Source organism: Citrobacter telavivensis (assembly GCA_009363175.1).
Lineage (GTDB): Bacteria > Pseudomonadota > Gammaproteobacteria > Enterobacterales > Enterobacteriaceae > Citrobacter_A > Citrobacter_A telavivensis.
On the sequence record CP045205.1, the window covers coordinates 5,236,247 to 5,293,917 of the forward strand.

49 protein-coding genes, 1 other RNA gene and 2 pseudogenes (2 of these 52 running past the window's edge) are annotated in these 57,671 nt (G+C 52.6%); 30 read left to right on the top strand and 22 right to left on the bottom strand.

Annotated elements, in window-relative coordinates:
- Nucleotides 1-691, bottom strand: partial view of a PAS domain-containing protein gene (locus tag GBC03_27580; protein ID QFS73705.1) — the start only. The gene continues 830 nt to the left of window position 1, outside the view; 691 of the gene's 1,521 nt are visible here — the first part of the coding sequence; its start codon is at nucleotides 689-691; the stop codon falls past the left edge of the window.
- 368 nt (nucleotides 692-1,059) lie between these two features.
- Here GBC03_27580 and ygjG point away from each other — a divergent pair, with 368 nt between their 5' ends.
- Nucleotides 1,060-2,502 (top strand): putrescine aminotransferase, encoded by a 1,443-nt coding sequence (gene ygjG, locus GBC03_27585; GenBank protein QFS74148.1) that lies wholly within the window; start codon nucleotides 1,060-1,062, stop codon nucleotides 2,500-2,502.
- Nucleotides 2,503-2,668: 166 nt separating this feature from the next.
- The gene (locus GBC03_27590) at nucleotides 2,669-4,687 is read left to right on the top strand and encodes an NAD(P)-binding protein (GenBank protein QFS73706.1); all 2,019 of its coding nucleotides are present in this window, start codon (nucleotides 2,669-2,671) and stop codon (nucleotides 4,685-4,687) included.
- A gap of 87 nt (nucleotides 4,688-4,774) precedes the next feature.
- Here the strand turns inward: GBC03_27590 and rlmG are convergent, their stop codons facing one another.
- Nucleotides 4,775-5,911, bottom strand: coding sequence for a 23S rRNA (guanine(1835)-N(2))-methyltransferase RlmG (rlmG, locus tag GBC03_27595; protein QFS73707.1), 1,137 nt, complete (start codon nucleotides 5,909-5,911; stop codon nucleotides 4,775-4,777).
- 86 nt (nucleotides 5,912-5,997) lie between these two features.
- Between rlmG and GBC03_27600 the strand changes: the two genes are divergently transcribed.
- The 4 genes from GBC03_27600 to sstT all read left to right on the top strand — a co-directional run bounded on the left by GBC03_27600 (nucleotide 5,998) and on the right by sstT (nucleotide 10,301).
- Nucleotides 5,998-6,501 carry a DUF45 domain-containing protein gene (locus GBC03_27600; protein QFS73708.1) on the top strand — a complete coding sequence of 168 codons (504 nt, stop codon included), beginning with the start codon at nucleotides 5,998-6,000 and terminating at the stop codon, nucleotides 6,499-6,501.
- A gap of 69 nt (nucleotides 6,502-6,570) precedes the next feature.
- The gene (locus tag GBC03_27605) at nucleotides 6,571-7,569 is read left to right on the top strand and encodes a gfo/Idh/MocA family oxidoreductase (protein QFS73709.1); all 999 of its coding nucleotides are present in this window, start codon (nucleotides 6,571-6,573) and stop codon (nucleotides 7,567-7,569) included.
- A gap of 269 nt (nucleotides 7,570-7,838) precedes the next feature.
- Entirely contained in the window at nucleotides 7,839-8,804 is a 966-nt protein-coding gene (locus GBC03_27610; protein ID QFS73710.1) for a TerC/Alx family metal homeostasis membrane protein, read from the top strand.
- Between the two features lie 252 nt (nucleotides 8,805-9,056).
- Nucleotides 9,057-10,301, top strand: coding sequence for a serine/threonine transporter SstT (gene sstT, locus GBC03_27615; protein QFS73711.1), 1,245 nt, complete (start codon nucleotides 9,057-9,059; stop codon nucleotides 10,299-10,301).
- A 16-nt stretch (nucleotides 10,302-10,317) separates the two neighbouring features.
- Here sstT and GBC03_27620 read toward each other — a convergent pair whose 3' ends face one another.
- The 3 genes from GBC03_27620 to uxaC all read right to left on the bottom strand — a co-directional run bounded on the left by GBC03_27620 (nucleotide 10,318) and on the right by uxaC (nucleotide 13,949).
- Complete coding sequence (locus GBC03_27620) at nucleotides 10,318-10,872, bottom strand: YgjV family protein (protein ID QFS73712.1); 555 nt, start codon at nucleotides 10,870-10,872, stop codon at nucleotides 10,318-10,320.
- 162 nt (nucleotides 10,873-11,034) lie between these two features.
- Nucleotides 11,035-12,522: an altronate dehydratase gene (locus tag GBC03_27625; protein QFS73713.1), complete on the bottom strand. Its 1,488-nt coding sequence runs from the start codon at nucleotides 12,520-12,522 to the stop codon at nucleotides 11,035-11,037.
- A gap of 14 nt (nucleotides 12,523-12,536) precedes the next feature.
- Nucleotides 12,537-13,949: a glucuronate isomerase gene (gene uxaC / locus GBC03_27630; protein ID QFS73714.1), complete on the bottom strand. Its 1,413-nt coding sequence runs from the start codon at nucleotides 13,947-13,949 to the stop codon at nucleotides 12,537-12,539.
- Nucleotides 13,950-14,419: 470 nt separating this feature from the next.
- On the opposite strand from uxaC, the gene GBC03_27635 reads away from it, so the two are divergent.
- The 11 genes from GBC03_27635 to GBC03_27685 all read left to right on the top strand — a co-directional run bounded on the left by GBC03_27635 (nucleotide 14,420) and on the right by GBC03_27685 (nucleotide 22,369).
- Entirely contained in the window at nucleotides 14,420-15,721 is a 1,302-nt protein-coding gene (locus GBC03_27635) for an MFS transporter (protein ID QFS73715.1), read from the top strand.
- A 137-nt stretch (nucleotides 15,722-15,858) separates the two neighbouring features.
- On the top strand, nucleotides 15,859-16,635 hold the full coding sequence (gene exuR, locus GBC03_27640) for a transcriptional regulator ExuR (protein ID QFS73716.1): 777 nt from the start codon (nucleotides 15,859-15,861) through the stop codon (nucleotides 16,633-16,635).
- Between the two features lie 338 nt (nucleotides 16,636-16,973).
- Complete coding sequence (gene yqjA / locus GBC03_27645) at nucleotides 16,974-17,636, top strand: DedA family general envelope maintenance protein YqjA (protein QFS73717.1); 663 nt, start codon at nucleotides 16,974-16,976, stop codon at nucleotides 17,634-17,636.
- 3 nt (nucleotides 17,637-17,639) lie between these two features.
- On the top strand, nucleotides 17,640-18,023 hold the full coding sequence (gene mzrA, locus GBC03_27650; protein QFS73718.1) for an EnvZ/OmpR regulon moderator MzrA: 384 nt from the start codon (nucleotides 17,640-17,642) through the stop codon (nucleotides 18,021-18,023).
- A 148-nt stretch (nucleotides 18,024-18,171) separates the two neighbouring features.
- Nucleotides 18,172-18,540, top strand: a complete 369-nt coding sequence (locus GBC03_27655; GenBank protein ID QFS73719.1) for a DUF1090 family protein — start codon at nucleotides 18,172-18,174, stop codon at nucleotides 18,538-18,540.
- A gap of 32 nt (nucleotides 18,541-18,572) precedes the next feature.
- Nucleotides 18,573-18,878 (top strand): DUF883 family protein, encoded by a 306-nt coding sequence (locus tag GBC03_27660; GenBank protein ID QFS73720.1) that lies wholly within the window; start codon nucleotides 18,573-18,575, stop codon nucleotides 18,876-18,878.
- A 2-nt stretch (nucleotides 18,879-18,880) separates the two neighbouring features.
- On the top strand, nucleotides 18,881-19,285 hold the full coding sequence (locus tag GBC03_27665; protein QFS74149.1) for a hypothetical protein: 405 nt from the start codon (nucleotides 18,881-18,883) through the stop codon (nucleotides 19,283-19,285).
- Nucleotides 19,275-19,568, top strand: a complete 294-nt coding sequence (locus GBC03_27670) for a hypothetical protein (GenBank protein ID QFS73721.1) — start codon at nucleotides 19,275-19,277, stop codon at nucleotides 19,566-19,568. The genes GBC03_27665 and GBC03_27670 overlap by 11 nt, the downstream gene beginning before the upstream one ends.
- A gap of 693 nt (nucleotides 19,569-20,261) precedes the next feature.
- Nucleotides 20,262-20,654: a DoxX family membrane protein gene (locus tag GBC03_27675; GenBank protein QFS73722.1), complete on the top strand. Its 393-nt coding sequence runs from the start codon at nucleotides 20,262-20,264 to the stop codon at nucleotides 20,652-20,654.
- Between the two features lie 69 nt (nucleotides 20,655-20,723).
- Nucleotides 20,724-21,713: a glutathione S-transferase family protein gene (locus GBC03_27680; protein QFS73723.1), complete on the top strand. Its 990-nt coding sequence runs from the start codon at nucleotides 20,724-20,726 to the stop codon at nucleotides 21,711-21,713.
- 284 nt (nucleotides 21,714-21,997) lie between these two features.
- Nucleotides 21,998-22,369, top strand: coding sequence for a DUF805 domain-containing protein (locus GBC03_27685; GenBank protein QFS73724.1), 372 nt, complete (start codon nucleotides 21,998-22,000; stop codon nucleotides 22,367-22,369).
- A gap of 57 nt (nucleotides 22,370-22,426) precedes the next feature.
- Here GBC03_27685 and GBC03_27690 read toward each other — a convergent pair whose 3' ends face one another.
- Nucleotides 22,427-23,323 carry a LysR family transcriptional regulator gene (locus GBC03_27690; protein ID QFS73725.1) on the bottom strand — a complete coding sequence of 299 codons (897 nt, stop codon included), beginning with the start codon at nucleotides 23,321-23,323 and terminating at the stop codon, nucleotides 22,427-22,429.
- Nucleotides 23,324-23,427: 104 nt separating this feature from the next.
- Between GBC03_27690 and GBC03_27695 the strand changes: the two genes are divergently transcribed.
- On the top strand, nucleotides 23,428-24,129 hold the full coding sequence (locus GBC03_27695; GenBank protein QFS73726.1) for a pirin family protein: 702 nt from the start codon (nucleotides 23,428-23,430) through the stop codon (nucleotides 24,127-24,129).
- 281 nt (nucleotides 24,130-24,410) lie between these two features.
- Here GBC03_27695 and GBC03_27700 read toward each other — a convergent pair whose 3' ends face one another.
- The 13 genes from GBC03_27700 to GBC03_27760 all read right to left on the bottom strand — a co-directional run bounded on the left by GBC03_27700 (nucleotide 24,411) and on the right by GBC03_27760 (nucleotide 41,770).
- On the bottom strand, nucleotides 24,411-25,724 hold the full coding sequence (locus tag GBC03_27700) for a serine dehydratase subunit alpha family protein (protein ID QFS73727.1): 1,314 nt from the start codon (nucleotides 25,722-25,724) through the stop codon (nucleotides 24,411-24,413).
- A gap of 21 nt (nucleotides 25,725-25,745) precedes the next feature.
- Entirely contained in the window at nucleotides 25,746-27,077 is a 1,332-nt protein-coding gene (locus tag GBC03_27705) for a hypothetical protein (GenBank protein QFS73728.1), read from the bottom strand.
- 723 nt (nucleotides 27,078-27,800) lie between these two features.
- On the bottom strand, nucleotides 27,801-29,165 hold the full coding sequence (gene tdcG / locus GBC03_27710; protein ID QFS73729.1) for an L-serine ammonia-lyase: 1,365 nt from the start codon (nucleotides 29,163-29,165) through the stop codon (nucleotides 27,801-27,803).
- An 85-nt stretch (nucleotides 29,166-29,250) separates the two neighbouring features.
- Nucleotides 29,251-31,545: a 2-ketobutyrate formate-lyase/pyruvate formate-lyase gene (tdcE, locus tag GBC03_27715; GenBank protein QFS73730.1), complete on the bottom strand. Its 2,295-nt coding sequence runs from the start codon at nucleotides 31,543-31,545 to the stop codon at nucleotides 29,251-29,253.
- Between the two features lie 33 nt (nucleotides 31,546-31,578).
- Nucleotides 31,579-32,787, bottom strand: a complete 1,209-nt coding sequence (tdcD, locus tag GBC03_27720) for a propionate kinase (protein ID QFS73731.1) — start codon at nucleotides 32,785-32,787, stop codon at nucleotides 31,579-31,581.
- A gap of 31 nt (nucleotides 32,788-32,818) precedes the next feature.
- Nucleotides 32,819-34,150: a threonine/serine transporter TdcC gene (gene tdcC / locus GBC03_27725; GenBank protein ID QFS73732.1), complete on the bottom strand. Its 1,332-nt coding sequence runs from the start codon at nucleotides 34,148-34,150 to the stop codon at nucleotides 32,819-32,821.
- A 34-nt stretch (nucleotides 34,151-34,184) separates the two neighbouring features.
- Entirely contained in the window at nucleotides 34,185-35,174 is a 990-nt protein-coding gene (tdcB, locus tag GBC03_27730) for a bifunctional threonine ammonia-lyase/L-serine ammonia-lyase TdcB (protein ID QFS73733.1), read from the bottom strand.
- 99 nt (nucleotides 35,175-35,273) lie between these two features.
- Nucleotides 35,274-36,212 carry a transcriptional regulator TdcA gene (gene tdcA, locus GBC03_27735; GenBank protein ID QFS73734.1) on the bottom strand — a complete coding sequence of 313 codons (939 nt, stop codon included), beginning with the start codon at nucleotides 36,210-36,212 and terminating at the stop codon, nucleotides 35,274-35,276.
- Between the two features lie 852 nt (nucleotides 36,213-37,064).
- Nucleotides 37,065-37,441, bottom strand: an RNA gene (rnpB, locus tag GBC03_27740) — RNase P RNA component class A.
- Nucleotides 37,442-37,473: 32 nt separating this feature from the next.
- A complete protein-coding gene (gene garK / locus GBC03_27745) occupies nucleotides 37,474-38,619 on the bottom strand; it encodes a glycerate 2-kinase (protein QFS73735.1) in 1,146 nt (381 codons plus the stop codon).
- A gap of 97 nt (nucleotides 38,620-38,716) precedes the next feature.
- Nucleotides 38,717-39,607, bottom strand: a complete 891-nt coding sequence (locus GBC03_27750; protein QFS73736.1) for a 2-hydroxy-3-oxopropionate reductase — start codon at nucleotides 39,605-39,607, stop codon at nucleotides 38,717-38,719.
- Between the two features lie 29 nt (nucleotides 39,608-39,636).
- Nucleotides 39,637-40,407, bottom strand: a complete 771-nt coding sequence (gene garL, locus GBC03_27755) for a 2-dehydro-3-deoxyglucarate aldolase (protein ID QFS73737.1) — start codon at nucleotides 40,405-40,407, stop codon at nucleotides 39,637-39,639.
- A 28-nt stretch (nucleotides 40,408-40,435) separates the two neighbouring features.
- Nucleotides 40,436-41,770, bottom strand: coding sequence for an MFS transporter (locus tag GBC03_27760; GenBank protein ID QFS73738.1), 1,335 nt, complete (start codon nucleotides 41,768-41,770; stop codon nucleotides 40,436-40,438).
- A 382-nt stretch (nucleotides 41,771-42,152) separates the two neighbouring features.
- Here GBC03_27760 and garD point away from each other — a divergent pair, with 382 nt between their 5' ends.
- Nucleotides 42,153-43,724: a galactarate dehydratase gene (gene garD / locus GBC03_27765; GenBank protein QFS73739.1), complete on the top strand. Its 1,572-nt coding sequence runs from the start codon at nucleotides 42,153-42,155 to the stop codon at nucleotides 43,722-43,724.
- 46 nt (nucleotides 43,725-43,770) lie between these two features.
- Here the strand turns inward: garD and GBC03_27770 are convergent, their stop codons facing one another.
- Nucleotides 43,771-44,721, bottom strand: a complete 951-nt coding sequence (locus GBC03_27770; protein ID QFS73740.1) for a sugar kinase — start codon at nucleotides 44,719-44,721, stop codon at nucleotides 43,771-43,773.
- 10 nt (nucleotides 44,722-44,731) lie between these two features.
- Nucleotides 44,732-45,565 carry a DeoR family transcriptional regulator gene (locus tag GBC03_27775; GenBank protein ID QFS73741.1) on the bottom strand — a complete coding sequence of 278 codons (834 nt, stop codon included), beginning with the start codon at nucleotides 45,563-45,565 and terminating at the stop codon, nucleotides 44,732-44,734.
- A 339-nt stretch (nucleotides 45,566-45,904) separates the two neighbouring features.
- Here GBC03_27775 and GBC03_27780 point away from each other — a divergent pair, with 339 nt between their 5' ends.
- Entirely contained in the window at nucleotides 45,905-46,759 is an 855-nt protein-coding gene (locus GBC03_27780; GenBank protein QFS73742.1) for a tagatose bisphosphate family class II aldolase, read from the top strand.
- 10 nt (nucleotides 46,760-46,769) lie between these two features.
- Nucleotides 46,770-47,432 (top strand): annotated as a pseudogene (locus GBC03_27785) (hexose kinase).
- A gap of 14 nt (nucleotides 47,433-47,446) precedes the next feature.
- On the opposite strand, the gene GBC03_27790 reads toward GBC03_27785, so the two are convergent.
- The gene (locus tag GBC03_27790; protein ID QFS73743.1) at nucleotides 47,447-48,478 is read right to left on the bottom strand and encodes an IS630-like element ISEc33 family transposase; all 1,032 of its coding nucleotides are present in this window, start codon (nucleotides 48,476-48,478) and stop codon (nucleotides 47,447-47,449) included.
- Between the two features lie 100 nt (nucleotides 48,479-48,578).
- On the opposite strand from GBC03_27790, the pseudogene GBC03_27795 reads away from it, so the two are divergent.
- From GBC03_27795 to GBC03_27835, 9 genes and pseudogenes are all read left to right on the top strand, one after another.
- Nucleotides 48,579-48,839, top strand: a pseudogene (locus GBC03_27795) (1-phosphofructokinase).
- Between the two features lie 26 nt (nucleotides 48,840-48,865).
- The gene (locus tag GBC03_27800) at nucleotides 48,866-50,293 is read left to right on the top strand and encodes a PTS fructose transporter subunit IIC (GenBank protein QFS73744.1); all 1,428 of its coding nucleotides are present in this window, start codon (nucleotides 48,866-48,868) and stop codon (nucleotides 50,291-50,293) included.
- Nucleotides 50,280-51,086 (top strand): HPr family phosphocarrier protein, encoded by an 807-nt coding sequence (locus tag GBC03_27805; protein ID QFS73745.1) that lies wholly within the window; start codon nucleotides 50,280-50,282, stop codon nucleotides 51,084-51,086. The genes GBC03_27800 and GBC03_27805 overlap by 14 nt, the downstream gene beginning before the upstream one ends.
- A 367-nt stretch (nucleotides 51,087-51,453) precedes the next feature.
- Nucleotides 51,454-52,713, top strand: coding sequence for an extracellular solute-binding protein (locus GBC03_27810; GenBank protein ID QFS73746.1), 1,260 nt, complete (start codon nucleotides 51,454-51,456; stop codon nucleotides 52,711-52,713).
- 80 nt (nucleotides 52,714-52,793) lie between these two features.
- A complete protein-coding gene (locus GBC03_27815) occupies nucleotides 52,794-53,738 on the top strand; it encodes an ABC transporter permease subunit (GenBank protein ID QFS73747.1) in 945 nt (314 codons plus the stop codon).
- Nucleotides 53,739-53,748: 10 nt separating this feature from the next.
- Complete coding sequence (locus GBC03_27820) at nucleotides 53,749-54,573, top strand: ABC transporter permease subunit (protein ID QFS73748.1); 825 nt, start codon at nucleotides 53,749-53,751, stop codon at nucleotides 54,571-54,573.
- 11 nt (nucleotides 54,574-54,584) lie between these two features.
- Nucleotides 54,585-55,697: a sn-glycerol-3-phosphate ABC transporter ATP-binding protein UgpC gene (gene ugpC, locus GBC03_27825; protein ID QFS73749.1), complete on the top strand. Its 1,113-nt coding sequence runs from the start codon at nucleotides 54,585-54,587 to the stop codon at nucleotides 55,695-55,697.
- A gap of 104 nt (nucleotides 55,698-55,801) precedes the next feature.
- Nucleotides 55,802-57,058: a gfo/Idh/MocA family oxidoreductase gene (locus tag GBC03_27830; protein ID QFS73750.1), complete on the top strand. Its 1,257-nt coding sequence runs from the start codon at nucleotides 55,802-55,804 to the stop codon at nucleotides 57,056-57,058.
- A gap of 18 nt (nucleotides 57,059-57,076) precedes the next feature.
- Nucleotides 57,077-57,671 carry the 5' portion of an ROK family protein gene (locus GBC03_27835; protein ID QFS73751.1) on the top strand. It continues 326 nt past the right edge of the window, so only the first 595 of its 921 coding nucleotides appear in the window; the start codon lies at nucleotides 57,077-57,079; its stop codon lies beyond the right edge, outside the window.

Below are 57,671 nucleotides of genomic sequence, written 5' to 3' on the forward strand. Positions count from 1 at the left end.
CCACGCTGTTCCGCTCACCGGTCGCCACCTTCAGCGCCTGTTTCGCTACATTCTCAATCGGGCGAACAATCTGCCACTCAAATGCAGCCGTACCCAGCAGCATCACCAGCGCGCACATCAGTTGTGCGGGCCATAACGCACCGGACAGTTGCAGCGTCGCCGCCAGCACGCCATAAATGAGCACCATCACGCAACGAACCCGCCAACGCACCGGCATTGCCGGCAGTTTCCCGAGCCATCCTTTACGCACCACCAACCCCTTGTGGATCCGGCGCGAACAACGGCCTTCATTGAGCGCCTGATATAAAGGCTCAACGGCGGCGATCTCCGCGTCCGTCGCGCGGGTACGGATCGACATGTATCCCGTCACGTTCCCCTCGCGTACCATCGGTACCGCGTTCGCCCTTACCCAGTAATGATCGCCATTTTTACGGCGGTTCTTGACGATGCCGCTCCACGGCTCGCCCTGCTGCAGGGTGTACCACATGTCGGCAAAGGCCGCTTTCGGCATATCCGGGTGACGCACCAGGTTATGAGGTTGCGCCAACAATTCATTGATCGAATAACCGCTGATATTGACGAAGGTATCGTTGGCGTGAGTGATGTAACTGTGGAGATCGGTAGTCGACATGAGGGTCGTATCGTCATCCAGCGGTGTATTTTGCTGGGTGACGTAGAGATGAGAAGACATAGTCGCGTCCTGTGCTAGTTATCTGGCTGTTAACTTTTTTGTCAGATGTTATTTCGGCGCTAACAGATTTATCTTTAGATGTTAAATTTGATTTAGATCGCAATTTGCGATTAAACCTCACGATTTGTATGAATTCTAATTGATTGATTTAAAATACTTTCAGTTTGAAACTATAAAATCCCCCTGAGAGATACGCACTGTTACTGCACAATTTTTGCACTATTTCCGCGCAGTTGCCCCTTCTGAAGCCACTCTCGTGCGGTCTTCATTCTGCGCAAAAACTCAGCAACTGTTAACAAATAAGATTAAATGTTGCACAACAACTCTTCTCCCTGGTGTTTATCCCGATTTTCGTCAGCGCCGCCGGGATGGCGCAATCCCTGCAATACTTAAATCGGTATCATGTGATACGCGAGCCCCGGGAGCATATTTTGAACAGGTTACCTTCCAGCGCATCGGCTTTGGCCTGCAGCGCGCACGCACTGAATCTCATTGAGAAGCGAACGCTTGATCATGAGGAGATGAAAGCACTTAACCGAGAGGTGATTGATTACTTCAAAGAGCATGTCAATCCGGGATTTTTAGAGTATCGCAAATCTGTTACCGCCGGCGGGGATTACGGAGCCGTAGAGTGGCAAGCGGGAGGTCTGAATACGCTTGTCGACACCCAGGGACAGGAGTTTGTCGACTGCCTGGGAGGTTTTGGAATTTTCAACGTGGGGCACCGTAATCCAGTTGTGGTTTCCGCCGTACAGAATCAACTCGCGAAACAACCTCTGCATAGTCAGGAGCTGCTTGACCCGCTACGGGCCATGCTGGCAAAAACCCTTGCTGCCCTGGCACCCGGAAAACTGAAATACAGCTTCTTTTGCAACAGTGGCACGGAATCGGTCGAAGCGGCGCTGAAACTGGCGAAGGCCTACCAGTCACCACGCGGCAAATTTACCTTCATCGCCACCAGCGGCGCGTTCCACGGTAAGTCGCTGGGCGCGCTGTCCGCCACCGCCAAATCCACTTTCCGCAAGCCGTTTATGCCGCTATTACCGGGTTTCCGTCATGTGCCGTTCGGTAATATTGAGGCTATGCGTACCGCGCTCAGCGAGTGCCAAAAAACCGGAGATGATGTGGCGGCGGTGATTCTGGAACCTATCCAGGGTGAAGGCGGCGTGATCCTGCCACCACAGGGTTATCTCACCGCCGTGCGTAAACTCTGCGATGAGTTTGGCGCGCTGATGATCCTCGATGAGGTCCAGACCGGCATGGGGCGAACCGGCAAGATGTTTGCCTGTGAACATGAGAACGTGCAGCCTGACATTCTCTGCCTCGCAAAAGCGCTGGGAGGCGGCGTGATGCCGATTGGCGCAACGATCGCCACCGAAGAGGTTTTTTCAGTACTGTTCGATAACCCGTTCCTGCACACCACGACCTTTGGCGGTAACCCGCTGGCCTGTGCGGCCGCGCTGGCGACCATCAATGTCCTGCTGGAACAAAACCTGCCGGCACAAGCGGAACAGAAAGGCGATATCCTGCTGGACGGTTTCCGCCAACTGGCGCGGGAGTACCCCGATCTGGTGCAGGACGCGCGCGGGAAAGGGATGCTGATGGCAATCGAGTTTGTCGACAATGAAACGGGCTACCGTTTCGCCAGCGAGATGTTCCGCCAGCGGGTACTGGTTGCCGGGACGCTAAACAACTCGAAAACGATCCGCATCGAACCGCCGTTAACGCTGACGATCGAGCAGTGCGAACAGGTACTAAAAGCCGCGCGTAAAGCGCTGGCGGCACTGCGAGTGAGTGTCGAAGAGGTCTAAACTCAATGCCGGGACATTCTGTCAGGCAAACAAAAGCCCCCTGCCCGGGGGCTTTTTTTGAATCCCATCACAATCATTGCATTCCCCTTTTCCCTTTTACCCGTCGACGGCTAAATTAGTAACTCATCCGACCACATAACAATAATTTTACATACTGGACAATCTTATGAGCTATCCGTCGCTGTTCGCCCCGCTTGATCTCGGCTTTACTCAGCTTAAAAACCGCGTGCTGATGGGCTCAATGCACACCGGGCTGGAAGAGTATCCTGATGGTGCTGAACGACTGGCGGCCTTCTATGCCGAACGCGCCCGGCATGGCGTCGCGCTGATTGTCACCGGCGGTATTGCGCCTGCGCCGTCTGGCGTCACGATGGAGGGCGGCGCTACGCTCAACGATGCCCGGCAGGTGCCACATCACCGCATCATTACCGATGCCGTTCATAACGAAGGCGGGAAAATCGCGTTACAGATCCTGCACACCGGGCGCTACAGCTATCAGCCACAACTGGTGGCGCCTTCAGCGATTCAGGCCCCCATCAACCGGTTTACTCCGCACGCCCTGAACCACGAAGAAATTCTGCAACTGATTGAGGACTTCGCCCACTGCGCTCAACTGGCGCGGGAAGCCGGTTACGACGGCGTCGAAATCATGGGTTCAGAAGGCTATTTGATTAACGAGTTTCTCACCCTGCGCACCAATCAGCGCGACGACGATTGGGGTGGCGATTACACCAACCGCATGCGCTTTGCCGTTGAGGTGGTACGTGCAGTCCGCCAGCGGGTGGGGAATGACTTTATTATTATCTACCGCCTGTCGATGCTCGACCTGGTGGAAAACGGCGGCACCTTTGCAGAAACCGTGCAACTGGCGCAGGCCGTCGAAACCGCAGGCGCGACCCTTATCAACACCGGAATTGGCTGGCACGAAGCGCGCATTCCCACCATCGCTACGCCGGTACCGCGCGGTGCCTTTAGCTGGGTCACTCGTAAACTGAAAGGCCACGTTTCGCTGCCGCTGGTCACCACCAATCGCATTAACGATCCGCAGGTTGCCGATGAGATTCTGGCGCGCGGTGATGCCGACATGGTGTCGATGGCGCGCCCGTTCCTCGCGGATGCCGAGCTGTTATCGAAAGCCCAATCGGGGCGTGCCGATGAGATTAATACCTGCATCGGCTGTAATCAGGCGTGTCTGGATCAGATCTTCGTCGGTAAAGTGACCTCATGCCTGGTGAATCCACGCGCCTGTCACGAAACCAAAATGCCCATTGTTGCAGCCACCGCGCTTAAAAATCTGGCCGTCGTCGGTGCGGGTCCGGCGGGCCTCGCCTTTGCCATCAATGCGGCGGCACGTGGTCATCACGTCACCCTCTTTGATGCGCAGGGCGAGATCGGCGGACAGTTCAATATCGCCAAACAGATCCCCGGTAAAGAGGAGTTTTATGAAACGCTCCGCTATTACCGCCGGATGATCGACGTCACTGGCGTAACCCTGAAACTGAATCATTATGCGATGGCAGACGATCTGCTGGTATTCGATGAGGTGATCCTCGCCAGCGGGATCGAGCCACGCAGGCCACCGATAGACGGCATTGATCATCCGAAGGTCTTAACCTATCTCGACGTGTTGCGCGACAAAACCCCGGTGGGGAATCGGGTAGCCATCGTTGGCTGCGGAGGGATCGGCTTTGATACCGCGATGTACCTGAGCCAGCCCGGTGAACCGACCAGTCAGAGCATTGCCGATTTCTGTGTGGAATGGGGCATCGACACCAGCCTGCAACAGGCCGGTGGATTACGTCCGGAAGGCCCGCATCTGGCTCGCAGCCCGCGTCAGATAGTGATGCTACAGCGTAAGGCCAGCAAACCCGGAGAGGGACTGGGGAAAACCACCGGCTGGATCCATCGCACTACGCTGCTTTCACGCGGCGTGAAGATGATCCCGGCAATCAGCTATCAGAAGATCGACGACGCCGGTCTGCACGTGTTGATCGGTAACGAAGCACGAACGCTGGAGGTCGATAACGTCATTATTTGTGCCGGTCAGGAGCCACGCCGCGAACTGGCCGAACCGCTGCATGCGGCGGGAAAAACCGTGCACGTCATCGGCGGCTGTGATGTGGCGATGGAACTGGATGCTCGTCGGGCCATTGCCCAGGGCACCCGTCTGGCGCTGGGAATTTAATGTGCCTGATGGCGCTACGCTTATCAGGCCTACGCAATAGTAATATGTTGTAGGCCGGATAAGGCACAGCCGCCATCCGGCAATACGTTAGCGCCGGCGGCCGACTTTCACCGCTTTGAGCACCACAAACTTATTGTTGGTGGCGACGGTGGTGCAGTTGCCGAAGATCTTCTTCAGCTTGTGGAAGTAGTCGAGATGACGGTTGGCGACGATATACAGCTCGCCATTGATCTTCAGGCAACGACGGGCGTGGTGGAACATTTCCCAGGCAATGTTATCCGTCAGCGCATGCTTCTGATGGAACGGCGGATTGCACAGTACGGCATTAAAGCGGAAAGGCTCAACCCCGGACAGCGCGTTGTTAATCATAAACTCGCAGCGATCGATGGCCTCAGGGAGGTTGGTTTCCACATTCAGACGGCTGGAAGCGACCGCCATCGGAGATTCATCGACAAAGACCACGTTAGCCTGCGGATTTTTTTCCAACAGCGTCAGGCCAATCACCCCGTTGCCGCAGCCGAGATCGACAATCTCCCCTTCCAGATTCTCTGGCAGGTTCTGCATAAAGAAGCGCGCACCAATATCCAGCCCGGTGCGGGAGAAAACGTTGGCATGGTTGTGGATGGTCCAGTCGGTGCCTTCCAGTTTCCAGCTCAGCGTCTCCGGCGCTTCGGCCAGCGCCGGTTCGTTGAAGGTGCAGTTGATAAGACGCGCCTTTTTCCACGCCAGCGTGGTGGTCGTTGGACCGAGCACTTTCTCAAATAACTCCAGCGTGGAGTTATGGATGTCACGCGCCTTTGCGCCGGCAATGATACGGGTTTGCGGGGTCACCACTTTTCGCAGCGCACGCAGCTGTTGTTCGAGCAGAGCCAGCGTTTTTGGCACTTTGATGAGTACCACGCCCGGCGCCTGCGGATACTCCGCCGTGCTGTCGAGAAACTTGACGCTGGACTCCGCGATATCGTTATGGCGCAAATTTTCCCGCGTTGCCAGTTCGCTTAAATAAGAATCACCAATGCTGTACGGCGACTGCTCCGCCAGCGCACAGCTCAGCGCACCAAAGGTATCATTCAGGATCAGCACCGGGCCGCGAATCTCCGTATCGTCCAACTGTTGCAGCAGATACTCATCCGCCGCTTCCCACGCCAGCAGTGGGTTAACGTCGTCCGTTTCCGGGAAACGTTTTAGTGTCAGTGAACGGAAACCGTTGTCTGTGTGGCTCATCGGCCCTCCTGAATGGTAAAATTTCGGCGTATCCCTTAAAAGGGTGCGTGAGTATACAACAATTTTGTTAATTGGCGTGGACTGAGATGAACGAACTGAACTACCTCCAGGGCTACCCGGAAAACCTGCTTTCACAGGTGCGCACGCTGATTGCCGAGCAGCGGCTGGGCACGGTGCTGGAAAAGCGCTATCCGGGAACGCATGATTTCGCGACGGATAAAGCGCTGTGGCAATACACCCAGGATCTGAAAAGTCAGTTTCTGCGTAATGCCCCGCCGATCAACAAAGTGATGTATGACAATAAGATCCACGTACTGAAAAATGCGCTTGGGCTGCACACGGCAGTCTCTCGCGTGCAGGGCGGCAAGCTAAAAGCGAAAGCCGAGATCCGCGTCGCCACCGTGTTTCGCAACGCGCCGGAACCCTTTTTACGGATGATCGTCGTACACGAACTGGCGCATCTGAAGGAAAAAGAGCACAACAAAGCGTTTTATCAGCTTTGCTGCCACATGGAACCACAGTATCACCAGTTGGAATTTGATACGCGCCTCTGGTTGACGCAGTTGTCGTTAAAGGAAACTGCGCAGTAGCGCACTGGCTTTGTCATAAAGGCGTGCTAAATTGACGAAAGAATCCCTTTATGGAGCCTGAAGGCATTTATGATACGTTTCGCAGTGATTGGCACAAACTGGATCACCCGTCAGTTTGTGGATGCCGCCCATGAGACCGGCAAATATAAATTAACCGCAGTTTATTCCCGCAGCCTCGAACAGGCGCAAACTTTCGCTAATGATTACCTCGTCGAGCATCTGTTTACCTCGCTGGATGCAATGGCGCAGAGCGATGCGATTGATGCGGTGTACATTGCCAGTCCGAACTCGCTGCACTTTCCCCAGACCCAACTGTTTCTGAGCCATAAAAAGCATGTGATCTGCGAAAAACCGCTGGCGTCGAATCTGACCGAAGTGGAAGCCGCTATCGCCTGTGCGCGGGAAAATCAGGTGGTGCTCTATGAAGCCTTTAAAACCGCCAGTCTGCCTAATTTCCTGCTACTACAGCAGTCGCTGCCGAAAGTCGGTAAGGTGCGCAAAGCGTTCCTCAATTACTGCCAGTACTCTTCGCGCTATCAGCGCTATCTCGACGGCGAAAACCCGAACACCTTTAACCCTGCCTTCTCCAACGGATCGATCATGGACATCGGTTTCTACTGCCTGGCATCCGCCGTGGCACTGTGGGGAGAACCGCACAGCGTACAGGCCTGCGCCAGTTTGTTGGAAAGCGGCGTCGATGCCCATGGCGTCGTGGTGATGGACTACGGTGATTTCAGCGTCACTCTCCAGCATTCCAAAGTGAGCGACTCCGTTATCGACAGCGAAATCCAGGGCGAAGCCGGATCGCTGGTGATCGAAAAAATCTCCGAATGCCAGAAGGTCTGCTTTGTTCCACGCGGCGGGAAAACCCAGGACCTTACCCAACCACAGCACATCAATACTATGCTGTATGAGGCACAGGCGTTTGCAGAACTGGTGGACGCCAATGAAGTGAATCATCCTGGATTGTCGAACAGTCGCATCACGGCAAAACTGCTGACCGAGATTCGTCGCCAGACTGGCGTCATCTTCCCGGCAGATGACGTCAGCCGTGCGGCCACTGCGTAAAACATTGTAAAACAGATGTTACAGGCCATTGACGGAATGCGTGGCCTGTCATATTTTGTTACCTGCAAAGGGGAGTAACTTCATTGTCGGTCGATCGTCATTACGATGTGTGAGAAACCACATCCGGTCACCGGGCAACGAAAAAGGAATGCGTTAACGCATTCTTTTTTTGTTGTAAGTGAGACCTTGCCGGAAGGCGAGGTCTATGCATAAAAAAGCAGCGGCTGACGTCTTCCGACGTTGGCCTTTTTTATGCGTAAGGAATATTTATGAATACTGTCGGCACACCGTTGTTATGGGGCGGATTCGCTGTTGTTGTGGTGATTATGCTGGCTATCGACCTCTTTTTGCAGGGGCGTCGTGGCGTACATACGATGACCATGAAACAAGCGGCCGCCTGGTCCCTGGTCTGGGTTACGCTCTCGCTGTTGTTCAACGCGGCGTTCTGGTGGTACCTGGTACAAACCGAAGGCCGCGCCGTCGCCGATCCGCAGGCGCTGGCGTTCCTCACCGGTTATCTGATTGAAAAATCTCTCGCCGTCGATAACGTCTTTGTCTGGCTGATGCTGTTCAGCTACTTCTCGGTGCCGCCAGCACTGCAGCGTCGGGTACTGGTGTACGGCGTGTTGGGCGCAATCATCCTGCGTACGGTCATGATTTTTGCGGGTACGTGGCTTATCACCCAGTTCGACTGGATCCTGTACCTGTTTGGCGCGTTCCTCCTGTTTACCGGGGTGAAGATGGCGCTGGCGAAAGAGGACGATTCCGGAATCGGCGACAAACCGCTGGTACGCTGGCTGCGCGGACATCTGCGTATGACCGATACCATCGAAAACGAACATTTCTTCGTGCGTAAAAATGGTCTGCTGTATGTCACGCCGCTGATGCTGGTGCTGATTCTGGTGGAACTGAGCGACGTTATTTTTGCGGTCGACAGTATTCCCGCCATCTTCGCCGTCACCACCGACCCGTTCATCGTGCTGACCTCAAACCTGTTCGCGATCCTCGGTCTGCGTGCAATGTACTTCCTGCTGTCAGGGGTTGCAGAGCGGTTCTCAATGCTGAAATACGGTCTGGCGGTGATCCTGGTATTTATCGGCATTAAGATGCTGATCGTCGACTTCTACCATATCCCGATTGCGATTTCGCTGGGCGTGGTATTTGGCATCCTGGTCGTAACGCTACTGATCAATGCCTGGGTCAACTATCAGCATGATAAGAAACAGCAGGCGTAATTCTGTCGAGCCGGGCGGCGCTAGCGCGTCCCCGGCCAATAGACAATCCGGCGTCTGCTTTTTGTAGAACATGTCACATCATTGTTAATATTAAGTTACAAAACATGACTGCAGCATAAAATCCAGCATATTTCGCTTCCAGAAGCTTTATCTTTCCTTATACTCAACCATGCAAACACTTTGTTACATCCGGAAAGAGGCGTCCATAGAACGCGCAAAGGATGAGCAACAACACAATGAAAGGATGATGAAATGACTACGCAACGTTCTCCGGGGCTGCTGCAGCGTTTGGCTCAAGGAAGCCTGGTAAAACAAATTTTGGTCGGTCTCGTACTGGGGATCCTACTGGCATGGATTTCAAAACCGGCGGCTATTGCCGTGGGTTTGCTCGGCACACTGTTCGTCGGCGCGTTAAAAGCCGTTGCCCCGGTGCTGGTTCTGATGCTGGTGATGGCGTCTATCGCTAACCATCAGCACGGGCAAAAAACCAGCATTCGCCCGATTCTGTTTCTCTATCTGCTGGGGACATTTTCTGCCGCGCTTGCCGCGGTGGTCTTCAGTTTTGCCTTCCCTTCAACGCTGCATCTGACCACCAGCACAAATGATATTGTGCCGCCGTCGGGCATCGTGGAAGTCCTGCGCGGTCTGCTGATGAGCATGGTCTCCAACCCTATTGATGCACTGCTGAATGCCAACTATATCGGCATCCTGGTGTGGGCGGTCGGCCTCGGTTTTGCCCTGCGTCACGGCAACGACACCACCAAAAATCTGGTCAATGACATGTCGGATGCCGTCACCTTTATGGTGAAACTGGTGATCCGTTTTGCACCGATCGGTATTTTTGGCCTGGTCTCTTCCACGCTGGCAACCACCGGTTTCGCTACGCTGTGGGGCTATGCGCAACTGCTGGTCGTGCTGGTAGGCTGTATGGCTCTGGTTGCGCTGGTCATCAACCCGCTGCTGGTGTTCTGGAAAATTCGTCGCAACCCGTATCCGCTGGTCTTTGCCTGCCTGCGTGAAAGCGGCGTCTACGCCTTCTTCACCCGCAGTTCTGCGGCGAATATTCCGGTGAATATGGCGCTGTGTGAAAAACTGAATCTGGATCGCGATACCTATTCCGTTTCTATCCCACTGGGTGCAACCATCAATATGGCGGGCGCAGCGATCACCATTACGGTGTTAACGCTGGCGGCGGTGAATACGTTGGGGATCCCGGTGGATCTGCCCACCGCGCTGCTGCTGAGCGTCGTCGCCTCTCTATGTGCCTGTGGCGCATCGGGCGTCGCGGGCGGTTCGCTGCTGCTGATACCGCTGGCGTGTAATATGTTTGGTATCCCTAACGATATCGCCATGCAGGTTGTTGCCGTTGGCTTTATCATCGGCGTGTTGCAGGATTCCTGTGAAACCGCGCTGAACTCGTCAACTGACGTCCTGTTTACCGCTGCAGCCTGTCAGGCTGAAGACGAACGTCTGGCGAATAATCCTCTGCGCAGCTAAGCGCCTGCCCCTTCCGTCATCTGGCGGAAGGGTTCTCTTCCTGCACGCTTTTCTCAATTTTGAACGGATCGATTCCCCGGCGTTTCATGCGCCAGAAGCGGATAATATTCAGCCCGTTCATCACCAGAAAACTGCCTTCAATCAGCGTACCGCCAATCGATCCCAGCCAGAAGTTATGCACCACCCAGCAGGCTGTCGCACACCACATCACGCAGCGCACCGTTAATCCCTTACAGCGGAACAGCGCCCAGGTACTGGCGAGCGTACCGATGATGGGCAGAATTTCCATCGCGTGCTGTAGCTTCGCCAGCCCAAGCACCAGTGTGAGGATAATAAACAGCGCCATCACCCACAGTTTACGGGTGCGCATGGACACCAGGGTACGCACGGTGTTGAGTTCTGCGCTCATCCCGGCGGGCCAGGCGCCCATCAGAAAGAAGTGTACGCCTATTGTGGCGCTATAGACGGCAAGCTGGAGTCGGAAACGGCGCTCATCGCGGTTGAAAAACGTGGTAATGCCAATCAGAAACGCGAGTACACCTACGCCCTGAGCCAGCCAATACGCGGTCATGGGGGATCCTTGTCAGGAAATACAAAAACAAACGACGCTTCATCATATGAAACGTCGTTTTTAAAATCCAGACTCATGTGATTACCCGAAAGATTCCGTGCCACAGCAAGGCAAGACGGCCAGTTCGGTCATTCCCGCTGCGATGCGAAAGATAATGGGTAATTACAATGTTACGCCGCTTTTAAAGATAGCCAGTTCGCGGAAATCATTGCGTTCGTTGCAGGTCTGCTTGCCGTTGGCAAAATCGACGATGGTATCAACGAACTCATTCAGCAGTTGTGGCATCGCTTTGCCGTGGATCAGTTGGCCAGCATCAAAGTCGATCCAGTGCTTTTTCTTCGCGGCCAGTTCGCTGTTGGTGGCGATTTTCACCGTCGGCACAAACCCGCCGTAAGGAGTACCGCGACCGGTGCTGAATAACACCATATGGCAACCGGCACCCGCCAGCGCACTGGTAGCAACCGCATCATTACCCGGCGCGCTCAGCAGATTCAGCCCGTGAGTTTTCAGACGCTCGCCGTAGCGTAGTACGTCAACCACCTGACTGGAGCCCGCTTTCTGCGTGCAGCCCAGCGACTTATCTTCCAGCGTGGTGATCCCACCGGCTTTGTTACCCGGCGAGGGGTTCTCGTAAATCGGCTGGTTATGGGCAATAAAATACTGCTTGAAGTCATTGACCATGGTGACCAGTTTGCCGAACGTCTCTTCGTCACGACAATGACTCATCAGCAGTTGCTCCGCTCCGAACATCTCCGGCACTTCAGTCAGAACGGTGGTACCGCCGTTGGCAATCATATAGTCAGAGAAACGGCCAAGCATCGGGTTGGCGGTGATCCCGGAAAGCCCGTCAGAACCGCCACACTCCAGACCAAACTTCAGCTCGCTCAGTTTCCCTGGCTCGCGCCTGTCGTGACGCATCACTTCGTAAAGCTGATGGAGGTGTTCAAGCCCGGCCTCCACTTCATCGTCCTGATGCTGACAAATCATAAAGTGCACGCGCTCAGGATCGAACTCGCCCAGCGTTTCGCGGAAGGCATCCACCTGGTTATTTTCACACCCCAGGCCAATCACCAGCACTGCGCCCGCATTCGGGTGACGGACCATGTTTTGCAGCATGGTACGGGTATTGATGTGATCGTCGCCAAGTTGCGAGCAGCCGTAGGTGTGGCTGAACAGGAAGACACCGTCGGTACCCTCGGCATCGTTGGTCTCTTTCAGGAAACGGTTCTGGATCTGGCGTGCAATCCCGTTGACGCAGCCAACGGTAGGCAGGATCCAGAGTTCGTTTCGTACCCCGACCTCCCCACTGGCGCGACGATAAATCTGCACGTCGCGATCCGCAGGTTGGGCAGGAAGATCCTGAAAATCAGGTTGATAGCTATACTCATCCAAATCGCTCAGATTGGTGCGAGTATTGTGGGCGTGAATATGTTCACCCGCCGCAATGTCCGCCAGAGCATGGCCGATAGGCTGGCCATACTTAATCACGTACGTTCCTTTCTTGATGTCACTCAAGGCAAATTTATGTCCGCGAGTGACATCCTGGCGAAGCGTTACGGTGTGGTTATCCACAGTGACTTCAGTTCCCTGCGCCAAATCAGCCAGCGCGACCGCAACGTTATCCTGCACATGGATTTTGATGTATTGCATATCAACCCCGGACCTTAGTTCAGTTCAATGGCGAAGTAATCACGCGCATTGTTAAAGCAAATATTTTTCACCATCTCACCCAGCAGTTGACTATCCGCCGGGGCTTCACCGGCCTGCACCCAGCGACCAATCATCTGGCACAGAATGCGGCGGAAGTACTCATGACGGGTGTACGAGAGGAAGCTGCGACTGTCGGTTAACATGCCGACAAAGCGGCTCAACAGACCCAGTTGCGCCAGTTGCGTCATCTGACGTTCCATACCGTCTTTCTGATCGTTGAACCACCAGCCGGAACCGAACTGCATTTTTCCCGGCATCCCTTCACCCTGGAAGTTGCCGATCATCGTGCCCAACACTTCGTTATCGCGTGGGTTCAGGCAGTAAAGGATGGTTTTCGGCAACAGGTTCTCTTCATTCTGCTTGCTGAGCAGTTTTGACAGCTCTTCAGCCATCGGACGGTCGTTGATAGAGTCAAAACCCACATCCGGCCCCAGCAGTTTGAACTGACGCAGGTTGTTATTGCGCAGAGCACCAATGTGGTACTGCTGTACCCAACCACGACGCGCATATTCCGCGCCCAGGAACACCAGCACTGCGGTTTTGAACTGTGCCACTTCATGCTCGCTCAGCGTCTCGCCCGCCAGACGGCGTGTCAGAATACTATCCAGTTCCGCTTCGCTGGACTCGGCAAACAGCACCACGTCCAGCGCATGGTCGGAGACTTTGCAACCGTGCGCAGCGAAGTGGTCAAGACGTTTGGTCAGCGCGCTTTGCAGATCGGTAAAGCGACGGATGTCGGTGTCAGAAACTTCACCCAGTTTTGCCATGTAATCGTTGAAGGTCGCCTGTTCAATATTGAAGGCTTTATCCGGACGCCAGCTCGGCAAGACTTTCACCGAGAAGCTGCTGTCTTTTGCGACCGTTGCATGATGCTCCAGCGAATCAATTGGATCGTCAGTGGTACCAACCATTTTCACGTTCATCTGCTGCATGATACCGCGGGCGGAGAACGCATCCTGCGCCAGCAGTTCATTGCACTGATTCCAGATCTCGTCCGCCGTTGATGGAGAGAGCAATTTGCCGGTCACGCCAAACGGACGACGCAGTTCAAGGTGTGTCCAGTGGTATAACGGGTTGCCGATAGTATGCGGAACCGTCGCCGCCCACGCGTCAAACTTCTCGCGATCCGAGGCGTCGCCGGTACACAGGCGCTCAGCGACACCGTTGGTGCGCATGGCGCGCCATTTGTAATGGTCACCTTTCAGCCAGATGTCATACAGGTTATTGAATCGGTAGTCTTCGGCGATTTGCTGCGGCGGCAGATGGCAATGGTAATCGAAGATAGGCTGGTCTTTGGCGTAATCATGATACAGACGGCGGGCAAATTCAGTATCAAGTAGAAAATCTTCTGTCATAAACGGGGTCATTTTCGTCTTCCTCTCAACGAGTGCGTCTGATTGCTTATAGAGCGATGCTGACAAAGTTATCACACCAATTTCCATAGCCTGTAGATATTTTCGTGAGATAGATCAATAAATGCTGACAAATTATTTACCCTCAAAGAGGTAAACACCGTTCCAGGCCGCGCCAGCTCTGGTGTCGCCTAATCGAAATAATAACCATGCTAAGATTCACACTTTTGTGATGGCACTCACCCTTTAAAGTTGTATGACAAGTTATCTTTCTGCCGTCGCGATACATAAGCAGACGGAATGCAAAATTACCGATGATTCATCATCGGATTCACCGGTACGGAAACCGAATTAGCAAAATTTATTTATGGCAACGTTCGGGCGTACCGGCTTTTTTGGGTTACCCCGTCGTAAACAGCATCCTCTGCCCCAGGCAGGAAGATGACCGCGCTCCTTGCGGAAATAACAAAACGATGAGGTTTTACATGCGTAAAATTAAAGGGTTACGTTGGTACATGATTGCACTGGTGACGCTTGGCACCGTGCTGGGTTACCTGACGCGTAACACTGTGGCGGCAGCTGCGCCAACTCTGATGGAAGAGTTGCACATCTCCACCCAACAGTACTCCTATATCATCGCAGCCTATTCTGCTGCTTACACTGTCATGCAACCTGTTGCCGGCTATGTGCTGGACATACTGGGCACCAAAATAGGCTACGCGATGTTTGCCGTGCTATGGGCCGTTTTCTGTGGCGCAACCGCGCTGGCAGGAAGCTGGGGTGGCCTGGCGCTGGCGCGTGGCGCGGTTGGTGCGGCAGAAGCCGCGATGATCCCGGCGGGTCTGAAAGCCAGTTCCGAATGGTTCCCGGCGAAAGAGCGCTCCATTGCGGTCGGCTACTTTAACGTCGGCTCCTCTATCGGTGCGATGATTGCTCCGCCGCTGGTTGTCTGGGCGATTGTGATGCACAGTTGGCAGATGGCCTTCATCATCTCTGGCGTCCTGAGCTTCATCTGGGCGATGTCCTGGCTTATCTTCTATAAGCACCCGCGTGACCAGAAAAAACTAACGGACGAAGAGCGCGACTACATTATTAATGGTCAGGAAGCGCAGCACAAAAACAGCACCCAAAAGAAAATGTCGCTCGTGCAGATCCTGCGTAACCGCCAGTTCTGGGGTATCGCCCTGCCGCGTTTCCTTGCTGAGCCAGCCTGGGGGACATTTAACGCCTGGATCCCGCTGTTCATGTTTAAAGTCTATGGCTTTAACCTGAAAGAAATTGCGATGTTTGCCTGGATGCCGATGCTATTTGCCGATCTTGGTTGCATCGTGGGCGGTTACCTGCCGCCGCTGTTCCAGCGCTGGTTTGGCGTCAACCTGATTGTCTCACGTAAAATGGTCGTTACATTGGGTGCCGTGCTGATGATTGGCCCAGGGATGATCGGTCTTTTCACCAGCCCATACATCGCCATCATGCTGCTGTGTATTGGTGGTTTTGCTCACCAGGCACTGTCCGGGGCGCTGATTACACTCTCATCTGACGTCTTTGGTCGTAACGAAGTGGCAACGGCGAACGGTCTGACCGGGATGTCCGCCTGGCTGGCAAGCACGCTGTTTGCCCTGGTGGTCGGCGCGCTGGCGGACACCATCGGCTTCAGCCCGCTGTTTGCGGTCCTGGCCGTGTTCGACCTGCTCGGTGCGCTGGTTATCTGGACCGTGCTGCAAAACAAACCGGCCAGTGACGTAGATTCCGACTCGCAGTTCGATAAACCGGCGGCGCAGAGTTAGCCTGCCGACGGATAACACGTAAGCAAACCAGGCCGCCTGCTGGCACTCGCAGGCGGCTTTTTCGTTTCTGCGTGTGGAGCCAACCTCGCGAAAGTGGTATAACAAATACAGTCTGCCGTATCATGCCTGGAGTGCATATGGAAATCACCGAACCACGACGTTTGTATCAACAACTTGCTGCTGATTTAAAAGAGCGCATCGAACAGGGCGTTTACCTGGTGGGTGATAAATTGCCTGCAGAGCGTTTTATTGCCGATGAAAAAAACGTCAGCCGTACCGTGGTTCGTGAAGCCATCATCATGCTGGAAGTCGAAGGATTTGTTGAGGTCCGTAAAGGTTCCGGGATTCACGTGATTTCTAATCAGCCGCGCCACCAGCAGGCCACTGACGAGTCGCTGGAGTTTGCCAACTACGGTCCTTTTGAATTGCTACAGGCGCGCCAGCTTATCGAAAGCAACATTGCGGAGTTTGCTGCCACGCAGGTCACCAAGCAGGACATCATGAAACTGATGGCAATCCAGGAACAGGCGCGCAATGAGAAATGTTTCCGCGACTCCGAATGGGATCTGCAATTCCACATTCAGGTGGCGTTAGCCACGCAGAACTCAGCGCTGGCCGCTATCGTGGAAAAAATGTGGACTCAGCGCAGTCACAACCCGTACTGGAAGAAACTGCACGAACACATTGATGCGCGTACCGTGGATAACTGGTGTGACGACCACGATCAAATCCTTAAGGCGTTGATCCGCAAAGACCCGCATGCGGCAAAACTGGCGATGTGGCAGCATCTCGAAAACACAAAAATCATGCTGTTCAATGAAACCAGCGACGATTTTGAATTTAATGCCGACCGTTACCTGTTTGCCGAAAACCCGGTGGTTCATCTCGATACGGCGGCTAACGCAACAAAATAAAATTTCTTGATTCGACAGGCGCGCCGCTGCGCCTGTCAGTAAGCGAAAGGTATAAAGTGTCAGCCTGTGTAAATCCTCTCGCCACCCTCTCCTGCGATCAGCAGAATCACACTTCACGGACGTGCAATTTCTATAACGGACTACGTTGACCTTTGTTACAATTAGATGCAATTCGAATTTATGTTTGTTAGTGCTTGCTTAATTCATAACTTTTAACAGGGAATAGTTCAGGCCGCGGCTTTGCGCCGTCCGCACACCATGCAAAACATTAACAATGATGCGGCGTAGCAAACTTCTGAACCCGGCGTGACGTTAACCAATTCGACCTGGAATACTGAATGGAACTTTTGACTCAATTACTGCATGCCCTGTGGGCGCAGGATTTTGAAACACTGGCTAATCCTTCCATGATTGGCATGCTGTATTTTGTTTTATTTATGATTCTGTTTCTGGAGAACGGGTTGCTGCCAGCCGCCTTTTTGCCCGGCGACAGCCTGCTGGTTTTAGTGGGCGTTCTGATTGCTAAAGGCGCAATGGGCTTTCCGCAAACCATTTTGTTGCTGACCGCGGCGGCAAGCCTCGGTTGCTGGCTGAGCTATATTCAGGGCCGATGGCTGGGCAATACCCGCATCGTACAAAACTGGTTATCGCACCTGCCCGCCCACTATCACCAACGCGCCCACCATTTATTCCATAAGCATGGTCTTTCCGCCCTGCTTATTGGCCGTTTTATCGCATTTGTTCGTACCTTGCTGCCTACCATCGCGGGTTTGTCCGGCCTGAATAATGCCCGTTTTCAATTTTTCAACTGGATGAGCGGGTTACTGTGGGTGCTGATTTTAACCAGTCTGGGTTATCTGTTGGGTAAAACGCCGGTATTCCTGAAGTATGAAGATCAGTTAATGTCTTGCCTGATGCTGTTACCCGTGGTGCTGCTGGTTTTTGGCCTGGGCGGTTCGCTGGTCGTCTTGTGGAAAAAGAAATACGGGAATCGAGGGTAAGGGATGCTGAAACCGCGCATAACGCTTAAACAACTGGCCTGGAGTACCGCCTTTCTGCTGGCGATAAGCGCCACGCTGTTGGTCTGGTCTGCGATTCGTCAGCAAGAATCAACGCTTGCGATCCGTGCCGTTCACCAGGGAGCCAGCATGCCGGACGGTTTCTCGATCTGGCATCACCTCGACGCTAACGGTATTCGTTTCAAAAGCATTACACCGAAGAATGACACTCTGCTCATCACTTTCGATTCCAGCGCCCAGAGTGCCGCAGCCAAAGCGGTTCTCGACAAAACGCTGCCCAACGGCTACATCATTGCCCAACAGGATGATAACAATCAGGCCGTCCAGTGGTTGTCACGTTTACGAGAGCCCCCGCATCGGGTAGGGTAATCTCCAGGAATCCGAATCATATCACCCACTTTGGTGATTTCAGCGATTAATGTCTATGATTAATGAGGCGATGGGGTCACCCTGTCGCTTTATCACTGGATCATCGTTTCTGAATTCATGGGGACGAGTCACAATGGAAGGTTCAAGAATGAAATACCGCATCGCTTTCGCAATTTCCCTTTTCGCTCTCAGTGCCGGCAGCTACGCCAACACCCTCTGCCAGGAAAAAGAGCAGGATATTCAACGGGAAATCAGCTACGCCGAAAAACACAACAACCAGAACCGTATTAATGGGCTGAAAAAAGCGCTCAGCGAAGTCAGGGCCAACTGTACTGACAGCAAGCTGCGCGCCGATCATCAGGAAAAAATTGCGGAACAGAAGGAAGAGATTGCCGAACGTCAGCGCGATCTCGCTGAAGCGAAGCAAAAAGGCGATGCGGACAAAATTGCCAAACGCGAGCGCAAGCTGGCGGAAGCCCGGGCTGAACTCAAAGAGCTCGAGGCTCGCGACTACTAAGCATCAGACCACTTACTCACCTGGAGAATACTATGTCGAAAGAAAACACATCGGAACATCTGCGCGCTGAGTTGAAATCCCTGGCCGATACGCTGGAAGAGGTGCTGAACTCCTCTGGCGATAAATCGAAAGAAGAGTTGAGTAAGATCCGCAGCAAAGCCGAGCGCGCGCTGAAAGAGAGCCGCTATCGCCTCGGTGAAACGGGCGATGCCATTGCCAAACAGACGCGTGAAGCCGCTGCGCGTGCTGACGACTATGTGCGCGAAAATCCGTGGACCGGCGTCGGGATTGGCGCGGCTGTGGGCGTCGTGCTGGGCGTTCTGCTGTCGCGTCGTTAATGATGGCGGATCCTCATCACGCACAAGGGCCCGGGAAAAGCGTTCTGGGTATCGGGCAGCGGATTGTCACTATCCTCGTTGAGATGGTGGAAACCCGGTTGCGTCTGGCAGTGGTCGAGCTGGAAGAAGAAAAGGCTAACCTCTTTCAGCTCCTGCTGATGCTGGGACTCACCATGCTCTTCGCTGCATTTGGTTTGATGAGCCTGATGGTGTTAATCATCTGGGCCGTCGACCCGCAGTATCGGCTCAATGCGATGATCGCCACCACGGTCGTTCTGCTGGCTCTGGCGCTGATTGGCGGAATATGGACGCTGCGAAAAGCGCGGCGCTCCACATTGTTACGTCATACCCGCCATGAACTGGCGAATGACCGGCAATTGCTCGAGGAGGAGAGTCGTGAGCGGTAAAGGTGAACGTGCACAACGTAAGGCCCGACTGCTTCGTGAGATCCAACAGCAACGGCTGGATCTTTCAGCCAGTCGTCGTGACTGGCTGGAAGCCACGGGCGCTTACGATCGCGGCTGGAACACGCTGCTGAGTTTGCGCTCGTGGGCGCTGGTCGGCAGCAGCGTGATGGCGGTCTGGACGATTCGCCACCCTAACCTGCTCGTGCGTTGGGCAAGGCGTGGGGTCGGCCTCTGGAGCGCATGGCGGCTGGTCAAAAAGACGCTGCGCTCGCCTGTCGCCTGATGGCGCTTCGCTTATCAGGCCTACGCACTCGACCTCTCCCTACTTCACCTGATGGCGCTTCTCTTATCCGACTCTCGCACTCAATATGTAGGCCAGATAAGGCGTAGCCGCCATCTGGCTTACGCACTCGACCTCTCCCTACTTCACCTGATGGCGCTTCTCTTATCCGACTCTCGCACTCAATATGTAGGCCAGATAAGGCGTAGCCGCCATCAGGCCTACGCACTCGACCTCTCCCTACTTCACCTGATGGCGCTTCTCTTATCCGACTCTCGCACTCAATATGTAGGCCAGATAAGGCGTAGCCGCCATCTGGCTTACGCACTCGACCTCTCCCTACTTCACCTGATGGCGCTTCTCTTATCCGACTCTCGCACTCAATATGTAGGCCAGATAAGGCGTAGCCGCCATCTGGCTTACGCACTCGACCTCTCCCTACTTCGCCGCATGGCGCTTCTCTTATCCGACTCTCGCACTCAATATGTAGGCCGGATAAGGCGTAGCCGCCATCCGGCAACTGCAATACCGCGCCACTACAAAATCAAAATTTTTGAAGATTACTGACAGTTTTCCTTGCTAACAATTCTCATTCTTCACGCTTATGATTCTCTCCATCGACAGCAATGACGCGGAACACCGCGAAATTGCACTAAAAAACAAAATCAGCAGTTGTGTGGTTTCCTGGAGAGAAGAATGAAAAAATTAGAAGATGTTGGTGTACTGGTAGCGCGTATTCTGATGCCAATCCTGTTTATTACCGCAGGTTGGGGAAAAATCACCGGTTACGCCGGTACTCAACAGTATATGGAAGCGATGGGCGTTCCGGGATTCCTGCTGCCACTGACCATTTTGCTCGAGTTTGGCGGCGGTCTGGCGATTCTGTTCGGTTTCCTGACCCGTACCACCGCGCTGTTTACCGCAGGCTTCACGCTGTTGACCGCGTTTATCTTCCACAGTAACTTTGCTGAAGGCGTTAACTCGCTGATGTTCATGAAAAACCTGACCATCGCTGGCGGTTTCCTGCTGCTGGGTATTACCGGTCCGGGCGCATTCAGTATCGACCGCGTACTGAACAAAAAGTGGTAAGCGCTCTATAATGAATGAAAAGAACGAGGGGATTTTCTCCTCGTTTTTGCTATCTGAGGGAAAGAAATCATGGGACAACTGATCGACGGCGTCTGGCATGACACCTGGTATGATACCAAATCCACCGGGGGAAAATTTCAACGTTCTGTATCGGCATTCCGTAACTGGCTCACCGCGGATGGCGCGCCTGGTCCTTCCGGCGAAGGCGGTTTTGCTGCGGAAAAAGACCGCTATCACCTGTATGTTTCACTCGCCTGTCCATGGGCGCACCGTACGTTAATCCTGCGTAAGCTCAAGGGACTGGAGCCGTTTATCTCGGTCTCAGTTGTGAATCCATTGATGCTGGAAAACGGCTGGACTTTTGACGATGATTTCCCGGCGGCCACGGGTGATACCTTATATCAGCACGAATTTCTGTATCAGCTTTACCTGCACGCCGATCCCCATTACAGCGGTCGCGTGACCGTGCCAGTGCTGTGGGATAAAAAGAACCATACAATTGTCAGCAATGAATCCGCTGAAATTATTCGCATGTTCAATACGGCGTTTGATGCGCTGGGCGCAAAAGCCGGGGACTACTATCCCCCTGAACTGCGCAATAAAATCGACGAACTGAACAGCTGGATTTATGACAACGTTAACAATGGCGTCTATAAAGCGGGTTTTGCCACCAGCCAGCAAGCCTATGACGACGCCGTAGAAAACGTCTTTACCGCGCTGGCGCGACTGGAGCAGATCCTCGGCCAGCATCGCTATCTGACGGGCAATCGGCTAACAGAGGCGGATATTCGTTTGTGGACAACGCTCGTCCGCTTTGATCCGGTGTACGTCACGCATTTCAAATGCGACAAGCATCGCATTAGCGACTATCTCAACCTGTACGGTTTCCTGCGCGATATTAACCAGATGCCGGGCATCGCGGAAACGGTCAATTTTGACCATATTCGCAACCACTATTTCCGCAGCCATAAGACCATTAATCCGACGGGCATTATTTCCATTGGCCCGTGGCAGGATCTCAACGAACCACACGGGCGTGAAGGCCGTTTCGCTGAGTGAATCCAGGTACCCTTCAGGGTGCCTCAGTCCGCTGACAAAGAAGGAAAAACGGGGTTTTTCCTTCTTTGTGGTTATCAGCCGAAAATCAATGAATTGATTTTCCTGGCGTTTAATTAGGCGCTCTCTGCTTGTCCAGTATCGGGATGAGGTTTGTCATCACTCTCCAGGCACCTTTCAGGGTGCCTTATTAATTCATTATTCAAATATTTACCATCTAATCATTCGCAACTACTCTTATTTTGATTGCTTTTAAAACAAGTGATTGTCATAAGGTTGAGGCGAAAATGGACTGGTATATAAACGTTTTACGCAATTATGTCGGTTTCGGCGGTCGGGCCCGCCGCAAAGAGTTCTGGATGTTTATTCTGGTCAACATCATCTTCGCGTTCGTACTGGGCGTTCTGGATAAGATGTTTGGCTGGCAGCGTGCCGGAGGAGAAGGGGTACTGACGACGATTTACGCGATCCTCGTCTTTTTACCCAGTTGGGCCGTTCAGTTCCGGCGTCTGCACGATACCGATCGAACCGCCTGGTGGCTGTTATTGTTAGTGATTCCTGTCATCGGCTGGCTGGTGATCATCATCTTTAGCTGTCAGGACGGCACGCCCGGCGAAAACCGCTTCGGACCTGACCCTAAACAAAACGAAATGCGTTGAGTGGCTTCGGGGCAATCGGTTTGCCCCGAATATGATAATCCTGAAGAAAAGCGTCGTTTATTTCCTGGCAAACAGTTTTGGAATTTCACGCAGACACCAGGCTTTAGCTTCACCCATACTGTCTCGCCGCCAGGCCATAATGATGTCAATCTCACTGGTCGATTCCGGACTGACCACGCGCAGTCGCCCTTCGGCAATATCCTGTTCCACCAGCGGATAAGGCATCGTCGCCACCCCTAATCCTGCCAGCAACGCCTGACGCTTGTCTTCGATGGTACTGACGGTGAGGCGCGCTTGTTTATCCAACAGTTGTACCGTTAATACCGGACGTTCACGCGCGGTATCCGCGACCGCGACGCCGCGATACTTCACGCGCGTCACTTCCGACAGCGGTTCCGGCTCCTGATGAATCGGGTGATCCGGTGCGGCAACATAGACGTTCATCAGGGTATAAAGCTTGCGGGAGTTAATTTCAGACGACGAGCGAAAGTGCATGTCCGGAGCCACCACGATATCCGCCCTGCCCTGTTCCAGCCGCTCCCATGCCCCTGCCAGCACTTCGGTGATCACCGAAAGCTGCGTATTGGCTTTGAGGGCCAGTTTATCGATGAGCGGGAAAAAGGCCGGGGTTGGCACCAGCGCCTCGGTCACAATCGTCAGATGCGTCTCCCACCCTCGCGCCAGCGCCTCAGCGTCCGTGGTGAGCTTATCAGCCGCCTCCAGCAGCACGCGCCCTCTTTCCAGCAGCATGCGCCCAACGTTAGTAAATTTTGTACGATGCCCGGAGCGGTCAAACAGCACGACATCCAACTCTTCTTCCAGCTTCTGCATGGTGTAGCTGAGTGCAGACGGCACGCGTCCCAGTTCATCTGCCGCTGCAGCAAAGCTACCGCGGCGATCTATCGCGTCCATTACGCGTAATGCCTCAAGCGTTAATGCCCTTTCTTTGGCCATATCGTTCTCATTCAGGAAATTTGAACATACCGGGCAGAATATCTGGCTAACAATGCAGCGTCCAGCCCCTTAACATAAAAGGAAGTAAAGAGAGGTCAAGAACTATGATTACTACCCGAACAGCCAAACAATGCGGACAAGCAGACTACGGATGGCTGCAGGCCCGTTACACCTTCTCCTTTGGACACTATTTCGACCCGAAACTGCTGGGCTACGCGTCGCTGCGCGTGCTCAATCAGGAAGTGCTGGCGCCCGGCGCGTCTTTCCAGCCGCGCACCTGGCCAAAGGTGGACGTGCTCAATCTGATTCTCGAGGGCGTTGCTGAGTACCGTGACAGTGAAGGCAACCATGTGCAGGCCCAGGCGGGTGAAGCATTACTGCTCGCGGCCCAGCCAGGCATCAGCTACAGCGAGCATAATGTCAGCAAAGACAAGCCGCTTACGCGTATGCAGTTGTGGCTCGACGCCTGTCCTGAGCGCGAGAATGCCCTGGTGCAAAAGATGAAACTGACAAAGGCTAAACAGCAGTTGATCGCGTCACCCGACGGCGAGAACGGCAGCCTGCAGCTGCGCCAGCAGGCGTGGGTACACCAGATCGAGCTGAATCAGGGCGAGTCGCTGAGTTTTCAGCTCCACGGCCCGCGCGCCTACCTGCAGTCGATTCACGGCACCTTTCACGCCGTTACTCACGATGAAGCGCGCGAAGCGTTGACCTGTGGCGACGGAGCCTTTATTCGTGATGAAGATAACATAACGCTCGTTGCCGATACGCCGTTGCGGGCTTTGCTGATAGATTTGCCGGTGTAATGGGTAATGGAGTTACGTATGAGTAAGAAAGCGAAAAAACAGGCCCCGACCGTCAAATCCGACGTTGCACAGACGCCTCCCGCCCCTCGTGCTTTTGGCTACGAGGAGATGTTGACCGAGCTGGAAGCGATTGTTTCCGATGCCGAAGTTCGGTTAGCTGAAGAGGACGAAATCGCCTGAGGCCCGTTGCCGGATGACGGCGCAAGCGCCTTATCCGGCCTACAAACGTGTTTTACCGTAGGCCCGATAAGCGAAGCGCCATCGGGCACTCAAACATCCGGTTAATGCGCTTTACGCGCCATGATCTCGATAATCTGTTTGTCCGTCTGCTGCATTGAATGACATGCCAGCGCGCACAGGTTAGCAATAGACTGTTCCACGTTGTGCGCCACAATCCCCTCGTTACCCGTGACCGCCGTATCGTCCAGCGCCATCAGCACCGCCTTCCACGCCGCAGAGGCACTGGTAGAGACTTTCATCGCGCAACTGTTGGATGCCCCATCGCAAATCATTCCACTTACATCGCCAATCATGCTGCTGATCGCCATCGAAATCGTGCTGTAGCGTCCTTCATCGACCAGCCAGGCCATCCCTGCCGCTGCGCCCATCGCGGCGGTCGTTGCCGCACACAGCGCCGACAGACGCGGGAGCTGATGGTGTATATAGATAGCACTCAGATGGGAAAGCATCAGCGCACGCGCCAGTTTCTCGTCGTCCGCGCCAAAGTGCTCGGCGACAACCATCACCGGTACCGTGGCGGTGATCCCCTGATTGCCTGAGCCGGAGTTGCTCATGGCAGGCAGCGTCGCCCCGCCCATGCGCGCATCCGACGCCGCGCTGGTTCGGATGAGGATCGCCGTCGAGAGATCGTTTGCCAGCAGACCGCGCGCGCACTGCTTTTCCATCGTTGCGCCAATGTGCAGTCCCCAGTTTCCCCGCAGCCCTTCCTGCGACAACGCGCCGTTGAGTCTGGCGGCGTCGAGAATAAAACGGATGGCGTCAAACGGCACCGTATTCACAAACGCCAGAATCTCTTCCAGCGAGGTCTCAGAAAGCACCGCCAGCGGCGATTCCTGCGCCTCGCTGTTGGCATTCGCTTGTTGAGAAAACTTCACGCCGGTGTGGGTTTCGATACGCACAATGTGGGTATGACCGCCAACAATAGTGACGCACGCCCAGCTGTCCTGGCTATAGACCTTCGCCCGGGAAAACAGGATGTCGTCACAGGGCTGCTGCAACATCACCGATACCTTGCCGGCTTTCAGCATCGCCTTCGCATCGTCAATCGCCTGTGCAGAGGCATCTTTCAACACCTCCAGTCCGGCGCTGGGGTCTCCCCCCAGCGCCCCCAGCGCAGCGGCAATGGGCAGCCCAACCATGCCGGTTCCCGGCACCGTCACCCCCAATCCGTTTTTCATCAGATTGGGCGAGACCCAGGCATCGATTCGCTCCACCGCACCATTCAGTTCAGAGGCCGCCACCGCCGCAGCCAGCGCAAGGGAAACGGGTTCCGTACAGCCCAGCGCCGGTTTCACCTCCTCCTTTACTGCGCGGATGAAACGCGACCACAACGGATTTTTTATCGTCTCAGACATAACAACAACCTTCAGGATAAATCAGGAAAAAGCCAGGAACGGAGATACGCACAGCAGCAAACCGGTGACGATAATCAGATACAGCGACGCCCCTTTGTATTTGTGCAGTGCAGGAACTTTGTAGACCAGCCAGGCGGGGATCAAACATCCCACCATGCCGAAAATAGGGCTACAAATCGACGTAAAACTCAGAACCGGCGCGTTGAGCACAATAGCGCTCCAGGCCAGTAAAATGGCAAACAGCATGATGCCGCGCTGCACCAGCGTTTCATTGATCTTCTCAGCAGGCAGTTTGCGGCGCAGGATGTTCATCGCAATCCCCTGCGTGGCTTCGCGGAAACCTAAGTAGACGCCAAAGAATGCAGTCATCACGGCGAAAATGTTCAGGATGACACTCACGACTTTCACCCAACCGGCGCCTGCGCCGCTGATGAACTGTGCGGCAATCGCCAGAGCGGAAATATTCTGCTCATAGGCTTTAACCGCTTCATCGTGTCCCATTGCCAGCGTAAAGGAGACGGCGTAGAAGAAGACGGTGACAAACAAAATGCCGAAGGCAATGTTCATGGCGCGTAGCGCTTTATGACGTGCTACCTCGACGGATTTCTCACGGGAGCGGTAGGAGATCACCATCGGGCTCAGGGTCTGGATAAACAGGATCGAAGTCAGGGTAAACGGCAGCGTGATAATCGCGTTCTTCACCAGCAACCCCATCGGCGGCAATGCGCCAATATTGTACAGATGCCACATGCCAACCATCGACACACCCAGTGCCGCCACGACCAGCAGTTTGGTCAGCACCATACCGGTAGAGATTTTGAACAGCAGTTTCTCACCGCGCGAGGAGATAGCAACGAGAATGCAGATCAGCACCAGCCCATAGAAGGGATTATCGGACAGAAGCCCTTCTGTCACGCCAAAGGTATGCAGATAGGAAGCGCTGTCGTTGGTGATGGCCGTGGAATAGACGAACATCCAGATGACCAGCATCACGAAGTACAGCGCGCCTAACAGGATGCCCCAGTTTTTCCCCAGATACCCGCTGATGACGCTGGGATAGTCTTTGCATTCCGGGGATTCCGCCAGCGTATTGATAAACAAACGCTGAAACAGATACATGGCGGGATAACCGATAATCGATGAGAGCAAGAAGACCCACAGTCCCATCAAACCGACCTGAACCGGGAGAAAAACAATCCCCGCGCCAATCGCCATCCCGATACTCATAATTACCCAACCGGTGTCGGTGCTGTCGAATTTAATCGCTTCCCGCCACTCACTCTCTGTCATGCCAGCCCGGCGCGCTGGGGCGCTGGCGTCGAGAATGACACTACTGTTCGTTGCCGTTTCCATAAAACTCTCGCTCATTATGTAGGGTACATTTTTATTTTTTGTCGTGCCGCATCAAGGCGATACGCGGTACGGGATATGCAGGCGAGTCATTAGAATGGAAAAAAGCATACGCTCAGATTCAGAGAAAAACGTCACAAAATAACCCTGATATTTTCGATAAGTTAAGAAATATTTTCTATTAAAAAACACTACTGTGTTATTTTTTTCTAACATTGAAGAAGATCACAACAAAAAAGCACACCGAAGTGTGCTTTTAGATGACTGACAATGGATGAAATGCCCGATAGCGCAAGCTTATCGGGCCTACAAACGGTGAACGTGTAGGCCGGATAAGGCGACAGCCGTCATCCCGCAAAAACAACTAAATGCCCGATGGCGCAGGCTTATCGGGCCTACAAACGGTGAACGTGTAGGCCGGATAAAGCGACAGCCATCATCCGGCAAAAACAACTAAATGCCCGATGGCGCAAGCTTATCGGGCCTACGAACGATGAACGTGTAGGCCCGATAAGGCGACAGCCGTCATCCGGCAACAACTAAATGCCCGATAGCGCAAACTTATCGGGCCTACGAACGATGAACGTGTAGGCCCGATAAGGCGATAGCCGTCATCCCGCAAAAACAACTAAACGCCCGATGGCGCAAGCTTATCGGGCCTACGAACGATGAACGTGTAGGCCGGATAAGGCGATAGCCGTCATCCGGCAAGCTTTCTGGCGTTAGCTAACTGCACACCACTTTGATAGCCAGGCCGCCGCGCGAAGTTTCGCGGTACTTATCGTTCATGTCCTTACCCGTCTCGTACATGGTCTCGATGACTTTATCCAGCGAGACGCGCGGCTCAGAGGTGCGGCGCAGTGCCATACGTGCGGCGTTAACGGCTTTAACCGCGTTGATCGCATTGCGTTCAATACACGGAATCTGTACCTGCCCGGCCACCGGATCACAGGTTAAGCCAAGGTTGTGCTCCATCGCGATTTCCGCCGCGATGCAAACCTGCGCCGGACTGCCGCCCAGCAGTTCAGTCAACCCCGCCGCGGCCATTGAACTGGCCACGCCGATTTCCCCCTGACAGCCGACTTCCGCCCCGGAGATTGACGCATTCATTTTGTACAGCGCCCCGATGGCCCCGGCCGCCAGCAGGTAGCGAGCAATGGAGTTGGCATTCAGCGGGCGACGGAATTTATCGTAATAAGCCAATACCGCAGGAATAATACCGCATGCGCCATTGGTTGGCGCAGTCACCACGCGCCCGCCTGCCGCATTCTCCTCACTGACCGCGAGCGCAAACATGTTGATCCAGTCGATGACGTTCATCGGATCGCTGGAGAGACTGTCATTGGAGACCAGCAAACGGCGTAGCGCCACCGCGCGACGCGGCACATTCAGCGGACCGGGTAAAACCCCTTCGGTATTCATCCCGCGTTCAATGCCACCCTGCATCACATCCCAGATCTGGGCGAACCCGGCATCAATCTCCGCCTTACTGCGCAGCGCCAGTTCGTTTTGCATCATCAGTCCGGAGACCGAAAGGCCGTTGTGCTCACACAGTTTCAGCAATTCTCTGGCGGAATGGAAATCATAAGGGACCGGCGTTTCTACGTCGTGCGCCTGACCAAAGCGCTCTTCCTCCACGATAAACCCGCCGCCAATGGAGTAGTAGGTTTTACTCAACAGCGTGTCCTGGTTTTCCCAGGCGGTGATCCGCATTCCGTTCTCGTGCCGTGGTAGCGTTTCTTCATGAAAAATAATGCTCTCGGCAACCGGGAAATCAACGACATGCGTCCCCTCAGCAACCGGCAATCGACCGGTACGGGTCACCTCGCCAATAAACGCGGGGATGGCGTCAATGTTGACGCTTTGCGGACTGTTCCCGGCCAACCCCATCATAATGGCGGTATCAGTCGCATGGCCTTTCCCGGTCAGCGACAGCGAACCATACAGATCAACCGACATGCGCGTCGTGCGCGATAAGCGTCCACTGCTGACCAGTTGATCGATAAAACGTTTTCCTGCATTCATCGGGCCTACGGTATGGGAGCTGGAAGGACCAATGCCAGGTTTGAAAATATCGAATGCGCTAATCATTTTTACACCCTCGGACTCGTTCAGTGGAGACCAGGTTTTCATACGCATAGTGAATCGGGGCGATCCGCAGACCGCCCCGATAACGTTACATCGCCTGGGTGAAAGTACGCGAAATGACGTCCTGCTGCTGCTCACGGGTGAGCGCGTTGAAGCGCACAGCGTAGCCGGAGACGCGGATCGTCAGGTTCGGATAGTTTTCCGGATGTTCAATGGCATCCAGTAACATCTCCTTGTTCATTACGTTAACGTTCAGGTGCTGCCCACCTTCCACGTGTGCTTCATGATGGAAGTAACCATCCAGCAGCCCGACCAGGTTGGTCTTGCGCACCGGATCCTCTTTCCCAAGTGCCGCAGGCACAATCGAGAAGGTGTACGAAATCCCGTCCTTCGCGTAGGTAAACGGCAGTTTCGCGACCGAAGTCAGCGAGGCAACCGCGCCTTTGCGATCGCGTCCGTGCATCGGGTTAGCGCCCGGCGCGAATGGCGTCCCGGCGCGACGTCCGTCCGGGGTATTCCCGGTTTTCTGCCCGTACACCACGTTGGAGGTAATGGTCAGAATCGACTGCGTCGGTACCGCGTTCCGGTAGGTTGGCAACACTTTAATTTTCTTCATAAAGCGTTCAACCAGATCGCAGGCGATGCTGTCCACGCGCTCGTCGTTATTTCCGTATTGCGGATATTCCCCTTCAATCACGAAATCAACTGCCAGCCCGTTATGGTCACGAACCGGTTTCACCGTTGCATACTTGATGGCAGAGAGCGAATCCGCCGCCACCGACAGTCCGGCAATACCGCATGCCATCGTGCGATAAACGTCGCGATCGTGAAGCGCCATCAGCGACGCTTCGTAACTGTACTTGTCGTGCATGTAGTGGATGATGTTCAGCGCGCTGATGTACTGCACCGCCAGCCAGTCCATAAAGTGATCCAGACTGTCCATCACGGTGTCGTAATCCAGCACGTCGTCCAGCAGCGGCGCGGTTTTCGGCCCCACCTGGATTTTCAGCTTCTCATCCACACCGCCGTTGATCGCATACAGCAGCGTTTTGGCGAGGTTGGCGCGCGCACCGAAGAACTGCATCTGTTTACCGATCACCATCGGACTCACGCAGCAGGCAATCGCGTAGTCATCGCTGTTAAAGTCGGTACGCATCAGATCGTCGTTTTCATATTGCAGCGACGAAGTGACGATAGAGACCTGCGCGGCATACTTTTTAAACGCAATCGGCAGCGCTTCTGACCACAGCACGGTGAGGTTGGGTTCCGGTGCCGGTCCCATCGTGTGCAGCGTATGCAGGTAACGGAAGGCGTTTTTGGTCACCAGTGTGCGACCATCCAGCCCCATCCCGCCGATCACTTCCGTCGCCCAGATCGGGTCGCCGGAGAACAGTGTGTCAAACTCCGGCGTACGCAGGAAGCGCACCATGCGGATCTTCATAATGAAGTGGTCGATCAACTCCTGCGCCTGTTGCTCTGTGAGGATCCCGGCGTTAAAGTCGCGCTCGATATAAATATCGAGGAACGATGCGGTACGGCCCAGCGACATCGCGCCGCCGTTTTGTGATTTCACCGCCGCCAGATAGGCGAAGTAGACCCACTGTACCGCCTCTTGCGCGTTACGCGCCGGACGAGAGATATCGCAGCCATATTTCGCCGCCATCTCCTGCATTTGCAGCAGCGCGCGACGGTGCTCCGCCAGTTCTTCACGCAGACGAATCGTGGCTTCCAGACTCTGTCCCCACTCCAGATTCGACTGGAGATCGGCAAACTGCAGTTCACGCTCACGAACCAGATAGCGGATGCCGTACAGCGCTACGCGACGGTAATCACCGATAATACGCCCACGACCGTAGCCGTCCGGCAAACCGGTCAACACACCGGATTTACGGCAACGCAGCATGTCCGGAGAATAGGCGTCAAAAACGCCCTGGTTGTGCGTTTTACGCAGCTCAGTGAACAGGTATTCGAAGTTCGGATCCATTTCACGACCATAAGCATCGAACGAGCTTTTGATCATGTTGACGCCGCCAAACGGATGCAGCGCGCGCTTCAGCGGTTTATCCGTTTGCAGACCGACTATCTTCTCCAGTTCTTGCTCGATGTAACCCGCATCGTGTGCAGTAATGGTGGTCGCAATATTGGTATCGAAATCGACTGGCGCATGCGTCGCGTTTTCGATACGAATGCCCGCCATCACCTTTTCCCACAATGCGGTGGTTGCAGGCGTTGCGTCAGCGAGGAAGGATTCATCCCCTTCATAAGGCGTATAGTTGTGCTGAATAAAATCACGGACATTAATTTCTTCTTTCCAGTCCGTACCTTTAAAGCCAAGCCATGCTTCGGCATACAGCATATCGCTGGTATCGATATCTACCTTCATGAAAAATAATCTCTCTACAGAACTACAAATAAATTAGGCGTATTCCATGGCTGCATTAATGCGGCCTAATTGAATCGCATCGAGCGCAATCATTTTTTCTTCGTTCGTCGGGATCACGGCGCAATTAACCTGGGCATCACGGGTGGAAATAATGCGTTCGCCATGAGAATTCGACAGGTTATTTCGGTCGCTGTCAATATTCACCCCCAGTACCGCCAGATGTTCAACCACCAGGCGACGAATTAATACCGAGTTCTCACCAATACCGCCGGTAAAAATAATGCCATCCAGACGATGTAACGAGGCAGCATGACCGGCAATATGACGGGCAATTCGGTGAACAAAGGTTTTAATCGCCAGTTGTGCGCGCTCATGCCCTTCATGCCAGGCTTTTTCCAACACCCGCAGGTCAGACGACAGACCAGAAATCCCAAGCAAACCGGACTCTTTATTCACTACCCGCTCCAGATCGCTCAGAGTCTGATGGGTTTCACTGGCTACCCACGCCATCGCGCCGAAGTCCACGTCGCCGCTGCGTGTGCCCATCATCAGCCCTTCCAGTGGCGTCATCCCCATAGAGGTGTCGACGCTGTGTCCATTACGGACGGCGCAAATTGACGCACCGTTGCCGAGGTGGGCAATCACCAGGCCAGAGTCCTGTTCGGGCAGCGTTAGCAGTTCATGGGCACGTTGAGAAACATAGCGGTGCGACGTTCCGTGAAAACCATAGCGCCGCACGCCCAGTTCTTCGAAATACTTCCACGGCAGACCATACAGATAAGCCTCTGGCGGCATGGTCTGGTGGAAGCTGGTATCAAATACCGCCACCTGTGTGACGCCGGGGAACAGATGCTGTGCGGATTCAATCCCGCTCAGGTTCGCGTAATTATGTAACGGTGCCAATGGTGAAACACGGCGAATATTGTCAATCACCTCATCGGTAATAATGGCTGACTCGGTAAAGATATTTCCACCGTGAGCAATGCGGTGGCCAATTAAGGCCACGCTGTCATTTAAATTACGTTTTTCCAGTTCAAAAGCAATCGCCTTTAATGCGCCTTCGTAGCTGTGGTGAGCCAGTGTGACTGGCTCACCTCCATTTACAGATAAGAACGCATTTTCCGAATTAATACCATCCGCAATGCCTGCCATTAATACATCGCAGTTATTTGCATCCAGTACTGAAAACTTAATTGAAGACGATCCACAATTAATGACCAGAACTATCGGAAACTCATTCATTTCACTACTCCGCTCATCCTGAGCTTAAGGATTAAAACAGTTTGTACACGATATTCAGAATGGTCAGCAGACCAATGATGGTGACAAACACGTTATCCAGACGACCACGGTATTTCGCCAGCGACGGTGCCTTACGAATGGCATACATCGGCAGCAGGCACAGCAGTGAAGCAATAATCGGTGCACCCATCGCTTCAATCAGGTCCAGAATGTTCGGGTTGGCGTAGGCAACAACCCAGGTGGACCCCATGATGAAGATCATGCTGATGGTGTTGAGCTTGCCAGAGGACACCTTCGTTTTATCGCCTTTATAACCGAACTTCAGCACCAGACCGTTCAGCCCTTCCAGCGTTCCCAGATAGTGACCGAAGAAGGATTTAAAGATGGCAACCAGCGCAATAATGGACGCGCCATATTCCAGCACAGTGGCAAAAGTCGATTTCGTACCGGACAGGGACGCGAAATGGTTTGCCAGATAAGACAGTACCGGAATGTTTTGCGCTTTCGCATCCGCCATATTTGCCGGAGAGAGCGTGAACAGGCAGCTAAAGGCGAAGAACATGACCACGGCCACCATCAGCATGCTGGCGCGAGAAATGATCTGAGAACATTTCTGCTCGGTGTATTCACGACCAAAATCTTTCTCGTACTCTTCACGTTTAGAGACCACGAAAGACGAGACGATCGGCGAGAAGTTGAATGAGAACACCATGATGGAGATCCCCAGCCACACGGTGACCAGAATGCCATCGTGACCGGTTAACGCGATATTGCTGATATCGACCTGATCGATCACCGCAGAGTTCCAGTAAGGGATCAGCGACAGCGAGATCAGCACCAGGCTGGCAATGAACGGCCATACCAGGTAGCTCATCACTTTAACCATCAGATCCTTACCAAACCAGATAACGAACGCCATCAGCAGCAGCAGGAACAGGGCCACAAAGCCGCGGTTCAGCGCTGGCATCTGCAACTGGTTTTCCCAGAACGTCATAAACGTGTTGGTAATGGTGACGCCATAAATCCACAGCAGCGGACAAATCGCGAAGAAATAGAGGAACGTGATAACCACGCCGCCCGTCTTACCAAAGTGCTCTTCTACCGTTTCCGTGATGTTGCCAGACGGGTTTGACCCGGACAGACACAGACGCGCCAGCGCGCGGTGGCAATAAAAGGCGATGGGGTACGCCAGTACCAACATCAAAAGAATGGGGATTAAGCCGCCAAATCCTGCGCGGATGGGGAAGAACAACACCCCGGCGCCGATGGCAGTACCAAATAAACCCAGTGTCCAGGTGGTGTCCGATTTACGCCAGGACGACTGTTTTGTCTGGCTGGATACAATGCTGTCAGTAGTACTCATATCCTATCCTCAACGAAGAGATTAATAGCCGGATTTACGCGTCAGCTAAACCCGTAATTTGCGATACACGAGAAAGATCGATATTTCCGCCAGAAATGATGCTGACCGTTTTTCTGTTCTGGATATAACCATCTAATTTCCCACTTAATAAAGCAGCACATGCCAGTGCACCTGCACCTTCGGTCACCACTTTATTACGTTGAATTAAAGCAATCATGCTGTTGCGAATTTCGTCTTCGCTGACCAGGACAATGTCATCCACTAATTCACGCACAATTTCGTAGGTTAAATTACCCGGGCGGGAAACATCACAACCATCCGCCAGGGTGCCGGTCGTTCGGTGCGTGGTTATTTCTCCAGCCTGATAAGACGCCGCCATGCCGTGCACGTTTTCGGACTGCACGCCAATCACTTTAATGGTCGGGTTAATTGATTTAATGGCGATAGCAATACCTGCAATTAAACCGCCGCCGCCGATAGGAACAATCACGTTATCGACGTCATACAGGTCTTCCATAATTTCCAGACCGATAGTGCCCTGGCCGGCAATGACTTTCGGATCGTCATATGGCGGAATAAAAATACGCCCTTCCATTTCGACAATCTCACTGACCTTGGCGATGGTATCGTTGAAGTTGTCGCCGTGCAGCACCACTTCCGCAGAGTAATCGCAGGTGGCGGCCACTTTCGACTTCGGCGCGCCTTTTGGCATCACCACTTTGCCATCAATACCCAGCATTGCGCAGGAGAGGGAAACCCCTTGTGCGTGGTTACCCGCTGAACAGGCGACAACGCCTTTGCGTTTTTCTGCATCCGTCAATGAGCTGAGTTTGTTAAATGCGCCACGAATTTTAAATGAACCGGTACGCTGCATGTTTTCAAATTTAAGGAATATTTCCCCTTTGCACCGCTCACTAAAATAGTTTGAGCGAGGCATGCCTGTTTTATATATTTTCCCCGCCAGTCTTTTTTTTGCTTCGAGGATATCTTCAATGGCAACCGGGAGATCGTAAGTAATGTGCATTGTAACCTCTTACCTGATAGTAAAGTAATAGATAGCCGTAACCAACGTCTGATATTAAGATCGATGGTATGAATAAAGGATTAAATTAAATTTAATCGGTTAGTTGATTTCAATTAATTGCTTTCGCCTGCAACCTTTATAAGATGAATATTCTTTGGCTAATTCAACCAAAACAGAAGCAGCTTTTTTAATACGATAGTTTTTTGACCATATTGCGGCATAGCGCGCAATGGGTAACGATTCTTCTACAGGGAGAGTAATAAACTGGTTTGAACCAAAAGGTGCGGCCATATCGCACGGAATCACTGTCAGAAAATCAGCATTGAGAACAAGATTATAAATGGTCACAACAGAGTCAGTTTTAACGATGTTTTCAATGCTGATGCCATTTCTTTGCAGGGTGGTGAGGAGTTCGCTGTAGTAGCCCATATTCGTTTGTGGCAACACCCACTGTTCGTTCTGCAACGATTCCAGTGTGGTGGTGCCGGTGCATGTTCGGGACTTATTCGCCACCAGCACGAACTCCGACTCAAAGAGCGGCTCGACGTGCAGATCCTGCAATTTCATTTCGTCGCTGAGCGTACCAATCGCGAAGTCCAGTCTCCCGTCGCGGATCGCTGGCAGGAATGAGGAGAGTTGCGCCTCATACATGGAGACCTGCGATTTTGGGTAGACCTCTTTAAACTTCTGGATCATATCGGACATAAAGGTAAAACCAATCAGCGAAGGAAACCCGAATGAGATATCAACCACCGTGTTGTCGGTCATGCTGTTCATCTCATTCACCATGTTTTTCATCTCACGGGTGATGGATTCGGACCAGGAAAGTAAAACCTGCCCGGCATGGGTTAAGGTGACACCGGTATTTTTACGTACCACCAACTCAACGCCGAAATAAGCTTCAATATCGTTAATGATTTTACTGACAGCCGGCTGAGTTAACCCTAATTCTTTTGCCGCAGAACCGATAGAACCGCTTCTGATTACTTCCTGAAAGACCACCAACTGCTGTGTTTTTGGGAGAGCAAACGTATTCATATCGACCTGCGTTAATAACTTTGTTGACGGCGTGAAGTGTAACAAATTACGTGAAGCAGGATATGTGCGACTACTCACAAATTGCCTTCACCTATATTTAAAGGGGTTATTATAAAATAAATAACTTGTTTGAATTCAATTGATTACATAAATACCATGTCACTTTAGTCTGATTTTTGTCAAAAAAAGAGGGGGGGATAACAATATTTTATGGCGATAACACACGTTATTTTCACCTCAGGTTTAAAAATGAGGAATGACGATATTTCAAGCAATTATCGAGCAGTTAATGGCCAAATTGTTCATTAAATTTAATAAGTAATTTATCAAATATAATTATACTCAGGACATAAGTTGAGATAAATAACGTTATACATCACGTTTTTTTGCCTTATTTGTTTATAAAGAAACATTGAATTTATCATTAATTAAATATAAGCATACAAATAGTTATCATTTACAACAATGCATTAACACTGACATTTTTCACTTTTACAGAGTGTAATTTTATCTAAGAGAACGTTTGCTTTTCATTTCTCCCGACAAACTAACCACTGGCAGCGTTTTGTGTTGCTGCTCACAGAACCAGAAATCTCTTATTTGTGAGCAACTCAAAACCATGCCGGATGGCGATGCTATCGCATCTTATCCGGCCTACAGGAGCTACAGGAGCGGGGTCGACATTCGTAGGCCTGATAAGCGAAGCGCCATCAGGCAACAGCTGTCGAATCGTATCCGGCCTACAGGAGCGGGGTCGACGTTCGTAGGCCTGATAAGCGAAGCGCCATCAGGCAACAGCGTTGTTGCAGCCTGTAAAAGCAAAAACCCGCCGAAGCGGGTTTATACATTATGAGGTGAAGCTGACCGATAAGCCGGGTTCTGTCGTGGACAGTCATTCATCTAGGCCAGCAATCGCTCACTGGCTCAAGCAGCCTACCCGGGTTCAGTACGGGCCGTACCTTATGAACCCCTATTTGGCCTTGCTCCGGGTGGAGTTTACCGTGCCACGGACTGTTACCAGCCGCGCGGTGCGCTCTTACCGCACCCTTTCACCCTTACCTGATCCCACTTGCGTGGGCCATCGGCGGTTTGCTCTCTGTTGCACTGGTCGTGGGTTTCCCCCCCAGGCGTTACCTGGCACCCTGCCCTATGGAGCCCGGACTTTCCTCCCCTCCGCCTGTCTCCCTCGAAAGGGACGACGACGAAGCGGCGACTGTCTGGTCAGCTTCGGCGCGCAGTATAGAGGGTTTGCACGCCCTTGTCACCCCGCACTGCGCATTCCCACTGCCAGCGTCGCCGCAATGTTTCGCGATGCCCGGTAAATGTTGTCAAATGCGCCGCGAAAAGCCTCTTCCAGAGTACCAATACTGGTTAATACGCTGAACACGGCATCGATCCCATATTGATGCACCACGCCAACATCCCGCGTCAGACTGCCCGCAATACCAATCACCGGCTTGTGGTATTTCTTCGCTACGTTCGCCACGCCAACCGGCACTTTGCCGTGAATGCTCTGGCTGTCGATGCGCCCTTCACCAGTAACAACCAGCGTACAGTCGTGAATATGTTCTTCCAGATTGAGCGCCTGAGTGACTATCTCAATCCCGCTTTTCAGCTCCGCGCCGAGGAATGCCATCAGCGCCGCCCCCATGCCACCTGCCGCGCCTGCGCCAGGCACGTTTTTCACATCCACACCCAGCGATTTTTTAATGATGTCTGCGTAGTGAGCCAGATTGCGGTCCAGTTCGAGGATCAACGCCTCCGTCGCCCCTTTTTGCGGACCAAAGATCCGCGAGGCGCCCAGCTCGCCCACCAGCGGATTAGTCACGTCACAAGCGACGCGGATAGCACAGTCTTTTATGCGCGGATCCAGACCAGACACATCAATGGTGTTGAGACTATTCAGGCTGCCGCCACCGTAGCCCATTTCAGTTCCGTTGGCATCGCACAACTTCGCCCCCAGCGCCTGAACCATCCCGGCTCCACCATCATTGGTCGCGCTCCCGCCAATGCCGATAATAATATTGCTCGCCCCACTGTCCAGCGCCTGCAAAATAAGCTCCCCGGTGCCGCGCGAAGTGGTGATCAGTGGGTTACGTTTATCGGGGGGAACCAGCGCCAGTCCGCTGGCTGCCGCCATTTCAATAAATGCGGTCTTTCCATCGCCTGACATGCCCCAGCTGGCATTCACTTTTTCACCCAGCGGTCCGGTCACCAAAGCGGAATGTGCAGAACCGTGCGTGGCGGCAATCATGGCTTCAACCGTCCCCTCACCACCATCGGCGACCGGAACGGAAACATACTGCGCATCGGGGAAAATTTCCCGAAATCCTTTTTCTATCGCCTGCGCTACCTCAGTAGCAGAAAGGCTTTCTTTATAAGAGTCTGGGGCAATTACGATTTTCATGATGATCGCCTGTTACTGCACAACGCCGGATGGCGTTTTACTTATCCGGCCTACAATCCAGGCCCGGATCGCGACGCGCCATCCGGGCACAAGGTCATTAGCGAGTGACTTCCACTTTCGCCAGTTTTTCGTAATAGCACGCCAGCGCACTGTGGTCGGCGGTTCCCAGGCCGTCAGCACGCAGCGCCTGCATCATCTCCATGACTGCCGCAGTCAGCGGAAGCTGAGCACCAACACCGTGAGACGTATCCAGCGCGTTAGCCAGATCTTTAATGTGCAGGTCGATACGGAAACCTGGCTTGAAGTTACGGTCCATCACCATCGGCGCTTTCGCATCCAGTACGGTACTGCCCGCCAGGCCGCCACGGATCGCCTGATAGACCAGATCCGGATTCACACCGGCTTTGGTTGCCAGCGTCAGCGCTTCGGACATCGCCGCAATGTTCAGCGCCACAATCACCTGGTTTGCCAGCTTGGTGACGTTACCCGCACCGATGTCACCGGTATGAACAACGGAACCCGCCATGGCTTTCAGCAGGGGGTAGTACTTATCGAAAATCGCCTTGTCGCCGCCAACCATCACCGACAGCGTGCCGTCGATAGCCTTTGGTTCACCGCCACTCACCGGCGCGTCCAGCATATCGATGCCCTTGGCTTTCAGCGCGTCGCTGATTTCACGGCTCGCCAGCGGCGCGATAGAACTCATATCGATCAGCACTGTGCCCGGTTTTGCCCCTTCGATAATGCCGCCTTCGCCCAGCGCAACCTCTTTCACATGCGGAGAGTTCGGCAGCATGGTGATGATGACATCACACTGCTCAGCAATCGCTTTAGCGTTAGGAGCGGTTTCTGCGCCTGCCGCGATAACGTCAGCGATCGCTTCAGGATTACGGTCAGAAACCACCAGCGAGTAACCTGCTTTCAGGAGGTTTTTACTCATTGGTTTACCCATGATACCCAGGCCAATAAAACCAACTTTCATAGTCATATCAATAATCTCTCTTGTTTCGGTGGTGGTTATTTCTTAAAGGAGTCAGCCAGCTTCTGCGTGGCGGAACGGAACACGCCCAGGTCGCTACCGACGGCAACAAACGTAGCGCCCCATTCCAGATAGCGACGTGCGTCGGCATCAACCGGTGCCAGAATGCCGCTCGGCTTGCCGTGCGCTTTCGCGCGGGCAAAGATGTGCTGAATGGCTTTTTGCACCTCAGGATGAGACGCATTGCCGAGGTGGCCTAACGCCGCAGCCAGATCGCTTGGGCCAACGAAAATGCCGTCGACGCCTTCGGTGGCAGCGATAGCATCGACGTTATCCACGCCCTGCTGGCTCTCAATCTGCACAATGATGGTGATGTTCTTGTTGGACTGCGCGAAGTAATCCGGGACGGTACCAAACATGTTGGCGCGATGCGATACAGACACCCCGCGGATCCCTTCTGGCGGATAGCGCGTTGATGCGACGGCATTCACCGCTTCTTCTTCCGTTTCAACAAACGGGATCAGGAAGTTGTAAAAACCGATATCCAGCAGACGCTTGATAATGACCGGCTCATTGGTTGGTACACGCACAACCGGCGCACTGGCACTGCCTTTCAGCGCCATCAACTGCGGAATAAAGGTAGAGACATCGTTTGGCGCATGTTCGCCATCCAGCACCAGCCAGTCGAAGCCCGCCAGTCCTAAAACTTCGGTACTGATTGGGCTTGCCAGCGCTGACCAGCAGCCGATCTGAATCTGATGCGCAGCCAGCGCTGCTTTGAACTTGTTCGGGAAAATGTCGTTATTCATCACTTTTACCTTGTCACTTAACCGTTAATTATTTCTGCAGTTCCATACGTTTAATGTCACCGACAATAAACAGGTAGCACACCATTGCCATTAGCGCGGAACAACCAACGAATACCAGCGCAGCGTTGAAGGAGTGCAGTTCACTTACCAGGTAACCGATAACCAGTGGCGTTACGATGGATGCCACATTGCCAAAGACGTTAAATACTCCGCCGCACAGGCCAACAATCTCTTTCGGTGCGGTATCCGAGATAACCGGCCAGCCCAGAGCGCCAAATCCTTTACCAAAGAAGGCCAGCGCCATCAGCGTCACCACCAGCGCGGTGTTGTCGGTGTAGTTGCACAGAATGATGGTGGAGGCCAGCAGCATTCCCAGCACAATTGGCAGCTTACGTGCAACGGTGATAGAAAAACCGCGCTTAATCAGATAGTCCGAGAACACACCGCCCAGCACGCCGCCGGCGAAACCACACAGTGCCGGAATCGAAGCCACCAGACCCACTTTCAGGATCGACATCCCTTTTTCCTGCACCAGGTAAATCGGGAACCAGGTCAGGAAGAACCAGGTGATGGTGTTGATGAAATACTGTCCGAAGAACACGCCGAGCATCATGCGGTTGGTCAATAACTGCTTGATGTAATGCAGTTTCGGACCACTGGCCACTGCGCTGCCAGGCTTTTTGTGGTCCATATCCACGACCGCACCGTTTTCAGAGATGAACTTCAACTCTTCTGCGGACATCCGCGGATGGTCAGTGGGGTTATGAATCAGTTTGACCCACAGCGCCGTCAGGACAAACCCGATGACGCCCATCACGGTAAAGACGTGCTCCCAGCCCCAGGCAAAGGTCAACCAGCCCAGCAGCGGCGAGAACAGTGCCAGTGAAAAATACTGAGCAGAGTTAAAGATGGCCGACGCGGTTCCACGCTCTTTGGTCGGGAACCAGGCCGCGACGATACGGGCGTTTGCCGGGAACGAAGGCGCTTCCGAGAAACCCAACATAAAGCGCATAAAGAACATCGAAACTCCCGCCCAGGCCAGCGGGAACATATCCACGAAGCCTTGCAGGAAGGTGAACAACGACCAGAAGAACAGGCTGTAGGTGTAAACTTTTTTCGAGCCAAACTTATCGAGCAGCCAGCCGCCAGGGATTTGCATCAGCAGGTAGGCCCAGCCAAATGCAGAGAAGATGTAACCCATTGACACGGCGCTCAGTTGCAACTCTTTGGCGACTTCGGTTCCGGCAATGGATAGCGTCGCCCGGTCCGCATAGTTAACCGCTGTGACAATAAAAATTATCAGCAGAATTAAATAGCGTGTATGCATACCTTTCTTTTTTTCTTCAACTGTATCCAGGATCATTTTATTTACCTCAGGGACTTAAGCAGACATATTTATTATTATTTATTGATGACAGACGCTATCGCTTATTAATTAATGCAGATACTCATTTCGTGATTCAGTATAATCAGGCGGGAAGCATTAAGCATTGTGCAGATGCTCACTAACAATGCCCATTACAAATAATATCTTGAGCATATGCACATAACGCTGGGCGCTGATGCACATATTTACGCTTTACTACCCCTGATAGCAGGGCTTTCACCATAACGAGTGATCTGGATCACATTCTTAATTTTGAACTCCTGACATCCTTATTTCACGACAGGACATCCTTATTTTAATAATCAGATTCGTAGAACCCTCTATATTAATATCACCCCCGGCTGGAGAATACTGGACAATGGCCAACATCGAAATCAGACAAGAATCGCCGAGCGCATTTTATATAAAGGTCCACGAGACAGATAATGTGGCGATCATTGTTAATGACAATGGTTTGAAAGCCGGGACGCGTTTCCCGGATGGACTGGAGCTTATTGAGCATATTCCACAGGGACATAAAGTCGCGCTGGTGGATATTCCGGTTCATGGCGAAATCGTACGTTATGGTGAAGTGATCGGCTACGCCGTGCGCGACATTCCGCGTGGAAGCTGGATTGATGAATCCATGGTTGAGCTGCCGAAAGCCCCGCCGTTGAATACCCTGCCGCTGGCGACCAAAGTACCGGAACCACTGCCGCCGCTGGAAGGCTATACCTTTGAAGGGTACCGCAACGCCGATGGCAGCGTGGGCACCAAGAATCTGCTCGGCATCACCACCAGCGTGCACTGCGTGGCGGGCGTGGTGGATTACGTCGTCAAAATCATCGAGCGCGATCTGTTGCCTAAATACCCGAACGTCGATGGCGTGGTGGGACTTAACCACCTGTACGGCTGCGGCGTGGCGATTAACGCCCCTGCTGCGGTGGTACCTATCCGCACCATCCATAACATCTCACTGAACCCAAACTTTGGCGGTGAAGTGATGGTCATTGGCCTGGGCTGTGAAAAACTACAGCCGGAACGTTTGCTGGAAGGCACGGACGATGTGCAAAGTATTCCGGTAGATAGCGCCAGCATCGTCAGCCTGCAGGACGAGAAGCACGTGGGCTTTCGCTCCATGGTCGATGATATCCTGCAGGTTGCTGAGCGCCATCTGGCCAAGCTGAACCTGCGCCAACGCGAAACCTGCCCGGCCTCTGAACTGGTCGTCGGAATGCAGTGCGGCGGCAGCGATGCGTTTTCCGGCGTGACGGCAAACCCGGCGGTGGGCTATGCCTCTGACCTGTTGGTACGCTGCGGGGCCACGGTGATGTTCTCTGAAGTCACCGAAGTCCGTGATGCTATTCATCTGCTGACGCCTCGCACCATCAACGAAGAGGTCGGTAAACGTCTGCTGGAAGAGATGGCCTGGTACGATAACTATCTCGATATGGGAAAAACTGACCGCAGCGCTAACCCCTCTCCGGGTAACAAAAAGGGCGGTCTGGCGAATGTAGTGGAAAAAGCGCTGGGCTCAATTGCGAAATCCGGCAAAAGCGCGATTGTCGAGGTGCTCTCTCCGGGTCAGCGTCCGACCAAACGCGGTCTGATTTATGCTGCGACACCCGCCAGCGATTTTGTCTGCGGCACACAACAGGTGGCTTCCGGGATCACCGTGCAAGTGTTCACCACCGGTCGGGGCACCCCATATGGCCTGATGGCCGTGCCGGTCATTAAGATGGCGACCCGTACTGAACTGGCAAACCGCTGGTACGACTTAATGGATATCAATGCGGGCACCATCGCCACAGGCGAAGAGACCATTGAGGACGTCGGCCAGAAGCTGTTCGAGTTTATTCTTGATGTCGCCAGCGGCCGTAAAAAAACCTTCTCCGACCAATGGGGACTACACAACCAGCTGGCGGTGTTTAACCCGGCGCCAGTGACCTGATGCTCTTCTTGTGAAATGAAAAGGTATGGTTCAGGCCATACCTTTTTTATCCTGACTGCTGCGACAGTAATGCTTCAATTTGCGCTAACGTCGAGGTGCCTTCCATTGGCCCACGTTGCGATATCGCCAGCGAGCCTGCGGCATTAGCATGGGCAAGCGCATCCGGTACCGAATATCCCGCGAGGAACAAACTGACAAAGGTGGCGCCAAAGCAATCCCCTGCGCCTGTAGGATCAACAACCGTCACCGGACACCCGGCTACGTGATACTGCTCGTCCGCAGAGTAGTAGCTGGATCCACGCGGACCCCGTTTCACCACGACATGCCTGATCCCGCGCTGGTGCAAACTCCCGACAATTTTGTCTTCATCGCGAAATTTACTGAGCCCAAAATAGTCCAGTTCTCCATCACTCGGCAGAAAGAAATCTGTGTAATCCAGAATATATTCAAAAGCTTGTGACATTTCGCGGATATTCAGCATCTCTTTACGAATATTGGGATCAAATGAAATCGTGCCACCATTTTCTTTAACAATACCAATAACTTTGCGCACCGCATCGATCAAACGGAATGAAAACAACGACGAGCCCATAATATGAAAGTGATGACATTGTTGCAGTAATTCCTCATCAAGATGCCCCGCGCTCAGTAAACCACAGGCGCTATTGGGCATGTTGAAGATAAAATCGCGCTGCGCCTGAGTTCGGTAACTGACAAATGCGCTGCCGGTTGTCGCATTAGGTAAAACAGAAATGCCCTTCACATTAACGCCATCACGGGCCAGTCGCGCAATATTCATTTCGCCGAAGGCATCGTTCCCGACGCAACTGAACAGCAGTGAACAAAAACCCAGTTTAGCCACCTGGTCGGCAAAAATAGCGGGGGCGCCGCTGGGATAAGGTCCCCAAAATTCGCCAGGTGTAGAAAAACCCTGATTCTCTTTTTTCGCCAGGAATTCGACGAGTAGTTCACCAAGTGTCGCAATAGTAATATTCATGCGTAGTCCTTCACCTTGTCAGATGCAAGGCGGGATTTATCCAGGTCAGACATTCATTGTTGGTATAGCTGTTCATTAAGCCGGCAGCAAGAAATCGCGAATGGTATTCTGCCGCAACAATCTGTGGAGTAATCACCGCACTGAGTGTATTCAGTTTGCTCACAGGATATCGTGCCTCTCCCCAGGCGGGCCGTTGAGCAACCACCGCAATGCACTGGCGGCTGTGCCGGAGAGATTCCTGTAGTAATATTGCCGCGCTCTCGCTAGCCACATTCAGGGTACCGTCTTCGCTGATGTGCTCAATCATCATCAGGGAGCAAGAGAGCGGGAACCGCTGTATAGCTTGCACGGCGACCTCCCCTTCAAGACACTGCCCGGTACTGTCGAGCGAGCCTCCCAGAAGCACAATTTCACCATCGATATAGTCCCTGGCCGGAGCAACATGCCCAAGATCATTGGTTATCAGGCACAGATCCCGGTAATCACCGAGAAAAGGCAGCGCTTTGCGCAGCACGCTCCCGGCACCAAGAAATAACGTGTCACCATCCGTAACCAGCCGCGCAACCTGTTTTGCCAGCTCCAGTTCCACGCTTTTTTCGAGACGTTGTGTATGCGCCACATCCGGATTCACGCTTGCGCTAACCGGTTGCGCCGTATAAATCGCCCCACCAAAGGAACGTTTCAGGTAACCCTGTTGTTCAAGGTAATTGAGATCGTTACGGATCGTCACTCCCGAAACCGCTAGCATTTCGGCCAAATCATCCACTTTAATTTCACCGTTCTTGCGGACGATTTCGGCAATGTCCAGACGCCTTTTCAAAAGGCTGGTAGATGGTTTTGCCACAACATACCCTTTTTTTCTGACCTGTCAGGAGTTTCTCCCGCGCGTTAACTTTCATTTTTAAATTTCCTCTGCGTGATGTCAATTGCGAAGCCTTCACAAACGCCTAAAAAAATCAAAACAAATCAATGATTTCAATAAATTAACTGATACTCCACTTCCTCCATTAACTTACAAAATAAAATAAATATCCAATAAATTACTTTCATTTTATAAAAAATATCCATTTTTTGTGCAGGACATCACACTCATGTTCAGCAATGATCGTTACATTACTTTCAAAATGAAGGTCATTTTATTTTTACGCTTTAATTTCGAAAGTTATAGATAACGGAGAAACCCATGTTCATCATTTCCAGCAAAAATATGCTTCAGAAAGCGCAACGCGGAGGCTATGCGGTACCTGCTTTTAACATCCATAACCTTGAAACCCTGCAGATCGTGATCGAAACCGCAGCAGAGATGCATTCACCGTTGATCGTGGCAGGTACGCCAGGCACCTTCAGCTACGCCGGCACGGGAAATATTGTCGCAATCGCTGGCTGCCTTGCCCGCGAGCACAACCTCCCGCTGGCAATTCATCTCGATCACCATGAAGCCATGGCTGATATTGAAAGCAAAGTTCAGGCTGGAATCCGTTCTGTCATGATCGACGGCTCCCATTTCCCTTTTGAAGAAAATGTGGCGTTGGTGAAGAAAGTGGTCGATTTCTGCCATCGCTATGATGCCAGCGTTGAAGCAGAACTCGGGCGTCTTGGGGGAGTGGAAGATGATCTGGTCGTCGACAGTAAAGATGCTCTGTATACCAATCCCCGACAGGCACGTGAATTTGTTGCCCGCACCGGTATTGATTCCCTGGCCGTTGCTATCGGTACTGCGCACGGATTATATGCCGCAGAGCCCAAACTCGATTTTGACCGCCTGGCGGAAATTCGTGAACAAGTCGATATCCCGCTCGTCCTGCACGGCGCATCCGGGCTACCGGAAAGCGATATCCGCAAAGCGATTAGCCTGGGCGTCTGTAAAGTCAACGTCGCCACAGAGTTAAAAATCGCCTTCTCCGACGCCTTAAAACAGTACTTTACGCAAAACCCGAAAGCCAACGATCCGCGGTATTACATGCAGCCAGCGAAGCAGGCGATGAAAGAAGTCGTGCGTAAAGTGATCCATGTTTGTGGTTGCGAAGGGCAACTGTGAGGAAATACCGGTGATCTACACGCTAACGCTCAATACCGCGATTGATATGAATATTTTTAGCGATCCTTTATTGCCGAATGTTGTTAATCGCACACATCACACGGAATATTGCCCAAACGGAAAAGGTGTCAACGTCGCTTTGGTCTTAAATCATTTCCAACAACCTGCGCATATTTTAGGTATCTTTGGCGGATTTACCGGTCGCTATATCGTTGAGGCGTTACGCAATAAAAAAATTGGCGTTTCACCGGCATGGGTGGATGAACCTACGCGGATCAACATTTTTATTAATGATGGTCAGCAGGAGTATAAACTTGTTAATCCGGGGGCTTTTATTCCTGATGATTGTAAGCAACAGGTACTGAACGAAATTTCGCGACTGACCGATGCCGAATATTTGATTATCAGCGGAAGTTTACCCCAGGGAATCGAAAGCAATTTGTATGCAGAGATCATGCAGATTTGCCAGCAAAAAGCGATCGCGGTTGTCCTGGATATCAGTCATTCAGCCTTGCGTCAGTTGCTGGAATTTAAGCCATTATTAATTAAACCCAACGATGAAGAAGTGTACGCCATTTTCGGTTTAGCCGTGACCAATGATGTGCAGGCAAAAAATGCGCTTAGAGAACTGCACGCGCTCGGTGCGCAAAACGTCTTACTGACGCTAAATAGCTGTGCCTAATACCGCTACACTTTTGCCTGACCATGTTTTCCTCCGGGGAATGGGCTGGCGGTTTCCATAAAATGGCGGACCTTTTTCAGTAACTGCCACATTGAGCGGCACTGATGATTACGGGTTATCGTGTCATGAAGTGCCTGCCATAGCCGTTCCACATGATTCACCCACGGCGAGTAAACCGGCTGGTAAATTACCCTGAACTTGGGATTTGCTTTCAACCAGCGCTGTGTTTCGCGGCTTTTATGGATAATGTAGTTATCAACGATCAGCGTGATTGTTTTCGCCCGCCGGTAAGTGGCTTTCAGGTGCTTCAGCAGAGCGATAAACAGCGCTGAACTTTTGCTGTTGCCGCCCACGTAGCTGACTTTACCCGTGCCACTGTGCAGTGCGCCGGCCAGATAGTATTTTTCGTTCTGCCCCGGCGTCACTACCCGTTTCTGCTGTCCGCGCAACTGCCAGTCCGCACCGATTTTAGGATTAAGGTGGATATCCACTTCATCTTCATAAAATACCGGATGCTCTGCGCTGCATTCATCCAGCGCTTTGTGGATTACCGCCATCTTTTCATCTTTATGTGGGTCACGGATACGCAGAGTTGGCGCGGCCCTGCGCCATACAAGCCCCGCAGATGGCAACCAGCGGCGAACGGTTCCTGCATGTAACTGGCAACCGGTTATCTCATTGATTTTTATTGCCAGTAATTCGGTGCTCCAGCGTGAACGTTGATAACCAAAATCGCCGGGAGAATGCTTTATCAGCTCACGTAACAGGGTGCAGATATGTTCAAAAGGCCAGCGTCGGGAGCGCCCTGCGGGTAAGGATTTCAGGCCTTCAATACCTGAGTGCGTAAACCAGTTAATCCAGCGACCAACGGATGAACGGGCACAACAGAGAGTTCTGGCAACATCGCTGACCCGTTCACCCCGATGAAGCATCAGCATGGCCGTGAGTCTGCGGGCATGATTTTTATCGCGCGTTTTATGAATAGCTTTCTGCATCAGGCGTCGTTCGCCACGGGGTATTGGTGCTATGATCGGCATCGCTCAGTCCGGTTGGTGGTTTTGGTTGGTTTGGCGATTGATCAGATCGCACAATCCGGGCTGAGTTCCCTTTCAGTGATCTACTATTCCGCGCAGCTATTTAGGCGCGAAAGGAATGTACTTCTCAAATGGTGTCGATTGCTGGTTTTGCAGCGCCCCGACTATCGAACTGGTTAGCTCCGCCTGTGCCGGTGATGCCTCGCTTGCCGCATTTTTAAGTCACTGGCTAACCACTGGTGAAGTGGAATATGCCTTATCCCTTGCCAGCGCAACCGGTGCCGATGTGGCGGGTTCTGCGGGGTTGGGTCAACTTGCAAATATAGAAACGTTACTTCCTCACACTCAGGTCAGAAAGTTGTAGACAAAAAATAAACTAAAGGTCTGCTTATGAAAAAAATTATTGCTGTTACCGGCTGCCCTACTGGTATTGCGCATACGTTTATGGCTGAAGAAGCTTTAAAAAATGCCGCAAAAAAAATGGCTATTGAAATAAAAGTAGAAACGAACGGCGCCAGTGGCGTGGAAAATGCGATTGCGCCCTCTGATCTTATCGATATTGCAGGCGTTATTATCGCCGCAGATAAAGATGTTTCTCCCGATCGTTTTAATGGTTTGCCGGTTATTGAAGTTCCCGTTAAAGAAGCGATACATCATCCTACAGAATTGATTAATAAGATTCTGAATGGTGATGCACCAATTCGTAAAGGCACCAAAGCGATGTCGCAAGAAAAGATTGAAAAAGAATCTTTTGGTCGTCAGATTTATAAACATCTGATGAGCGGAGTATCCAATATGCTGCCCTTTGTCGTAGCGGGAGGTATATTGATTGCGGTTTCTTTTCTGTGGGGCATTTATTCGGCCGACCCCAACTCACCGGAATATAACGCCATCGCCGCCATGCTGATGAAGATAGGGCAGCAGGCCTTCTCCATCATGGTCCCCGTCTTCACAGCCTACATCGCTTACTCCATTTCCGGCAGACCCGGCATGGTGGCAGGTTTCGTTGGCGGGTTGCTGGCAAATGCAACCGGCGCAGGCTTTCTGGGCGGTATCATTGCCGGATTTGCAGCCGGCTATCTGATGCTATGGGTGAAAAATCGGCTCGAAGGTTTACCCCGTCAATATGAAGGGCTGAAATCCATTTTCATTATGCCGCTGATTGGCGTACTGGTGATTGGTATCCTGATGACATTGCTCGGCCAACCCGTTGCCGCCATTAATAACGGGATGATGAACTGGCTCGCCTCTCTACAGGAAGCCAACCCCATCCTGCTCGGTATTGTCGTCGGCGCCATGTGCTCCTTTGACTTTGGCGGTCCGGTTAATAAAGCCGCTTATGTTACCGGCACCCTGCTGCTCGGTCAGGGGAACTATTTCTTTATGGCAGGCGTCTCCGCAGCCTGCATTACTCCTCCGCTGGTGATTGCGCTGGCAACCACCTTCTTCCCGAAAGGTTTTAGCGAAGATGAACGCGCAGCCGGTATAGTGAACTACATTCTGGGGGGCACACACATCACCGAAGGCGCGATTCCCTTTGCGGCTAAAGATCCACTGCGCGTTATCCCAATGATGATGATCGCTTCAAGTATTTCAGCCGTGCTCAGCTACAGCCTGCATATTCAGGTTCCCGCGCCACATGGCGGCTTCCTGATCCTGCCATTGGTCAGCAAGCCAATTGCCTGGGTACTGTGCATACTGGCAGGCTCCGCATGCGGCGCCATCATGCTGGGATCATGGAGATTGTGGATCAACCGCAAGCAGCCGGTCGGTTCAGACACCCCCCTTCAGGCACGAGGTCAAGATGCAACTCTGTGAGCAGGACATCTTCATCAGCAATGATCAGGTCGATAAATCGGCGGCACTCCAGCGCGTCTCAGCATTACTGGTGGCGGCTGGAAAAACGACGCCTGAGTATCTGCAAGGTATGCGGGATCGCGAAGCGCAGATCTCCACTTACCTCGGAAACGGTATCGCCATTCCCCACGGAACACCGGAAACTCGCGACGCGGTGCTGCATACTGGCGTAAAGGTTATCGTATTTCGTCAGGGGGTACCCTGGGGAGACGATAACGTTGCATACATGGTAATCGGCATCGCGGCACGCTCTAATGAACATCTTGATATTTTGCGCCAGCTAACCCGGGTATTAAGTGACGATGGTATACCGCAGGCTCTGCAACAAGCCGAAACGCCCACCGACGTATTAGCCGTTCTGACAAAAGTTGATACGGATAACGTTCAGGCACAAGAAGAACAGAAAGGCGAAGAAGCCATTTTTGTCATTCATAACCCGCATGGGCTGCATGCCCGGCCAAGCGCTGTGCTGACGAAGTTTATCAGGCAGTTTAGCTGCCACGTGACTATCGAAAATCTCGATAACGCCATCGGACCTGTTGATGGCAAGAATTTGATGAAAGTCGTCTCGCTGGGTGCAAAAAATGGTCATCGTCTGCGATTCATCGCTCAGGGGACGGATACACGTCATGCGCTGTATGAAATCGGACAAAGTATTAAGCAAGGATTGGGTGAAATGGGATCTGTTCCTGTAACCCCTCCGCCCGAAACCACACAGCCGAAACGCAGTTGGCTGTCACGCCTCTTTAGCTAAGCTGTCATGCCGGATGATACGGTTCATCCGGCACTTCATCATATGCTTTGCGGATAACCTTCGTTTCAATTCGTAAAAGATTGAGTGATAACGCTCTCATATTTAAAGTTTTTTTTACCTCGCTCCTATTTTCGTTTTCGATAGATAAAAACGACTTAACCATTTGAAAGTTAAAAGAAACAATCCAGTATAAAATAAAGTTATATTTTCGTTTTGATAAAAGAGAAACCTACCGAAAGCGCCACCGGTTTTAATGCGATAATCCCCTCATTTTTCCCCCTTTGACTTTCCCCTTTGTTAAACAGAATATTCAATGGCTTCTGTAATTTACCTCACCGACATTCTGACCCGAATAAAGAGGGAAGTTATGTATACCTTAAATAAGAATAATGTCGCCCTGGCATGCCTTTTTACATGTTTACTGACGGCACCGGCTATCGCCAGTGCTGAAGGCCAGACGACAGATAAACCCATTAAATTACGCTACACGCTGTGGGATCGAAATCAACTTCCCGGCGAACAGCAACTGGTTAATGAGTTTGAAAAAAATAACCCCGGTGTGAAAGTTGAAATCGAGCTAACGCCTTATGATCAATATTTCATAAAACTCAGTTCAGCGGTCGGGGGAAATGTTGCGCCGGATGTATTCTGGATGAATATGCCGAATTTTCAGCAGTACGTTAAAAACGGTATGCTGGAACCACTGACCCCTTATTTAAAAGATAAATCATCGCCCAACCTTGATGACTTTGTGAAAAGTTCCGTCGATGCTTATCAGTTCCAGTCAAAACAATACGCTATACCTCGTGATATCGACGCCATTGCCGTCTGGTATAACAAAAAAATGTTTGATCAGGCGGGCGTGGCTTATCCCGATAAAAACTGGACGTGGGACGATTTAAAACAGAAATCAGAACAGCTACGTAAAAAACTGGATCAACAATCTTATCCACTGGCAATGGAATTCAGCAGCGGTCAGGACAGCTATTTTAACCTGCTGTTACAGGCCGGCGATAAGATTGTCCTGCCCGAGGGTAAAACGGATGTTGCCAATGACAACGCGATCGCGGTGTATCGCGACGTTCAGGGTATGCTGAAAGCGGGACTGATCCAGCCCCCAGGTGAAATGGAAGCATCCGATGTCTTCCAGTCCAGCAGAGTCGCAATGGTCTACGCGGGCTCATGGTGGGCGCTACCCTTCTCACAAAACGAACTGATCAAAGATCATATTGGCGTAGTCCCGATGCCCAAAATGGCAGAACTGGCTGGCGTCTCGCATAGCCTGGCATTCGCCATGTCGGCCAAAAGCCAACATAAAGAAGCGGCCTGGAAGTTCATTGAATTTATGAGTTCTGAACATGCCCAGCAAACGCTGGCTGCGGGTAAAGTGGTGATTCCGGCCAATCAGAAAGTCGCCAAAGCGTGGGCTGAAGGCTTTAAGGATATCGATGTCTCCGCCTATATCGATTCACTGGCGTTTTCCCATAAATATCCCACTGCCGGTTCCAATACCGCGAAATGGAATAGCATTCTTAACGATGGGCTGAAGAAAGTCTGGATGGGGAATGATCCGCAACAAGTGATGCCCGGTGTTGCAAAACGCGTTGAGCGTGAAATGCAGAAATAATATTGAGGGAGCCCGGCTCCCTCTCACCTCTCCTGCGTAAACCCATTTATTGTTTGTAAAGTGAGCATCCCGGAGTCTGTATGAGCTATTCAGATGAAGCGACATCTCCGCCGTTATCGGCCAGGGAACCCAATAAGAAATCCCTGACCCGACTGGAAAAAGAAGAACGTTTCTGGGGGTGGATAATGATTCTGCCGCTACTGGCGGGATTAGTTATTTTTTACTTTACGCCGTTCTTCCAGAACGTATTTTACAGTTTTACCGATCTGGGCGAATTTCAGATCTGGACGACAATCAGTCTGGATAATTACATTAATTTATTCAGCGATGATGAATTCCGCTCAGCCATATTTAACACGCTGGCCTACGTCTTTATTTGTGTACCGGCGATCACGGTACTGTCTTTACTGCTGGCCATTGGTTTAAACCAGGCGATTCGTGGTCAATGGTTGTTCCGCACGCTGTTATTTCTTCCGGCCGTCACAATGCCAGCCGCCATTGCGATGGTCTGGCAGTGGTTGATGAACCGTAATTTCGGTTTGCTCAATCAGATCCTGGCCTATTTCGATATCCCTGCCATCGGTTGGCTGTCCGATCCGGATATTGTCCGTCTGAGCGCGTCACTGGTCATTATCTGGTCGGCTATTGCCCTGAAGATGATCATTCTACTCGCCGGACTGCAGGGGATCCCCAGGCAAATCTATGAAGCTATGTCTCTGGATGGCATCAGTAAACTGCGCGGCTTCTGGTCAATTACCCTGCCGTTGATGATCCCGACGCTGTTTTTTGTTCTGGTGATCTCGTTTATCGAAACGCTGCAAATATTCGATGTGGTGTATCTGCTGTTTGGCAGTTCTTCCATGGTGGACGATCAGACCATGACCATCGCTTATCTCTTTTATAAATATGCCTTTATCTACCATGAAAAAGGGTACGCCTCAGCGATTGCCGTGGTGATTTTCGTTATCACGATGGTACTGACCCTGCTGCAAGTATGGATAGGCAAACGGCTTAAGGCACAGTAAGGCAACCACTATGTTCATGACAAAACGTGATAAATGGCTGATTTATGGCCTGATGATCCTGGCAACGCTGGTCACGGTGGTTCCCTTTCTCTGGATGATAATCACCTCGTTTAAAACCCAGGCGGAAAGTATTGCCTTCCCGCCAATCCTGCTGCCCGCCAATCCGGGGTTTCAGGCGTACGATAAAATCTTGCATGAGATGCCGTTTGGCAGCTTTTATTTTAACTCGATCGTTTCCACGCTGGTCATCGTCATCTTACAGACGCTGATTGCCGCGATGGCGGCGTATGGCTTCTCCCGCCTGCGTTTTAAAGGGCGCGATATCCTCTTTATGCTCTGCATTTCGATTCTGATGGTCCCCGGACAGATCTTTTTGATCCCGCAGTTTTTAACGATCGAAAAAATAGGCCTGCTGAACTCGATTCCCGGTCTGGTGCTGCCGGGGTTATTCAGTATTTATAGCGCTTTTTTATTGCGTCAGTTTTTTCTGTCCGTACCGAAAGAACTGGAAGAAGCGGCAATTATGGATGGATATAACCATTTAACGATCTTTTTCAAAATCATGCTGCCGCTGATTAAACCCGGGCTTATCGCCTGCGTCATTATTAACGGGTTGTGGAGCTGGAATAACTTAATGTGGCCGCTCATCGTCAATACGTCGATGGACAAAATGACGCTGCCAGTAGGACTGGCCTCGCTTTCCGGCCGTTCAGGGGTGGAGTACCCCATGCTCATGGCCGGGGCGTTACTCGCGATTATCCCCATGTTGTTACTTTATATTTTCTTCCAGCGCTATTTCATTCGTGGCATCGCCGGTGCCGGAATTAAAGGATAAGGGGCATTGTTATGTCAGGCATTCAATTACAGTCAGTAGGCAAAATCTATCCGAATGGCTTCCAGGCGATTCATGGCGTTGATCTTGAAATTCATGATGGCGAATTTATGGTTTTTGTCGGGCCGTCCGGCTGCGCAAAATCAACATTGCTGCGCATGATCGCCGGACTGGAAGATATTACTCAGGGTCATATTTCAATTGGCAAACGGTGCGTCAACGATCTGCTGCCAAAAGAGCGCGGCGTGGCGATGGTCTTTCAAAATTACGCCCTCTATCCCCACATGACTATCTACAAAAATATGGCGTTCAGCCTGCAGGGCAAAATGAACAAGCAGGAGATTGATGTTCGCGTACGGGACGCCGCGCGCAAACTGGAAATCGAAACGCTACTCGACAAAAAGCCCGGTCAGCTTTCAGGGGGACAGTGCCAGCGCGTGGCCGTTGGCAGGGCCATTGTTCGTAAGCCTGAAGTGTTTTTGTTTGATGAGCCGCTGTCCAATCTCGACGCCAAACTGCGCGTGTCCATGCGCGTGCGCCTGACGGAACTTCATCGCCAGCTGCGTCACGAAGGTGTGAACGCGACGATGGTGTATGTCACCCACGATCAGATTGAAGCAATGACCATGGGAGACCGCATTTGTGTACTCAACGGCGGACGGATTATGCAGGTCGACACCCCGGGCAATATCTACCATCAGCCAAAAAATAAATTCGTGGCGGGTTTCATCGGTAACCCGGCAATGAATATTCATCTTCTGGCACTCGATCCCGATACGCGCGGACTCCGTCTGGATGACGCGCTGATCCTGCCCTTAACCGCACGACTCGCCTCCCAACTGGCGGATTATCCGCACGACAGCGTCTGGTTTGGCATCCGGCCAGAGGCGATTCAGTTGGCGCAGCACAACGATCCTGCGGCGTTCGACGCCCGGGTAACCAACGTGGAAAGAATGGGCAATGAAGATCTCCTGCATTTCAATATCGGCGCACAGCTAATGATCTTGCGAGTCAATTCGTCACCGGACTGGAACCCTCTCCCCGGCGAATCGATCAAGGTGAAATTCAATCTTGACGCCGCCTTTTTGTTCGACAAGCAGGATGAAGAAAATTTAGCCAGGTCCTGATGTCGCGTACGTCATTGGCTGGCGCAAAAAATATCCGTTTGTTTTTTCATGCCCCACGACGCAGAACAACGCGAATTCAGGCGAGGGCAAAATGAGAGGTTTATATGTGTGCAAAGAAAGTGACCGTATTAGTGGTTGGCGCAGGCGCGCGCGGCGAAATATATTCTCGTTACGCGCTTGAACATCCGGACCGTATGCAGGTTGTCGGCGTGGCAGAGCCCAGAGAGGCGTATCGCCAACAATTTGTCGCTCAGCATAATATTGAGCAGGAAAATATCTTTAACGACTGGAAAGCGGCGGCGGCTCGTCCGCGAATGGCAGACGTCGTGCTGATCTGCACTCAGGATACAATGCACAAAGAGCCTGCCATCGCGTTTGCCGACCTCGGCTATCATATTTTACTGGAAAAGCCTCTCGCCCCCACGCCGGAAGATTGTCGCACCATCATTGCTGCGGTGAAGCGCAACAACGTTTTATTGGGTGTCGCCCACGTTCTGCGCTACACCCGCTACACGCAGAAACTCAAGTCCCTGCTCGACAGCGGGGTGATTGGCGATATTGTCAGCATGCAGCATCTCGAGCCGGTGGGTTACTGGCACCAGGCGCACTCTTTCGTGCGCGGTAACTGGCGTAATGAAGCGGAATCGTCGTTTATGCTGCTACAAAAATCCTGCCACGATATGGACTGGATCCGCTACATCATGGGCGACCACTGTCAGGATGTGACCTCATTTGGCAACCTGAGCCATTTCGTGAAGGAGAACCAGCCGGAGGGTGCCGCCGATCGCTGCCTGGATTGCCAGGTTGAAGCGACCTGCCCCTGGTCAGCCTGCAAAATTTATCTTGGCGAGGATCACAAATGCACGCCGCATTTCCGTCGCGTGCTGACGGCGGATCCCACAGAGGAAAACGTCCGCCAGGCGCTGCGCGAGGGGCCGTATGGCCGCTGTGTTTATCGCTGTGATAACGACGTGGTGGATCATCAGGTGGTCAACTTACGCTTTGCCCATCAACAAACCGTCACGTTCACCATGACCGCCTTTACCCGCATGGAAGATCGAAAGACGCGGCTTTTCGGTACGAAAGGTTATCTCGAGGGCAATGGCGAGCAGATCCGGGTGTTTGATTTTCTGACGGACCGCGAGACGGTCTACGCGATCGAAGAGATCGCCGCAGGCACACAAACCCAGATGGGAGGCCACGGCGGCGGTGACTACTATCTGATGGATCGCTTTATTCACGCCGTGATGGCGGGCGATCAAAGTATGATTCTCTCCGGCCCCGATGAAGCACTGGAAAGTCACTTAATGGTCTTTGCCGCAGAGCGCGCTCGCAAGGAAAACTGTCTGGTTACACTGTGAAGTTCGAGGAGATGTGGCATGTTTTACGGTGTTGATATTGGTGGCACAAAAACTGAAATTGTCGCCTTTGATAAGGAAATGCAGGTTCGCTGGCGCAAGCGCGTGGCCACGCCGGTTCAGGATTACGAACTCTTTCTCTCGACTTTTACCTCGCTTATCGATACAGCCGACTGGGCAACGGGGATGCAGGGCAAAATCGGTATTGGCATGCCCGGATTGATGGACAGGCATACCGGAAAGCTGCTGTCGTCGAATGTCCCCTGCCTGACCGGGCGTCAGGTGATGAACGATCTGGCGCATCGACTCAACCGCTCGGTGGCGCTGGATAATGACTGTTGCTGCTTCGCGCTGTCGGAAGCGCATACTCATCAGGCTCGTCAGTTCTCACGAATTTTTGGTGCGATTATCGGCACCGGCATGGGGGGAGGACTGGTGATCGACGGGCAGTTATATCGTGGGCGCAATCGGATGGCCAGCGAGTTTGGTCATCTACCGCTCCCCGCCACCTTTATGCGTCGCTATAACCTGCCGGAAATCAAGTGCGGCTGCGGCCTACAGGGCTGTCTGGAGCGCTACCAGTCCGGGCCCGGTTTACTCTGGCTGCATAAGCACT

Bases quoted from the DNA above. Each gene is read 5' to 3' on its own strand.
- GBC03_27760 (QFS73738.1), bottom strand. From the start codon at position 41,770: ATGATCCTGGATACAGTTGAAGAAAAAAAGAAAGGTATGCATACACGC.
- tdcA (QFS73734.1), bottom strand. From the start codon at position 36,212: ATGAATACGTTTGCTCTCCCAAAAACACAGCAGTTGGTGGTCTTTCAG.
- GBC03_27780 (QFS73742.1), top strand. From the start codon at position 45,905: ATGTTCATCATTTCCAGCAAAAATATGCTTCAGAAAGCGCAACGCGGA.
- GBC03_27830 (QFS73750.1), top strand. From the start codon at position 55,802: ATGTGTGCAAAGAAAGTGACCGTATTAGTGGTTGGCGCAGGCGCGCGC.
- tdcD (QFS73731.1), bottom strand. From the start codon at position 32,787: ATGAATGAGTTTCCGATAGTTCTGGTCATTAATTGTGGATCGTCTTCA.
- GBC03_27600 (QFS73708.1), top strand. From the start codon at position 5,998: ATGAACGAACTGAACTACCTCCAGGGCTACCCGGAAAACCTGCTTTCA.
- rlmG (QFS73707.1), bottom strand. From the start codon at position 5,911: ATGAGCCACACAGACAACGGTTTCCGTTCACTGACACTAAAACGTTTC.
- yqjA (QFS73717.1), top strand. From the start codon at position 16,974: ATGGAACTTTTGACTCAATTACTGCATGCCCTGTGGGCGCAGGATTTT.
- GBC03_27800 (QFS73744.1), top strand. From the start codon at position 48,866: ATGAAAAAAATTATTGCTGTTACCGGCTGCCCTACTGGTATTGCGCAT.
- garK (QFS73735.1), bottom strand. From the start codon at position 38,619: ATGAAAATCGTAATTGCCCCAGACTCTTATAAAGAAAGCCTTTCTGCT.
- GBC03_27820 (QFS73748.1), top strand. From the start codon at position 53,749: ATGTTCATGACAAAACGTGATAAATGGCTGATTTATGGCCTGATGATC.
- GBC03_27635 (QFS73715.1), top strand. From the start codon at position 14,420: ATGCGTAAAATTAAAGGGTTACGTTGGTACATGATTGCACTGGTGACG.
- garD (QFS73739.1), top strand. From the start codon at position 42,153: ATGGCCAACATCGAAATCAGACAAGAATCGCCGAGCGCATTTTATATA.
- GBC03_27620 (QFS73712.1), bottom strand. From the start codon at position 10,872: ATGACCGCGTATTGGCTGGCTCAGGGCGTAGGTGTACTCGCGTTTCTG.
- GBC03_27750 (QFS73736.1), bottom strand. From the start codon at position 39,607: ATGACTATGAAAGTTGGTTTTATTGGCCTGGGTATCATGGGTAAACCA.
- GBC03_27805 (QFS73745.1), top strand. From the start codon at position 50,280: ATGCAACTCTGTGAGCAGGACATCTTCATCAGCAATGATCAGGTCGAT.
- GBC03_27815 (QFS73747.1), top strand. From the start codon at position 52,794: ATGAGCTATTCAGATGAAGCGACATCTCCGCCGTTATCGGCCAGGGAA.
- GBC03_27665 (QFS74149.1), top strand. From the start codon at position 18,881: ATGGCGGATCCTCATCACGCACAAGGGCCCGGGAAAAGCGTTCTGGGT.
- GBC03_27705 (QFS73728.1), bottom strand. From the start codon at position 27,077: ATGGAAACGGCAACGAACAGTAGTGTCATTCTCGACGCCAGCGCCCCA.
- GBC03_27655 (QFS73719.1), top strand. From the start codon at position 18,172: ATGAAATACCGCATCGCTTTCGCAATTTCCCTTTTCGCTCTCAGTGCC.
- GBC03_27695 (QFS73726.1), top strand. From the start codon at position 23,428: ATGATTACTACCCGAACAGCCAAACAATGCGGACAAGCAGACTACGGA.
- sstT (QFS73711.1), top strand. From the start codon at position 9,057: ATGACTACGCAACGTTCTCCGGGGCTGCTGCAGCGTTTGGCTCAAGGA.
- tdcG (QFS73729.1), bottom strand. From the start codon at position 29,165: ATGATTAGCGCATTCGATATTTTCAAACCTGGCATTGGTCCTTCCAGC.
- uxaC (QFS73714.1), bottom strand. From the start codon at position 13,949: ATGACCCCGTTTATGACAGAAGATTTTCTACTTGATACTGAATTTGCC.
- mzrA (QFS73718.1), top strand. From the start codon at position 17,640: ATGCTGAAACCGCGCATAACGCTTAAACAACTGGCCTGGAGTACCGCC.
- GBC03_27675 (QFS73722.1), top strand. From the start codon at position 20,262: ATGAAAAAATTAGAAGATGTTGGTGTACTGGTAGCGCGTATTCTGATG.
- GBC03_27700 (QFS73727.1), bottom strand. From the start codon at position 25,724: ATGTCTGAGACGATAAAAAATCCGTTGTGGTCGCGTTTCATCCGCGCA.
- GBC03_27610 (QFS73710.1), top strand. From the start codon at position 7,839: ATGAATACTGTCGGCACACCGTTGTTATGGGGCGGATTCGCTGTTGTT.
- ygjG (QFS74148.1), top strand. From the start codon at position 1,060: ATGGCGCAATCCCTGCAATACTTAAATCGGTATCATGTGATACGCGAG.
- tdcE (QFS73730.1), bottom strand. From the start codon at position 31,545: ATGAAGGTAGATATCGATACCAGCGATATGCTGTATGCCGAAGCATGG.
- GBC03_27625 (QFS73713.1), bottom strand. From the start codon at position 12,522: ATGCAATACATCAAAATCCATGTGCAGGATAACGTTGCGGTCGCGCTG.
- GBC03_27690 (QFS73725.1), bottom strand. From the start codon at position 23,323: ATGGCCAAAGAAAGGGCATTAACGCTTGAGGCATTACGCGTAATGGAC.
- tdcB (QFS73733.1), bottom strand. From the start codon at position 35,174: ATGCACATTACTTACGATCTCCCGGTTGCCATTGAAGATATCCTCGAA.
- GBC03_27685 (QFS73724.1), top strand. From the start codon at position 21,998: ATGGACTGGTATATAAACGTTTTACGCAATTATGTCGGTTTCGGCGGT.
- GBC03_27810 (QFS73746.1), top strand. From the start codon at position 51,454: ATGTATACCTTAAATAAGAATAATGTCGCCCTGGCATGCCTTTTTACA.
- GBC03_27770 (QFS73740.1), bottom strand. From the start codon at position 44,721: ATGAATATTACTATTGCGACACTTGGTGAACTACTCGTCGAATTCCTG.
- GBC03_27790 (QFS73743.1), bottom strand. From the start codon at position 48,478: ATGCCGATCATAGCACCAATACCCCGTGGCGAACGACGCCTGATGCAG.
- ugpC (QFS73749.1), top strand. From the start codon at position 54,585: ATGTCAGGCATTCAATTACAGTCAGTAGGCAAAATCTATCCGAATGGC.
- exuR (QFS73716.1), top strand. From the start codon at position 15,859: ATGGAAATCACCGAACCACGACGTTTGTATCAACAACTTGCTGCTGAT.
- GBC03_27680 (QFS73723.1), top strand. From the start codon at position 20,724: ATGGGACAACTGATCGACGGCGTCTGGCATGACACCTGGTATGATACC.
- GBC03_27660 (QFS73720.1), top strand. From the start codon at position 18,573: ATGTCGAAAGAAAACACATCGGAACATCTGCGCGCTGAGTTGAAATCC.
- GBC03_27605 (QFS73709.1), top strand. From the start codon at position 6,571: ATGATACGTTTCGCAGTGATTGGCACAAACTGGATCACCCGTCAGTTT.
- garL (QFS73737.1), bottom strand. From the start codon at position 40,407: ATGAATAACGACATTTTCCCGAACAAGTTCAAAGCAGCGCTGGCTGCG.
- tdcC (QFS73732.1), bottom strand. From the start codon at position 34,150: ATGAGTACTACTGACAGCATTGTATCCAGCCAGACAAAACAGTCGTCC.
- GBC03_27590 (QFS73706.1), top strand. From the start codon at position 2,669: ATGAGCTATCCGTCGCTGTTCGCCCCGCTTGATCTCGGCTTTACTCAG.